At 67.6% G+C, this 57,671-nt stretch carries 45 protein-coding genes (2 of these 45 cut by a window edge); 27 read left to right on the forward strand and 18 right to left on the reverse strand.

Annotated features, from left to right (window positions below; all coding sequences use genetic code 11):
* A protein-coding gene (locus tag ACV22W_RS01220; RefSeq protein WP_448017366.1) for a methyl-accepting chemotaxis protein crosses the window boundary here: on the forward strand, nt 1-1,789 show its 3' portion. 194 nt of this gene lie to the left of the window's left edge; only the last 1,789 of its 1,983 coding nucleotides appear in the window; its start codon lies off the left edge, out of view; its stop codon occupies nt 1,787-1,789.
* A gap of 39 nt (nt 1,790-1,828) precedes the next feature.
* On the opposite strand, the gene ACV22W_RS01225 is transcribed toward ACV22W_RS01220, so the two are convergent.
* Complete coding sequence (locus ACV22W_RS01225) at nt 1,829-3,481, reverse strand: acyl-CoA synthetase (protein ID WP_175914921.1); 1,653 nt, start codon at nt 3,479-3,481, stop codon at nt 1,829-1,831.
* A 168-nt stretch (nt 3,482-3,649) separates the two neighbouring features.
* On the opposite strand from ACV22W_RS01225, the gene ACV22W_RS01230 reads away from it, so the two are divergent.
* From ACV22W_RS01230 to ACV22W_RS01260, 7 genes are all read left to right on the forward strand, one after another.
* Nucleotides 3,650-4,417 (forward strand): Crp/Fnr family transcriptional regulator, encoded by a 768-nt coding sequence (locus ACV22W_RS01230; RefSeq protein WP_448017367.1) that lies wholly within the window; start codon nt 3,650-3,652, stop codon nt 4,415-4,417.
* A gap of 228 nt (nt 4,418-4,645) precedes the next feature.
* The gene (locus ACV22W_RS01235) at nt 4,646-7,813 is read left to right on the forward strand and encodes an efflux RND transporter permease subunit (protein WP_448017368.1); all 3,168 of its coding nucleotides are present in this window, start codon (nt 4,646-4,648) and stop codon (nt 7,811-7,813) included.
* Nucleotides 7,814-7,846: 33 nt separating this feature from the next.
* Nucleotides 7,847-9,079: an efflux RND transporter periplasmic adaptor subunit gene (locus ACV22W_RS01240; RefSeq protein WP_448017369.1), complete on the forward strand. Its 1,233-nt coding sequence runs from the start codon at nt 7,847-7,849 to the stop codon at nt 9,077-9,079.
* A 5-nt stretch (nt 9,080-9,084) separates the two neighbouring features.
* Nucleotides 9,085-10,587 carry an efflux transporter outer membrane subunit gene (locus ACV22W_RS01245; RefSeq protein ID WP_448018100.1) on the forward strand — a complete coding sequence of 501 codons (1,503 nt, stop codon included), beginning with the start codon at nt 9,085-9,087 and terminating at the stop codon, nt 10,585-10,587.
* A 21-nt stretch (nt 10,588-10,608) separates the two neighbouring features.
* On the forward strand, nt 10,609-11,304 hold the full coding sequence (locus ACV22W_RS01250) for a heavy metal response regulator transcription factor (protein WP_448017370.1): 696 nt from the start codon (nt 10,609-10,611) through the stop codon (nt 11,302-11,304).
* Entirely contained in the window at nt 11,301-12,758 is a 1,458-nt protein-coding gene (locus tag ACV22W_RS01255) for a heavy metal sensor histidine kinase (RefSeq protein WP_448017371.1), read from the forward strand. Before ACV22W_RS01250 ends, ACV22W_RS01255 begins: the two co-directional genes overlap by 4 nt.
* A 94-nt stretch (nt 12,759-12,852) precedes the next feature.
* Nucleotides 12,853-13,458, forward strand: coding sequence for a LysE family translocator (locus tag ACV22W_RS01260; RefSeq protein WP_059690219.1), 606 nt, complete (start codon nt 12,853-12,855; stop codon nt 13,456-13,458).
* Between the two features lie 91 nt (nt 13,459-13,549).
* Here the strand turns inward: ACV22W_RS01260 and ACV22W_RS01265 are convergent, their stop codons facing one another.
* From ACV22W_RS01265 to ACV22W_RS01285, 5 genes are all read right to left on the reverse strand, one after another.
* Nucleotides 13,550-14,398 carry an AraC family transcriptional regulator gene (locus ACV22W_RS01265; RefSeq protein ID WP_448017372.1) on the reverse strand — a complete coding sequence of 283 codons (849 nt, stop codon included), beginning with the start codon at nt 14,396-14,398 and terminating at the stop codon, nt 13,550-13,552.
* Nucleotides 14,399-14,720: 322 nt separating this feature from the next.
* Nucleotides 14,721-16,076, reverse strand: coding sequence for a type VI secretion system protein TssL, long form (gene tssL / locus ACV22W_RS01270; protein ID WP_448017373.1), 1,356 nt, complete (start codon nt 16,074-16,076; stop codon nt 14,721-14,723).
* Nucleotides 16,073-17,332 (reverse strand): hypothetical protein, encoded by a 1,260-nt coding sequence (locus tag ACV22W_RS01275; protein ID WP_448017374.1) that lies wholly within the window; start codon nt 17,330-17,332, stop codon nt 16,073-16,075. Before ACV22W_RS01275 ends, tssL begins: the two co-directional genes overlap by 4 nt.
* Complete coding sequence (locus tag ACV22W_RS01280) at nt 17,296-19,638, reverse strand: peptidoglycan DD-metalloendopeptidase family protein (RefSeq protein WP_448017375.1); 2,343 nt, start codon at nt 19,636-19,638, stop codon at nt 17,296-17,298. Before ACV22W_RS01280 ends, ACV22W_RS01275 begins: the two co-directional genes overlap by 37 nt.
* A gap of 20 nt (nt 19,639-19,658) precedes the next feature.
* Nucleotides 19,659-22,157, reverse strand: a complete 2,499-nt coding sequence (locus ACV22W_RS01285) for a type VI secretion system Vgr family protein (RefSeq protein WP_448017376.1) — start codon at nt 22,155-22,157, stop codon at nt 19,659-19,661.
* Nucleotides 22,158-22,835: 678 nt separating this feature from the next.
* Between ACV22W_RS01285 and ACV22W_RS01290 the strand changes: the two genes are divergently transcribed.
* On the forward strand, nt 22,836-23,630 hold the full coding sequence (locus tag ACV22W_RS01290; protein WP_448017377.1) for an SDR family NAD(P)-dependent oxidoreductase: 795 nt from the start codon (nt 22,836-22,838) through the stop codon (nt 23,628-23,630).
* A 39-nt stretch (nt 23,631-23,669) separates the two neighbouring features.
* On the opposite strand, the gene ACV22W_RS01295 is transcribed toward ACV22W_RS01290, so the two are convergent.
* From ACV22W_RS01295 to ACV22W_RS01315, 5 genes are all read right to left on the reverse strand, one after another.
* Nucleotides 23,670-24,044 (reverse strand): hypothetical protein, encoded by a 375-nt coding sequence (locus tag ACV22W_RS01295; RefSeq protein ID WP_059525704.1) that lies wholly within the window; start codon nt 24,042-24,044, stop codon nt 23,670-23,672.
* 223 nt (nt 24,045-24,267) lie between these two features.
* Nucleotides 24,268-25,338 carry an AI-2E family transporter gene (locus ACV22W_RS01300; RefSeq protein WP_059689999.1) on the reverse strand — a complete coding sequence of 357 codons (1,071 nt, stop codon included), beginning with the start codon at nt 25,336-25,338 and terminating at the stop codon, nt 24,268-24,270.
* Nucleotides 25,339-25,499: 161 nt separating this feature from the next.
* On the reverse strand, nt 25,500-26,609 hold the full coding sequence (locus ACV22W_RS01305; protein ID WP_448017378.1) for an NADH:flavin oxidoreductase/NADH oxidase: 1,110 nt from the start codon (nt 26,607-26,609) through the stop codon (nt 25,500-25,502).
* Nucleotides 26,610-26,754: 145 nt separating this feature from the next.
* Nucleotides 26,755-27,441, reverse strand: a complete 687-nt coding sequence (locus tag ACV22W_RS01310; protein ID WP_448017379.1) for a type 1 glutamine amidotransferase domain-containing protein — start codon at nt 27,439-27,441, stop codon at nt 26,755-26,757.
* Nucleotides 27,442-27,855: 414 nt separating this feature from the next.
* On the reverse strand, nt 27,856-28,890 hold the full coding sequence (locus ACV22W_RS01315) for a substrate-binding domain-containing protein (protein ID WP_448017380.1): 1,035 nt from the start codon (nt 28,888-28,890) through the stop codon (nt 27,856-27,858).
* A gap of 168 nt (nt 28,891-29,058) precedes the next feature.
* On the opposite strand from ACV22W_RS01315, the gene ACV22W_RS01320 reads away from it, so the two are divergent.
* Entirely contained in the window at nt 29,059-30,645 is a 1,587-nt protein-coding gene (locus tag ACV22W_RS01320; protein WP_448017381.1) for a glycoside hydrolase family 68 protein, read from the forward strand.
* Nucleotides 30,646-30,812: 167 nt separating this feature from the next.
* Complete coding sequence (locus tag ACV22W_RS01325) at nt 30,813-32,468, forward strand: glycoside hydrolase family 32 protein (protein WP_448017382.1); 1,656 nt, start codon at nt 30,813-30,815, stop codon at nt 32,466-32,468.
* A 71-nt stretch (nt 32,469-32,539) separates the two neighbouring features.
* Here the strand turns inward: ACV22W_RS01325 and ACV22W_RS01330 are convergent, their stop codons facing one another.
* The gene (locus ACV22W_RS01330) at nt 32,540-33,289 is read right to left on the reverse strand and encodes an SDR family oxidoreductase (RefSeq protein WP_448017383.1); all 750 of its coding nucleotides are present in this window, start codon (nt 33,287-33,289) and stop codon (nt 32,540-32,542) included.
* 146 nt (nt 33,290-33,435) lie between these two features.
* Nucleotides 33,436-34,353: a LysR family transcriptional regulator gene (locus tag ACV22W_RS01335; RefSeq protein WP_448017384.1), complete on the reverse strand. Its 918-nt coding sequence runs from the start codon at nt 34,351-34,353 to the stop codon at nt 33,436-33,438.
* A 161-nt stretch (nt 34,354-34,514) separates the two neighbouring features.
* On the opposite strand from ACV22W_RS01335, the gene pdxR reads away from it, so the two are divergent.
* The 8 genes from pdxR (at nt 34,515) to ACV22W_RS01375 (ending at nt 42,515) form a co-directional block, all read left to right on the forward strand.
* Nucleotides 34,515-35,996 carry a MocR-like pyridoxine biosynthesis transcription factor PdxR gene (pdxR, locus tag ACV22W_RS01340; protein WP_448017385.1) on the forward strand — a complete coding sequence of 494 codons (1,482 nt, stop codon included), beginning with the start codon at nt 34,515-34,517 and terminating at the stop codon, nt 35,994-35,996.
* 94 nt (nt 35,997-36,090) lie between these two features.
* Nucleotides 36,091-36,528 (forward strand): carboxymuconolactone decarboxylase family protein, encoded by a 438-nt coding sequence (locus ACV22W_RS01345; RefSeq protein ID WP_059689991.1) that lies wholly within the window; start codon nt 36,091-36,093, stop codon nt 36,526-36,528.
* Nucleotides 36,529-36,541: 13 nt separating this feature from the next.
* Nucleotides 36,542-36,964: a cupin domain-containing protein gene (locus ACV22W_RS01350; protein WP_448017386.1), complete on the forward strand. Its 423-nt coding sequence runs from the start codon at nt 36,542-36,544 to the stop codon at nt 36,962-36,964.
* 270 nt (nt 36,965-37,234) lie between these two features.
* Nucleotides 37,235-37,933, forward strand: a complete 699-nt coding sequence (locus tag ACV22W_RS01355; RefSeq protein WP_448017387.1) for a TetR/AcrR family transcriptional regulator — start codon at nt 37,235-37,237, stop codon at nt 37,931-37,933.
* Nucleotides 37,909-38,895: an HlyD family secretion protein gene (locus ACV22W_RS01360; protein ID WP_448017388.1), complete on the forward strand. Its 987-nt coding sequence runs from the start codon at nt 37,909-37,911 to the stop codon at nt 38,893-38,895. The genes ACV22W_RS01355 and ACV22W_RS01360 overlap by 25 nt, the downstream gene beginning before the upstream one ends.
* Entirely contained in the window at nt 38,892-39,863 is a 972-nt protein-coding gene (locus tag ACV22W_RS01365; protein ID WP_448017389.1) for an ABC transporter ATP-binding protein, read from the forward strand. Before ACV22W_RS01360 ends, ACV22W_RS01365 begins: the two co-directional genes overlap by 4 nt.
* Nucleotides 39,860-41,014 carry an ABC transporter permease gene (locus ACV22W_RS01370; protein WP_448017390.1) on the forward strand — a complete coding sequence of 385 codons (1,155 nt, stop codon included), beginning with the start codon at nt 39,860-39,862 and terminating at the stop codon, nt 41,012-41,014. Before ACV22W_RS01365 ends, ACV22W_RS01370 begins: the two co-directional genes overlap by 4 nt.
* Before the next feature lie 10 nt (nt 41,015-41,024).
* Nucleotides 41,025-42,515 (forward strand): efflux transporter outer membrane subunit, encoded by a 1,491-nt coding sequence (locus ACV22W_RS01375; protein ID WP_448017391.1) that lies wholly within the window; start codon nt 41,025-41,027, stop codon nt 42,513-42,515.
* A 156-nt stretch (nt 42,516-42,671) separates the two neighbouring features.
* Here ACV22W_RS01375 and ACV22W_RS01380 read toward each other — a convergent pair whose 3' ends face one another.
* On the reverse strand, nt 42,672-43,868 hold the full coding sequence (locus tag ACV22W_RS01380; protein ID WP_448017392.1) for a porin: 1,197 nt from the start codon (nt 43,866-43,868) through the stop codon (nt 42,672-42,674).
* A 490-nt stretch (nt 43,869-44,358) separates the two neighbouring features.
* Complete coding sequence (locus tag ACV22W_RS01385; RefSeq protein ID WP_448017393.1) at nt 44,359-45,423, reverse strand: phytoene/squalene synthase family protein; 1,065 nt, start codon at nt 45,421-45,423, stop codon at nt 44,359-44,361.
* A 372-nt stretch (nt 45,424-45,795) separates the two neighbouring features.
* On the opposite strand from ACV22W_RS01385, the gene ACV22W_RS01390 reads away from it, so the two are divergent.
* The gene (locus ACV22W_RS01390; RefSeq protein ID WP_448017394.1) at nt 45,796-46,941 is read left to right on the forward strand and encodes a glycerophosphodiester phosphodiesterase; all 1,146 of its coding nucleotides are present in this window, start codon (nt 45,796-45,798) and stop codon (nt 46,939-46,941) included.
* Between the two features lie 99 nt (nt 46,942-47,040).
* On the opposite strand, the gene ACV22W_RS01395 is transcribed toward ACV22W_RS01390, so the two are convergent.
* A complete protein-coding gene (locus tag ACV22W_RS01395) occupies nt 47,041-48,666 on the reverse strand; it encodes a rhodanese-related sulfurtransferase (RefSeq protein ID WP_448017395.1) in 1,626 nt (541 codons plus the stop codon).
* Nucleotides 48,667-48,789: 123 nt separating this feature from the next.
* On the reverse strand, nt 48,790-49,356 hold the full coding sequence (locus ACV22W_RS01400) for a cysteine dioxygenase (protein WP_448017396.1): 567 nt from the start codon (nt 49,354-49,356) through the stop codon (nt 48,790-48,792).
* Between the two features lie 62 nt (nt 49,357-49,418).
* On the opposite strand from ACV22W_RS01400, the gene ACV22W_RS01405 reads away from it, so the two are divergent.
* Nucleotides 49,419-50,342: a LysR family transcriptional regulator gene (locus ACV22W_RS01405; protein WP_448017397.1), complete on the forward strand. Its 924-nt coding sequence runs from the start codon at nt 49,419-49,421 to the stop codon at nt 50,340-50,342.
* Between the two features lie 61 nt (nt 50,343-50,403).
* Here ACV22W_RS01405 and ACV22W_RS01410 read toward each other — a convergent pair whose 3' ends face one another.
* Entirely contained in the window at nt 50,404-51,729 is a 1,326-nt protein-coding gene (locus ACV22W_RS01410; RefSeq protein WP_448017398.1) for an acyl-CoA dehydrogenase family protein, read from the reverse strand.
* A gap of 442 nt (nt 51,730-52,171) precedes the next feature.
* On the opposite strand from ACV22W_RS01410, the gene ACV22W_RS01415 reads away from it, so the two are divergent.
* The 6 genes in view from ACV22W_RS01415 to ACV22W_RS01440 are tightly spaced (at most 50 nt apart) and all read left to right on the forward strand, a layout consistent with a single transcriptional unit that may run on beyond the window.
* On the forward strand, nt 52,172-53,257 hold the full coding sequence (locus ACV22W_RS01415) for an LLM class flavin-dependent oxidoreductase (protein WP_448017399.1): 1,086 nt from the start codon (nt 52,172-52,174) through the stop codon (nt 53,255-53,257).
* Between the two features lie 20 nt (nt 53,258-53,277).
* A complete protein-coding gene (locus ACV22W_RS01420) occupies nt 53,278-54,123 on the forward strand; it encodes a class II aldolase/adducin family protein (protein ID WP_448017400.1) in 846 nt (281 codons plus the stop codon).
* 36 nt (nt 54,124-54,159) lie between these two features.
* Nucleotides 54,160-55,194: an ABC transporter substrate-binding protein gene (locus ACV22W_RS01425; RefSeq protein WP_448017401.1), complete on the forward strand. Its 1,035-nt coding sequence runs from the start codon at nt 54,160-54,162 to the stop codon at nt 55,192-55,194.
* A 4-nt stretch (nt 55,195-55,198) separates the two neighbouring features.
* Nucleotides 55,199-56,299 carry an ABC transporter permease gene (locus ACV22W_RS01430; RefSeq protein WP_448017402.1) on the forward strand — a complete coding sequence of 367 codons (1,101 nt, stop codon included), beginning with the start codon at nt 55,199-55,201 and terminating at the stop codon, nt 56,297-56,299.
* Entirely contained in the window at nt 56,293-57,117 is an 825-nt protein-coding gene (locus tag ACV22W_RS01435; protein WP_448017403.1) for an ABC transporter ATP-binding protein, read from the forward strand. The genes ACV22W_RS01430 and ACV22W_RS01435 overlap by 7 nt, the downstream gene beginning before the upstream one ends.
* Before the next feature lie 50 nt (nt 57,118-57,167).
* Nucleotides 57,168-57,671, forward strand: the 5' end (the start) of a protein-coding gene (locus ACV22W_RS01440; protein WP_448017404.1) for a c-type cytochrome. The gene runs 678 nt beyond the window's last position; 504 of the gene's 1,182 nt are visible here — the first part of the coding sequence; the start codon lies at nt 57,168-57,170; its stop codon lies off the right edge, out of view.

Genomic DNA, 57,671 nt, shown 5'->3' on the forward strand with positions numbered 1-57,671 from the left:
CAAGGCGCTGTCCGCCGAAGCCACCCGTTCGATGGCGCTGTTCGCCAGTTTCCTGCCGGCCGATTTCGCGCTCGACCCGGCCCGCACCGTCGACATCGGCGGCGTCGCCGCGCCGACATTGTCCGCCGGCGGCCAGCCGCTCGACCTCGATTACGCGATTCCCGACCAGTTCCTGAAGAAAAGCGGCGCGATCGCGACGATCTTCGCGCGCGACGGCGACGATTTCGTCCGCATCACGACCTCGCTGAAGAAGCAGGACGGCACGCGCGCGGTCGGCACGCGCCTCGATCGCGCGGGCCCCGCCTACGCGCCGCTCGTCGCCGGACGCAGCTATACGGGCCTCGCGAAACTGTTCGGCCGGCCGTACATCACGCAGTACAAGCCGGTCACCGACGCGACGGGCCGCGTGATCGGCGCGCTGTTCGTCGGCCTCGACGTCGGTGCCGAGCTGCAAGTCGTGCAGGACGGGATCCGGGCGCTGAAGATCGGTGAAAACGGCTATTACTTCGTGCTCGACGCGTCGCCGGGCGCATCGCGCGGCACCTTCGTCGTTCATCCCGACGCCGCCGGCCAGCGCGCGGACGACGCGCGCGCGCCGTACACGCAGATGCTCGCCGCCGGCCAGGGCCGGCTCGCTTACACGTCGGCCGATCCGGCCGCGCACGACGCCGGGCCCACCGCCAAATTCGTGTCGTTCACGACGATTCCGCAGTGGCAATGGCTGGTCGGCGGCATCGCGCTCGACGACGAACTGCTCGCGGGCATGCGCACCGTCCGCAACCGTTTCCTGATGATCGGGGCCGTGCTCGTCGCGGCGTTCGCGGCGTTGTTCCTCGTCGTCGTGCGACGCGTGGTGAGCCGACCGCTCGATGCGGCGGCGCGTGCGTCGGAACGCTTCGCGGCCGGCGACCTCAGCATCCGCATCCGCGACGGCGCCGCCGCGCGCGGCGCGGCGGGCAACGACGAGATCGGCCGGCTCGTGCAGGCGGTCGACGGAATCGGCGACGGCCTCGCGCGGATCGTCGCGCAGGTGCGCAGCGGCTCGTCCGACATCGCGCGTGGCACGGTCGGCATCGCGGCCGGCAGCGGCGACATCGCCGCGCGGATCGCGACGCAGGCGAGCAGCGTCGAACAGACGGCAGCCAGCATGGAGGAGATCACGGCCGCCGTGCAGCAGAACGCCGAACATGCGGCGCAGGCAAATGCGCTGGTCGCCGACGCATCGGCCGCCGCGACCGACGGCGAGACGGCGGTGCAACGCGTGGTCGCGACGATGGACGACATCGGCCGTGCGACGCGCCGGATCGCCGAAATCACCGGCACGATCGAAGGCATCGCGTTCCAGACCAATATCCTGGCGCTGAACGCTGCCGTCGAGGCCGCGCGCGCGGGCGAGCACGGCAGGGGCTTCGCGGTGGTCGCGGCCGAAGTGCGCGCGCTCGCGCAGCGCAGCGCGGCCGCGGTCAAGGAAATCGACGCACTGAGCGCCGAATCGTCGACGACCGTCGAACAGGGCTACCGGATCGCGGACGCCGCGCGCGGCACGATGCGCGACATCGTCCAGCGAGTCGATCAGGTCAGCACGCTCATCGGCGAGATCAGCGCCGCGTCGCGCGAGCAATCGACCGGCATCGAGCAGGTGAATCAGGCCATCACGCAGATCGGCGAGGCGACGCAGCAGAACGCGACGCTGATCTCGGATGCCGAACGCGCGGCCGTCGCGTTGCGCGACCAGGCCGCGCAATTGTCGGAAGCCGTCAGCGTCTTCCGGCTGGCCCGCGACGCGTGACGCACGACGAACGACCGGGCAACCGCCCGGTCGCGTCGATTACTTCTTGTCCCCCGCCAGGTCGATCGCCTTGTCCGACCCGACCGCGTTGCGCAGCTGGAATTTCTGGATCTTGCCGGTCGACGTCTTCGGCAGCTCGCCGAAGCGCACGACCTTCGGCACCTTGAAACCCGCGAGCAACTGCCGGCAGTGCGCGACGATTTCCTCCTCGGTCGCGCTCATGCCGTTGCGCAGCTCGACGAACGCGCACGGCACCTCGCCCCATTTCGGGTCGGGCATCGCGACCACCGCGGCGACCTCGACGGCCGGATGCCGGTACAGCGCATCCTCGACCTCGATGCTCGAGATGTTCTCGCCGCCGGAAATGATGATGTCCTTGCGGCGATCCTTGATGCGGATATAGCCGTCCGGCGTCAGCACGCCGAGATCACCCGTGTGGAACCAGCCGCCGTGGAATGCCTCGTCCGTCGCGTGCGGGTTCTTCAGGTAGCCCTTCATGCAGATGTTGCCGCGGAACATGATCTCGCCGAGCGTCTCGCCGTCGGCCGGCACCGGCGCCATCGTGTCCGGGTCGAGCACCGTCGCGCCCGCTTCCAGGTGATAGCGCACGCCCTGCCGCGCATTGAGCCGCGCGCGCTCGTCGTCGGGCAGTTCGTCCCAGTGCGCCTGCTTCGCGCATACGGTCGCCGGGCCGTAGACCTCGGTCAGTCCGTACACGTGCAGCAGGTCGAAGCCGATCTCCTTCATCTTCGCGATCACGGCCGGCGCGGGCGCGGCACCGGCGACCATCGCGTGCACGGTGTGATCGATGCCCGCGCGGAACTCGGCCGGGGCATTCGCGATCGCGCTCTGCACGATCGGCGCGCCGCAGTAATGCGTGATGCGTTCGCGACGGATCAGGTCGAACACCGTCTTCGCGTCGAACTTGCGCAGGCAGACGTTCACGCCCGCGCGCGCCGCGACGGCCCACGGGAAGCACCAGCCGTTGCAGTGGAACATCGGCAGCGTCCACAGATACACGGCGTGCTTCGGCATGTCCCATTCGAGGATGTTGCTGATCGCCGCGAGATACGCGCCGCGATGGTGATAGACGACGCCCTTCGGGTCGCCGGTCGTGCCGGACGTGTAGTTCAGCGCGATCGCCTCCCACTCGTCGGCGGGCAGTGTCCACGCGTAGTCCGGGTCGCCGCCCGCGACGAACGCCTCGTAGTCGGTCGCGCCGGCGAAGCGCGCGGGGTCGGCCGGCATCGCGTCAGCGACGCTGACGATCTTCAGGCCCGGCACTTCGAGCGCCGCGCGATGCGCTAGCTCCGCGTATTCGGTATCGACGATCAGCACCTTCGCTTCGCCGTGACGCAGCATGAACAGCACCGACGAAATGTCGAGCCGCGTGTTGATCGTGTTGAGCACGGCGCCGGCCATCGGCACGCCGAAGTGCGCCTCGACCATCGCCGGGATGTTCGGCAGCAGCGCCGCGACCGTCTCGCCACGCGCGACGCCGGCCCGCGCGAGCGCGCTCGCGAGCTGCTTCGCGCGCTTGTAGGTCTCGCCCCAGGTGCGCCGCACGTCGCCGTGCACGATCGCGAGGCGCTCGCCGTAGACTTCGGCCGCGCGGACCAGAAAGTCGATCGGCGTGAGCGGCACGTAGTTGGCGTCGCGGCGGCCGAGTCCGGCCTCGAACATCTGCGTCATGATCCTGTCTCCCGTTTTCTGCCGGCCGGCGTGCAGGCACCCCGATCGGTTTTGATGTGGTTCAATTGCCGATAGCCTAACGGGCGCTATTGTGAGCCGTCTGTCATCGAAACGACAGAGTGCCCGATGAACGCTGCGCGTTATCCCTATCCTCGCAAACCCGCACCCATGCACGACCACTCCGTTGCACCGCCCGACGCGGCCGCTACGCCGGACCACTCGCCGGCCAACCCGCCGCCCGAACCGGGCCCGTTGCCGGCCCTGTCCGCGCTGTTCAGCCAGTGCGCGTGGTTCCGCGCGCTGGCGCCGGAACACCAGGCGCTCGTGCTCGCGCAGTCCCACGCGGAACGGCACGAAGCCGGCGACGTGATCGCGCAGCGGCTCGCGCCGTCCGAACACTGGATCGGCGTGCATCGCGGATTGCTGAAGCTGGCGATCTTCAACGCGTCGGGGCGCGGCTGCACGTTTTCCGGCGTGCCGTCGGGCGGCTGGTTCGGCGAAGGCAGCGTGATCAAGCGCGAGCTGCGCAAGTACGAAGTCGTCGCCGTCCAGCGCTCGATCGTGCTGTTCGTCCCGGTCGACACGTTCCATGCGCTGCTCGACACGAGCCTGCCGTTCACGCGCTTCGTGATCCATCAATTGAACAACCGGATGGGCGAATTCATCGCGTCGATCCAGAACAGCCGGCTGCTCGACGTCGACGCGCGCGTGGCGCAGGCGCTCGCGCAGCTGTTCAACCCCGCGCTGTACCCGGACACCGGCCCGTCGCTCGCGATCTCGCAGGAGGAACTGGGGATGCTCGTCGGCGTGTCGCGGCAGCGGATCAACCAGGCGTTGCAGCAGCTCGAGAAACTCGGCGTGCTGCGGCTCGCGTACAACCAGATCGAGGTCGTCGATCTGGCCGCGCTCGCGCGGGTCGGGATGGAACAGATCTGAGCGACGTCCGATGCGCGGAAGCACCGCCGATGCGGCATGCGCACGCGGTCCGGCGGCGGTTCCCAGGTGCCTGCGCCCGCGCACCTTTCATCCGATGAATCGACCTTGCGCCGCCCCACCCCAACCTGACAATTCCGCCAGTTTCGCGCCAGTGACCCGTTCCGCCCCGACGCCTATCATTCGGGTTCCCTTCACCGACGCCTGATCACCGCCTGTCCCGCTGCCTCCATGTGGATCGTCAATCTCGCGCTCAGGCGCCCCTACACGTTCATCGTGATGGCCATCATGATCGTGCTGGCCACCCCGCTTGCGCTGATGCGCACGCCTGTCGACGTCCTGCCGGCGGTCAACATTCCCGTCATCAGCGTGATCTGGAATTACAACGGCTTCTCCGCGAAGGAGATGACCAACCGGATCACGGCCGTCCATGAACGGATCCTGACGACGACCGTCAACAACATCCAGCACATCGAGTCGACCTCGCTGCCCGGCATCGCGGTCGTGAAGGTGTTCCTGCAGCCCGGCGCGAACGTGCAGACCGCGATCGCGCAGACGGTGTCATCCGCGCAGGCGATCGTGCGGCAGATGCCGCAGGGTGCGACGCCGCCGCTCGTGATCACCTATTCCGCGTCGAGCATCCCGGTGATCCAGCTCGGGCTGTCCAGCAAGACACTCAGCGAACAGTCGCTCGCCGACATCGCGCTCAACTTCCTGCGCCCTCAACTGATCACGATCCCGGGCGCGCAGATCCCGTTTCCGTACGGCGGCCGCACGCGCGTGGTCGCGATCGACCTCGACCCGCAGGCGCTCCTCGCGAAGGGCCTCACGCCCGCCGACATCGTCAACGCGGTCAACGCGCAGAACCTGGTGCTGCCGACCGGCACCGCGAAGATGGGCCAGACCGAATACCGGATCGACACGAACGCGTCGGCCGACACGGTCGCCGACATCAACGGCCTGCCGGTGCAGACCGTCAACGGCGCGACGACCTACCTGCGCGAAGTCGCGTCGGTGCGCGACGGCTTCGCGCCGCAGACCAACGTCGTGCGCCAGAACGGCCAGCGCGGCGTGCTGATGTCGATCCTGAAGACCGGCGACGCGTCGACGCTGAAGGTCGTGTCGGACCTGAAGGCGCTGCTGCCGAAGGTGATCCCGACGCTGCCCGAAGGGCTCACGATCACGCCGCTGTTCGACCAGTCGGTGTTCGTCAACGCCGCCGTGCAGGGCGTGATCCACGAGGCGCTGATCGCCGCCGTGCTGACCGCGATGATGATCCTGCTGTTCCTCGGCAACTGGCGCAGCACGCTGATCATCGCGATCTCGATTCCGCTGTCGATCTTCACGTCGCTGATCGCGCTGGCCGCGCTCGGCGAGACCATCAACATCATGACGCTCGGCGGGCTCGCGCTCGCGGTGGGGATCCTGGTCGACGACGCGACCGTCACCATCGAGAACATCGAGCGGCACCTGCATCTCGGTACAAACCTGCACGACGCGATTCTCGAAGGCGCGGGCGAGATCGCGGTGCCCGCGTTCGTGTCGACGCTGTGCATCTGCATCGTGTTCGTGCCGATGTTCTTCCTGACGGGCGTCGCGCGCTTCCTGTTCGTGCCGCTCGCCGAAGCCGTGGTGTTCGCGATGCTCGCGTCCTACGTGCTGTCGCGCACGCTGGTGCCGACGCTGGCGATGCTGCTGTTCCGCCCGCAGCAGGCCACCACCGGCCCCGACCACTCGACGTCGCGTTTCGCGCGGCTCCATCACGCGTTCAACGCCGCGTTCGAGCGGCTGCGCGCGTGGTACATCGTGCTGCTCAGCATCCTGCTGGTGCGCCGCCGCTTCTACGCGACGTGCTTCCTCGGCTTCTGCGTGCTGTCGACCGGCCTCGTGTTCGTGCTCGGCCGCGACTTCTTCCCGAACGCCGATTCCGGCAACATCCGGCTGCACATGCGCGCACCGACCGGCTACCGGATCGAGGAAACCGCGCGCCTCGCCGACCAGGTCGAGCGCGTGATCCGCGAAGCGGTGCCGCCCGACGAGCTCGGCGCGATCGTCGACAACCTCGGGCTGCCGGTGAGCGGCATCAACCTGTCGTACAGCAACAGCGGCACGATCGGCACGCTCGACGGAGAACTGATGATCGCGCTGAAGCCGGGCCACCGCTCGACCCGGCACTACGTGCAGACGCTGCGCACGCTGCTGCCGCAGCGCTTCCCCGGCGTCGAGTTCTTCTTCCAGCCGTCGGACATCATCACGCAGATCCTCAACTTCGGTCAGCCGGCCGCGATCGACGTGCAGGTACTCGGCAACGATCTCGCGAGTAACATGGCTATCGCGAGCAGCCTGATGAAAAAGATCAGGCAAATCCCCGGCACCGTCGACGTGCACGTACTGCAGCGCAACGACGAACCGACCCTGGTGGCCGACATGGACCGTACGCGCATGCAGCAGCTCAGCCTCTCAGCGCAGAACGTCGCGCAGAACATGCTGATCTCGCTGTCCGGCAGTTCCCAGACGACCCCGTCGTTCTGGATCAACCCGCGCACCGGCGTCCAGTACCCGCTGCAGATCCAGACCCCGCAATACAACATCGCGTCGATCGACGACCTGCTCGGCACGCCGATTTCCGCGAGCGGGCGCACGGGCATGCCGCTGCAACTGCTCGGCAACCTCGTGCAGATCCACCCCGTCTCGAATCCGGCCGTGATCACGCATTACAACATCCGCCCGGCGATCGACCTGTACGTGAGCGTCGAAGGCCGCGACCTCGGCTCTGTCGCAAGCGCGATCGACCGGATCGTGTCCGACGCGCGCGCGACGCTGCCGCGCGGCACCGACCTCACGGTGCGCGGCCAGGTCGAGACGATGCGCACGTCGTACATCGGTCTCGGCGCGGGCGTCGCGATGGCGATCGTGCTCGTCTACCTGCTGATCGTCGTGAACTTCCAGTCGTGGCTCGATCCGCTGATCATCATCAGCGCGATGCCGGCCGCGCTCGCCGGCATCGCGTGGATGCTGTTCATCACCGGCACGCACCTGAGCGTGCCCGCGCTGACGGGCGCGATCATGACGGTGGGCGTCGCGACCGCGAACAGCATCCTGGTCGTGTCGTTCGCGCGCCAGCGCCTCGCCGCCGGCGCGCCGCCGCTCACGGCCGCGCTCGAGGCCGGCGCGACGCGGATCCGCCCGGTGCTGATGACGGCGCTCGCGATGATCATCGGGATGGTGCCGATGGCGCTCGGTCTCGGCGAAGGCGCCGAGCAGAACGCGCCGCTCGGCCGCGCGGTGATCGGCGGCCTGCTGTTCGCCACCGTTTCGACGCTGCTGTTCGTGCCGCTCGTGTTCGGCGGCGTGCATTCGCGGCTGGCCCGCCGGCGCGCGCGCCAGGCCGGACACTGACTTTCGCCCCTAGCCTTTAGACCCGGTCAATTCATGGAAGAGAAACATCACAGCTCCGTCGGCATCCAGGTGGACGAACACGGCATGCACCTGCCGACGCGCACGTCGGTGTCGCGGCGCGGGCGGGTCGTGCTGATCGTGGTCGGCGTGCTGCTGGCCGCGGGCGCCGCGCGCACGATCGTCGTCAACGTGCTGAACCGCAACCGGCTCGATGCGGTGGCCGAGCAGAACACGCGCCAGTACGTGAACGTCGTGCATCCGGTCGATGCGGCCACCGGCGGCAAGCTGACGCTGCCCGGCACGCTGCGCGGCTTCGTCGAGGCGCCGATCTATGCGCGCGCGAGCGGCTACGTGCTGCGCTGGCAGGCCGACATCGGCGCGCACGTGAAGCAGGGGCAACTGCTCGCCGAGCTCGACACGCCCGAGCTCAACCAGGAACTCGCGCAGGCCACCGCGCAGCGTCAGCAGGCGCAGGCCGCGCTCGCGCTCGCGAAGACGTCGTTCGACCGCGCGCAGCAGCTGCGCCAGCGCGATGCGGTGTCGCAGCAGGAACTCGACGACCGGCAAGGCGCGTTCAACCAGGGCAGCGCGAATCTCGCCGCGGCCGATGCGAACATGCGCCGGCTCACCGAACTGAAGGGCTTCCAGCGCATCGTCGCGCCGATCGACGGGATCGTCACGCAGCGCAACGTCGACGTCGGCGACCTCGTCAATTCCGGCAACGCGGGCCGCTCGCTGTTCACGGTCGTGCAGGCCGACCAGTTGCGCCTGTACGTGCAGGTGCCGCAGGCGTACGCGCAGCAGGTGAAGGTCGGCCAGCACGTGAGCGTCGCGCAGGCCGAGCTGCCCGGCCAGACCTTCGACGGCACGATCACGCGCACGTCCCAGGCGATCGACGTCGCGACACGTTCGCTGCAGATCGAGATCACGCTGCCGAACCCGGACGGACGGCTGCTCCCCGGCTCGTATGTGCAGGCGATGCTGCCGATGACACCGGTCGGCCGCCTGCAGATTCCGGCCAACACGCTGCTGTTCCGCGCAGAAGGGCCGACCGTCGCAGCCGTCGACGCGAACGGCCAGGTGCACCTGAAGGCGGTGACGATCGCGCGCACGATCGGCCAGACGCTCGAAGTCGACGGCCCGCTCACGCCGAACGACCGCCTCGTCGCGAACCCGAGCGATGCGCTCGCGAACGGCGACACCGTCATCGTGCAGACGCCGCCGGCCGTGAAGCCGGCGTCCGCCGCCGCGGGAGCGAAGTCGTGAGCGCGATGCGCGCCCGCCTGCGCCCCGCCGCGGTCCTGGCCGCCATCGCGGTCGCGGCCCTTGCCGGCTGCACGGTCGGCCCCGACTACCGGCGCCCCGCCGTCGAGACGCCGGCCGCGTGGCGGCTCGACCCGGCCGACGCGTACTGGCACCCGGCCGCGCCCGCCCGCGCGCCGCTCGATCCGGCCTGGTGGACCGCCTTCGGCGACGCGCAGCTGGACACGCTCGAAGCCGACGTGTTGCGCAACAACCAGAACCTGAAGGCCGTCGCCGCACGCTACGACCAGGCGAAGGCGACGCTCGCGTCGGTCGCGTCCGCGCAGTATCCGGCCGTCGGCCTGAACGCGAGCGGCCAGCGCTTCAAGATCTCCGCCGACCGGCCGCAGACCAACTACGCGACGCGCAGCATGTCGACCGTGCAGAACGACATCCAGGTCGCCGCAAGCGTCAGCTACGAACTCGACCTGTTCGGCCGCGTGCGGCGCAGCGTCGAATCCGCGCAGGCCAGCTCCGAGCAGGCGCGCGACGATTTCGCGAACGCGCGCCTCGTGCTGACTGCCGAGCTCGCGTCGAGCTACTTCGCGCTGCGCGAGCTCGACAGCGAGATCGACGTCGTCAAGCGCTCGATCGACCTGCAGCAGAAGGCGCTCGACTACGTGAGCGCGCGCCACGACCTCGGCGCGGTGTCCGGCCTCGACCTGCTGCAGCAACGCGCGCAGCTCGACGCGACGCGCACGCAGGCGCAGCTGCTGATCCAGCAGCGCGCGCAGGTCGAGACCGCAATCGCGACGCTGGTCGGCACGCCGGCCCCCGAATTCTCGCTGCCGCCGCGCGTGGTGCCGATCAACGCGCCCGCGCTGCCGACCGGGATGCCGAGCGACCTGCTGCAGCGGCGCCCGGACGTCGCGTCGGCCGAGCGCGCGATGGCCGCCGCGAACGCGCAGATCGGCGTCGCGCGCGCCGCGTACTTCCCGCGCATCGCGCTGTCGCCGGACATCGGCTGGGACGCGACGCGCTTCTCCGGGCTGTTCACCGTGCCGGCGCTGCTGTGGTCGATCGGCGCGTCGGTCAGCCAGCCGCTGTTCGAAGGCGGCAAGCTGAAGGCCGGCGTCGATTTCGCGCAGGCCGGCTACGTGGCCGCGCAGGCCAGTTACCGGCAGACCGTGCTCACCGCGTTCCAGGAGGTGCAGAATGCGGTGACGGGCCTGGCGGTGCTGGCCGAAGCCGCGCAGCAGGCGTCGGCAGCCGTCGACGACGCGCGCAAGCTCGTGTCGCTCGCGCAGGACCGTTATGCCGGCGGCCTCACGCCGTTCATCGACGTGCTGACGGCCCAGCAGCAGTTGCTGACGAGCGAGCGCCAGGCCGTGCAGATCCAGGGCCAGCGTGCGGCGCTCGTCGTGTTTCTCGCGAAGGCGCTCGGCGGCGGCTGGGACGGCGGCGCGACAGGCGCCACGCCGACCGACGTCGCGGCGGCAACCCTCCAGCCCGCCGCGAGCGTCGGCCCCTAACCCGGTTACAAGGACACACCCATGAAAGTCCTGATCGTCGAAGACGAACCGAAAGTCGTCGAATACCTGAAAAGCGGCCTGACCGAAGAAGGCTGGGTCGTCGATACCGCGCTGGACGGCGAGGACGGCGCGTGGAAGGCCGTCGAATTCGAATACGACGTGGTCGTGCTCGACGTGATGCTGCCGAAGCTCGACGGCTTCGGCGTGCTGCGCGCATTGCGCGCGCAGAAGCAGACGCCCGTGATCATGTTGACCGCGCGCGACCGCGTCGACGATCGCGTGCGCGGGCTGCGCGGCGGCGCCGACGACTATCTGACCAAGCCCTTCTCGTTCCTCGAACTGATCGAGCGGCTGCGCGCGCTCACGCGCCGCGCGCGCGTGCAGGAATCGACGCTGATCTCGATCGGCGACCTGCGCGTCGACCTGATCGGCCGGCGCGCGTCCCGCGACGGCACACGCCTCGACCTGACCGCGCAGGAATTCCAGCTGCTCGGCGTGCTCGCGCGGCGCAGCGGCGAGGTGCTCTCGAAGACGACGATCGCCGAACTCGTGTGGGACGTGAACTTCGACAGCAACGCGAACGTCGTCGAGACGGCGATCAAGCGCCTGCGCGCGAAGCTCGACGGCCCCTTCACGGAGAAGCTGCTGCACACGATCCGCGGCATGGGCTACGTGCTCGAAGCGCGCGAGGACGCCGACAGCGAGAGGCACGCATGAAACGCTCGATCACCCTGCGTCTGTCGGCGATGTTCGGCATCGTGTCGCTGCTCGTGTTCACGCTGGTCGGCTGCGGGCTGTTCGTGATGATGGAGCGCCAGCTGTTTGCCGAACTGCGCGCGACGATCGACACGCGCGCGAAGGTCGCGCAGATGATCGTGTCGCACGCGACCACCGCCGCGCGCGGCCGCCTGATGCAGGAAAAGCTCGCCGATCTCGAACCGCCCGACGGGTCGACGCGTTACCAGATCGACAGCCCCGACGCCAACTTCCGCTTCGGTCATCCGGTCGACGGCGTGCCCGTCGGCAAGCCGTTCGGTGCGTTCCAGCAATACGCGCTCAACCACAGCAGCTACGACGTGATGACGAAGACCGTCCCGATCGCGGGCAGCGGCGAGCGCCCCGACCTGAAGCTGATCGTCGCGTCGTCGTGCGAGCGCACGCAGCGGATGCTGCGCCGTTTCGTGTGGACGCTCGCCGCACTGATCGCGATCGCCACCGTCGTCACGCTGCTGCTGAGCCGCGCGGTCGCGCGCTTCGGGCTCGCGCCGCTCGAACGGCTGTCGCAGGACGCGGCGGCGATCAACGCCACCGACCGCCGCCAGCGGCTGCACACGGACGCGTTGCCGACCGAGCTGCGCGATCTGGCCGCGTCGTTCAACGGCGCGCTCGAGCGCATCCAGCAGACCTATGCGCGGCTCGAGGCATTCAATGCGGACGTCGCGCACGAGTTGCGCACGCCGATCAGCATTTTGATCGGCCAGACCCAGGTCGCGCTGACGAGCCGCGACCGCTCGGTCGACCGGATGCGCCAGACGCTGCAGTCGAACCTCGAGGAGTTCGAGCGTCTGCGCGTGATCATCAACGACATGCTGTTCCTGTCGCGCAGCGATCGCGGTGAGCGCGCGACCGACCTGAAGCACGTGTCGCTCGCCGACGAAGTGCGGCGCATGCTCGACTTCCTCGAGATTCCGCTGGACGAAGCGCAGTTGCGCGCCGAACTGCACGGCGATGCGCGCGCGGCCGTCGACCCGTCGCTGTTCCGCCGCGCGATGACCAACCTGCTGATCAACGCGATCCAGCATTCGGCGCCCGGGGCGACGCTGAACGTGACGATCACGCCGCGCGACACGCTCGTCGACGTGTCGGTCGCCAACCCCGGCGAGCCGATCGACCCGGTGCAGCGCTCGCACGTGTTCGAGCGCTTCTACCGGCTCGAAGAAGCGCGCGCGAACAGCAAGGAGAACCACGGGCTCGGGCTGTCGATCGTCAAGGCCGTCGCGGAGATGCACGGCGGCAGCGTGTTCGTCGCGTGCTCGGGCGGCGTCAATACGTTCGGCTTCTCGGTGTCGACGCAGGCGTGCAGCATCGGCCCGCTGCGCACGGACGATGCGGGCGACGCGAGCGACCCGCACGCGCTGCGACCGACACCCGCGCCGCGCGCGATGCACTGACGGCACCGCGCCGCCGAGGGCAGTTTTCTTCAATACGGACACGCGCGGCTTCTTTAGTCTCGATGCGACTTTCACATTCGCATGGAGACACATGATGAGCATGCTGGTTTCGATGGCCGCGTTCGCGCTGGCGTCGTCGATCACGCCCGGTCCCGTCAATATCGTCGCGCTCGGCGCGGGCGCGCGCCACGGTCTCGGCGCGAGCCTGCGCTATGCGGCCGGCGCGACGCTCGGCTTCGTCGCGCTGTTTCTGCTGATCGGCCTCGGGCTGCACGCGGCGCTCGCCCGCTGGCCGATGCTGACCACGGCCACCCAATGGTCGGGGATCGCGTTCCTGCTTTACCTCGCGCTGCGGCTGGCGCTCGACGACGGCCGGCTGTCGACCGATCCGGCCGATCCGGACGCGCCAAACGTCGCCGGCCCGTCGGCGGCGGCCGGCGCGGCGATGCAATGGCTCAATCCGAAGGCTTGGCTCGCATGCGTGGCCGCGATGGGCGCGTATGCGGCCGATGGCGATCGCGCGCAGGTGTGGCAGTTCGCGGCGCTGTATCTGGTGATCTGCTTCGCGTCGATCTCGTGCTGGGGGTATGCGGGCGCGTCGCTGCGGCACTGGCTCGCGAATGCGCGGCGGATGCGGCTGTTCAACCGCGCGATGGCACTGCTGCTCGCCGGCAGCGCGCTTTATCTGCTCGACGTCTAGCGTCGTCGTTTCGAACGGGTTTTTGCTGCGGGCGGCGGTGCGAGCCGTCACGGCCCGCTGCGGCACCGGCATGCGCCGGCCCTTCCGTCGCTCAGTTCGCGGCGCTTCGATATTGGCCCGGCGTGGCGGCCGCGATGCGCCGGAACGCGCGCTGGAAATGCGCCTGGTCCGCAAAACCCGCATCGAGCGCGACCTCGGCGATCGGCCGGCCGCGGCGCAGTTCCGCGCGGCCGTACTGCACGCGACGGTCGACCAGGAACGCATGCGGTGTCATCCCGTAGCGGGCGTTGAACGCGCGGATCAGGTAGGACGGCGACAGGTCGGCGGCCGCACAGATTGCATCGAGCGTGACGGCCTGACGGCAATGCGCGGCGATGTAGTCGGCCGCGCGCGCGAGCTTCGCGTTGTCGGCCGCGCGCCGCGTGTCGACGGGCAGTTCGCGATCGAGCGCGCCGTGCAGCCGCGTGAAGAATTCGACCGCCGCGCTTTCCTTGCCGAGCGGATCGACGCCGGGTGCCACGAGCGTGCGGTAAAAGCCGCCGAACTGCGCGAACAGGTCGCGCCGCTGCGTCAACTTCGGCGAAAAGCCGCGAAAATCGCTGTTCGGGTCGCGCCCGAGCGCATGCTGCAGTCGTGCGAGCCAGGGTACGTCGACATAGATCATCCGGTATGCCCACGCGTCGGGGCCATACGGATTGCACGCATGCACCTGCTCCGGATCGATGATCACGAGCACGCCGCGCCCGACGTGTTCCTTCGTCGCGCCGTTCAGGTAAGTGCTCGTGCCGCCGATGATCGCGCCGAGCGAAAACGTGTCGTGCGTGTGCTTCGCGTAGCAGATCGTCCGACCATCGTCGACGGTGCGCGCCTCGATGAACGGCAGCGCGGCGTCGCGCCAGAACGGCGACGGCGCGGCGAGGGGGTTGGCGGAACGGCTCACGCGACGGGCTCCCGGATCGGATGGCGAACGCACACCGTACAAGACTGCGCGGCGCGATGCAACCGCGAACCGACGCTTCGCGGCCGGATCGCCTAAGCTTTGATTTCGGCCGCCGCGGCAGACGCGGCGGGTTCCGTTTCCCTCTTCCAGCCGGTAACTCTGCACTTCGATCTGCGCGGCCAACGGCATCGCAGCATGTCGTCGAATCCAGAAGCGGTGGTCACGGTCAACTCGCAAACCGCCCCTGGATTCGCCTGCAGCCGCCACCGTCCGAATCTCTGCGTGAACAACACGTAGCCCCTCGACGTACAGGCATTGCGATTTAGCTCTGCCGCGTGACGACAATCTCAACGCGTCGGTTTTGCGAACGCCCATCCGTCGTTTTGTTGTCGCCGACCGGATCGGCATCACCCTTGCCGACGGCTTCGAGACGATTGGCCGGGATGCCAGCAGCTTGCAGCGTCTGCATCACATGCGTCGCACGCTCGTGCGACAGTGCCTGATTCGACGCGAACTGGCGGCTGCGGATCGGTATGTTGTCCGTGTAGCCAGTTACCGTCACCTGGCCCGGCACCTTGGCGATCTCGCCCGCAATCTTCGCAATCAGTGGGGCGACCGTCGCCTTCACTGACGCACCGCCCGGCGGGAACATCGCATCGCCCCGGACCGTCACCGAGCTGCGGTGTGGATCCTCATCGACGCTCACGGTACCCGCTGCGATCTCGCTTTTCAGCAGCTGTTTCAGGTGCAGGGCCTGCGATGCGGATGGCGGCCCCGTGTGGCCAATGTCGGCGATCTGCTTCTGGACTTCGGCCGCGCGGCTCACAAGCCGGTACTTGTCATAGCCATACATGCCCAGCAGGATCACCGACAGCACCGAGGCCGTGATCCATACGGGGAAGTTGTAGAACGACACGCGCCTGCCATTCGTATCCGGTCGCCAGTTCGGCGACAGTTCCACCGGCACAGGTTCCCGCCGCGACATGATCTCATCGTAGAGCCGCTGCCTCACGGCCTCGTGCTTGCGATGACCGTCCGTTTCGAGTCGGTAGCGGCCCTCGAAGCCGAGACTCAGTACGCGGTGGATCACTTCGAGCAGATCACGGTGTTCGTCCGGATCGTTCATCAGCCGGCCGATCAGCAGATAAATCTTGTCGCCGCCCTGACGGTCTTCGTGAAAGACTGTTGCGAGGCCGTTCGTGATCCACGCCACCCCGTTTTCGCAGTTCTGCCCCCAGGCCGTCTGCATCGCTACCTCATCGAGCGCCGTGCACAGGCAGTAACGCGCGCCGATCATGTGATCGCGCCGAATATTCGCCTGCTCGCACAGCTTCTGGAATATGCGCATCTCCTGCTCGAGCAGCGAGCGCAGCGCGGGGATAGCGTCCGTATCAAGATATTTCGGCATATCCGCCTGGACGCGCAGCAGCGGCCGGGCCGCTTCCAGCAAGGGATTCCGGTGGGCGCGAACCGCTGCCAGGCGTTCGCTGAAAGGTTCGGGCGGCGGAATCTCCTTGGGCGTGTCAGGCGGTGTTGAGGCTTCGCTGGGTTGAGTGTTCATGGTTTCATGATTGGTATAGCGCCGGGTGCGGTCAGGCACGCAGCGCGGGCTCTCTTGATGGATTGTTGAAACGCAGCGGGAAAAACGCGACACAGGCGGCGTTGACCCGAAGGTCATTGAGGCGAAATGACTGCCGGTGATGGAGTCGCAGCCGATGCAGCGCGAGCGCCATCGTCTGGCGCGTCGATGAACTCTATCGATTTGACTACGGTTAGAGCGAAAGGCAAGAGATCGCTTTTCTGGTAAAAGGGACGAGCGATTTGTGGTGTGCCGCCGCATAGCACGACCGGGGGATGGCGCAAACAAAACGCAAACCGGCGGTCACGCGTCTTTGGATCACCGTTCGTCTGCTCTTGAGTTACGGCGATGCCCGTGCTATTTGCTGCCTCCAGAGGAAATATCCGAGTGACCGGCTTCAGCAAGGCTACGTCTTCAGCAGACAACGCAGAAAAATCCTCTTTCCATTGCTTTCCGTTTTCGTCAAATGATGCGGGAACGATATTTCGGATTGCCTCAGCGTCATTAGAATTCACACACTCAAACTGTAGATAAAGTTCCCCGAGCCCCGTTCGTCGATACGGAAAGCGGTCGAGTACATATCTCGTTTCGGTAACACGGGCGTTATAAGGATCGACAAGTCTGATCGGGCATTGAACTCCATCCGTGGTAACGACAATCTGCTTGACTTCCTTGGTCGGCTGTTCATCATGCACGGTGGTAGCCGATGCACCGCGAGCGCCATCGCCTGACGTATCAATGAATTCGATACTACGCAGGAGTTGCATGACTTCAGGCTCGACGCTTTTGTGTTTGCCGTAGAGAGCATCGACAGACGTTCCTCCAAATAAGGTTGCTCCGCTGAGTGACGTTAGGCAGAAGGCCAGATTTCTGCCGCGGTTTTGCTCGTCGCCCGTTGTATCGCTTTCGATACGCACCGCGCCTGATCCATTGACGCTGCGAAGTTCGCGCACTTCTACGTGAGCGGCTTTGGGAGGCGGCCCCTGATCCAAGGTATCCCACGCGACCCAGCCGTGGGCGGTATGCTCCACACCACCGAATTCGTGGCAAACCTGCACCGGAGGGCGCGTGTCACATCCAAACTGAATATGGAAGGCGTTCGGAAGAGTCTCTCTTCTTAGCTCCACGTTATAGTCAGCATAGGGGGGCGAGCCGCTAGGATTGGCTCTCAACTCTCCACCAAAGGTATCGGTAAGCTTGAATTCGCAGGCACCGACATTCGCCACGTGCACGGTCGGCGAAATCACCTTTGGGTCATAAGCGGATGACGTCGCGGCCAGAAATAGAAGGGCCATACATCCAAACAATATTGAAAGCTTTACCACGAAGTTCTCCGCTGGAAGTTTTCCGGCCATTCTTTCGCAACTCCATGTGCATCGGGAAATGATGGCGTATCGGTTAGTACTACGAGCGCGTTTGCATAAGCGCTATAACGATCGGTAAGTCCGTTAACAGTGTAGTGGCCATAGACCGCGCCCGGAATGTTAACCATCGCGGCCGTCCTGCGTGCAGTTTCGTTGCTGTAGTACGCCTGCTGACCATGCACCACCGACACGCTATGGCGCACGTTAGGGTGTAGTTCGTCCGCGTACTGCAACGCAGTTTCAGTCGCATGAGGCGAGGACGAGCTGAATTGGAGCTTGGTCCAGTAAAAGCCTGCGCTTTGTGCGGCATCGTCCGGGTTATTAGCAACATCCTGACGCCATTGCAGAGTCTGGCTGGTCGGTGGAATCGGAATTGGCGCGCGCCCACGCCACCGGAAGTAGTTGTAGTAGTTGTTATTGCCGTGATTCAGGTCGCCGTGGTGCGCGGTCAGTTGCAGGAAGCCCCGCCCGTACCAGCCGTTATGCAATGCGGCATTTCTTCCGCCCCCTTCTTCGAGCGACCTGAACCAGTCACTTTCAACCGTCGCCTGAGCAAAAAATGCTGCTATGCGAGATGGCGTGGTAATGCCGTACTTCCGCAGCGACTTGTTTAGTTCGACACGATAGCGTTGAATAATTGCATCAGTACGGCCGTTATGCGGAACGGGTTCCCAATGGTGTTGACCATGCCCATCCTTGCGGACGATATACATCGGCAGCAACTGCTGCATCTCGGCCTTGCTCAGCCATGTGCATTTTCTCAGGTGTCCGATGATTGCCTTCGGCGGCAGGTGCCAACATTCGGCAGCAGACGGCAGGTCCGGAGTCTGGATGTCCTCCCAGAACGCGAGCGCTTCGATGTGCGCCGTCAGTGTGTGGAAGTCTTCCCCGGTAAGCGGTGTCGCCAGCGCCTCATGCGGCGACTTGAGCCATCCCCAGCGCGCGTCGATATCCTGCTTCGCCCATTCAACAGGGAATTTGCAGATCGCCTGTGCCATGCGTTTCCGCACGTCCCCGCTATGCAGTGCTTCTTTCGCTTCCGCATGCGTAACCTGACCATCGCCGTCGAGGTCGAGCCACCGTTTGATCGTTGACGACTCGCACAGGCTATCGGGTGTCGCATCGTCGTCGATCAGGCTCCAGCCCGCCCAGTGTGGCAAATCTGCATCGCTGTAGACGCTGATTCCCGCATACCGAGTGGCACCGTGGTGACCTTCTTTCTTTGGTGCGTTCAGGTTGATCCAGCCGGTACCATCAGGCGTGGCAATCTTGCGCCAGTGGCCGAATTTCACGTTTGCGGGCATCGGCTCGCCGATTGCACGGCCAAGGCGCAGCATTTCGTAAATCAGGCTGGGCGCCGGCGCTGCAGGCGCGGGTGCGGCGGGATTGGTGCTGCCATCGCGGTACTGCCTGTTCAGACGCATGGCTTCGGCGTACAGGCTGTACTCGTAGTCGTGTGTTTTCACCGGTTCGCCGACTCGAACGCAACGACCGTCGCTGGCCAGCGTAAACGTCGTGAGCGTGCAATCGCCTCTTTCGTAATGCATCTGGATGAGCAGATCGACCGCCGTCGTACCGGCAGCCGGCTGTGTCTGCACCGAAGGGTGCGGCCCTTGAGGAGGCTCAGTATCATCGCGCCGGTAAGGATGCGGCCGATTCGCAAAGAACTTCAGGCCCTTGGGCACCTTGAACCAGATATCGCCGTAGATCGCATCCGTGCGGCCCTGCGTTGCAGTGAGCGGTCCGGTCGTCCGTCCCACCAACTTCTTCAGGTTGGCCGTGTCGCTGACAATCTCGAAATGTATCTGGCCGCGCTGGCCATAGATCTGTCCGGGCATACCGAGCAGGTCCTTACGGTAGACAAGCTTGCCTGGCTTGACGGTGACGCTTTGCAGATGCATGTAGATCGAGTAGAAGGTGACTTTTGCGCTATCGCCTTCGCCAATCTCTGTCGTATGTTTGATCACGACGCAACCATCGTCAGTGCGGACATTGCGGTATTGCAGCGCGGGCTTCTCGCTTGCGTCGGTCTGGCGGACATAGACGACTTCGCCGTCGGCAATTGCGCGCACCGGCTCGGACTGGCCGTTCGCGGCCTTGGGTGCGACGAGATGAGGGCCGCCGTGCCAACCGAGGCTATAGCTCACCGGATAGGCGCCGTTACCGGGAGCGCATTCCTGCATACCGGACTGACAGATGTCATGATCCGGCACGACAGTATTACCGGCGGTGGCCGAGTCCATTTCATGCCCGGTCCCGGACGGTTGGGATGGCAGGAACGGTGGGCTGATGATCATTGGTTAAGATTCCTCGATGGTCACAGCGAAAACGGGAATGCCTGATTCACTTTCCCGGACGGGAACGACGGAAAATCAACAGGTTTCGACTGTGGTGCCTCTGTCGCATGGTCATCGGCATGGACGAGAAATTGGCCGTCCGTGAAGCCGAGAATGCCCTTCGGGCTGATTTCAACTTCGGTGCCGCCACCGTTCAATCGGATGCCCTGCTTCGCGGTCAGGTTGATCCAGTCAGTCGTGCTCATCAGTTCAAGTACCTTCTTCGCGACGATCTCGACGTTGTCGCCCTGTGCCTCGATACGCACATTGCCCGACGCCGCAACCAGCTTGATACCGAGCTTGTGGACAAACAGCGAAAACGCCTCCGCGACACTTGCGTAAAACGACTTGCGCGCGGCAATGCCGACGTGACCGCCCGTCGTAAGCGCAAGATTTTCGTCACTCGCAATGTGTGTGCTGCCCGCAGTGGTGGTTTCGATACCGGCCGGACTGGCGAACACCAGATGCGGCGTGCTCATCTCGGGATGCGGCTCATCGCTGGTCGGCGTGCCGCCCCGGATGGCATCGTTCTGCGCCTTGATCGCCGTCGTGACCTCGCTCTGGCCGGCGTCCACCTGCTGCGCTTCATGCTGCTGAGCGAGCCTGGTCAAGCTCAAGTGAATGTCGCGCGCCTGCGTCAGGCGCTGGACCGTCTCGCCCATATCCTTCGCGTGCGACCGCGCACCGTTGCGCGCTTCGGTCGTGATCAGCAGCCCCATCGCCGCGCGCACGACTCCCCACAAGTCGGTGCGAAGATCAAAGCCCTTGCCACGTGCGTCTTGCCGTCCCTTGTTGCCAAGGATGCGCCGCACGAAACCGAGACTCAGTTGCGAGGTGCCGTAGTCGCTCGATAGCTGCGTCTGGATTTCGCCGTTCGTGTCGTCCTGCACGAAGTGATTCGACTGACCGCATTTCAGTCCACGACTGCGGAAGCCCGAAAGCGCCTGATTGTCCGGCAGCGCCCAGGCTGGCTGGTTGAACGCGTTCACCACGCGCCCTGTCACCACCGGCAGGTCAGGGTCGCCGTTGATGTGTTCCACCAGTACTTCCTGGCCGATGCGCGGCAGGTGCGTCGCACCGAACTGGTTGCCCTGCCACGGTGACGATACGCGCACCCAGCAGCTTGACGTGTGATCGTGTGCTCCCAACCGGTCCCAAAGGAACTGGACTTTCACGCGGCCATATGCGTCGGTCCAGATTTCCTGATCCGCAGGGCCGGTTACGACCGCGTATTCCGGGCCGGACGTGCGCGGCTTCGTGAGGGTCTGCGCCGAGCGGAATATTTCGCTCGTGGGCTGGATTTCGAATTCCGTCGTGCAACGGTAGTGCTGGCCGATACCGCTCGCCTGGGCCACTTCCTCAATCGTAAGCGTGCTCGAGACGACCAGATATTCACGATTGGCCGCCTGCTGCGGGCAGCGTTCGAGCGTGAAAGTCTGCCCGGTCACGAGGCCACGCAGATTGCCCAGTCCCTTCGCGCGCAGGCCGGGGCAACGAAGCGCATCCATGCGCACCCGCACCAAATAGTCCGCCTCGCGCGTCGCATCGTTATGCGCCCCGGACAGGCCGCTCACACCGGCCTGCGGCTGCGCGTAGTCGCCCCATCCGTAGTGCTCCTGACCGGCATGCGCGGTGTCGCGCGGGTTTTCATCGCGGCTCGTGAGGTCTGCGCGCGGACCGGTATAGTCGTAATCGACACGCGTGACGCGTCCGGTCGTGAGATGGTTTTCTACCGACAGCTCATGGATGTGCTCTTGATCGATATGCTTGCCACCCGGCCCCTCGTAGCGGATGACACGGTACGCCTCGCCATGCGGTCGGTGCGCGCCAATCGAATCACAGAGGATCAGCCGGTGATGTCCGTTACCATGGTCAAACCAGAAATAGATGCCCCATTCCTGCCACAGGCGGCAGACGAATCCGAAATCGCTCTCCCAGTTTTGCCGTTGAATGTCGCGCTTCGGATAATTCCCGGCCAACCATTTTTCGACCGGAAACATATAGGCGGACAGTACGGCGTCCGTGATCTCCATGACATCCATGTCCTGGAACAGGCGACAGTCCTGGTTCTTCGTGGCAAGCCACAGCCACGGGCGCAGCGTTAGTTCGTACACCATCGCGCGACCTTCCTCGCGCACGAAGCGTGCGGAGGTGACCATGCCGGTGATCTCACGTGTGCCCGCGCCGATATTGCCCATGCCGGTGTTGCCCAGCATGCCGGGAACAAAGTTGCCGACTCCCTCGATCTCGACTAACACTGTGACCTCGGTGCCAATCAGTTTGTCCAGATCGACATTGGCAGTGATGCTCGGTGAGAACGCCAGCGTATCGGCGGTCTTCAGTTCGAGCGTGTAGCAGAACAGCTCGCCAAGCGTTTCGGTACCCGACAGACGTGCCGGCACCAGAACTGGCGTACCGTTGAATACCGGCAGTGCCGCGCCAACAACAGCCAGCGTGCGAGACTGGAGAAAGTCAGGCATGGGGTAGGTCCTTGCAGAAAATCAGCCGCGATGGGCGCGCTTGCCGGTGGCGACGATAGGAAAGGTGCCGCCACACTTCGGGCACGCAACCGGATGGCCGTCAAGCGCGACGGTGATACACGGTGCTTCAGATCGAGGGTCGCCTCGAATATCTTGCCGCCGTGATCGGTCGCATTGCCAAGCTGCGCCGTGTCGCGACCCCGTTCGTTTCATGCAGATTTCTCTTTGGCGTTTACTTTTGTGGCTGTTAAAGCGCCAGACAAGCAGGCTAGCCAACTACACGAAATTGTCGAATAAAACGTGCCCCAAATATTTCTCCATTTTTCATCAAGGCACAATCGGACAATTCTGAAAAATTGTCCTTGAATCAATGCGCCCCGGCCGCTTTACATTGATTGACCTGCGCCAGATTCTGGCTAATATGGCTTCTATCGGGATGGTCAAAATCTGATCCCAAACAAAAAGCCTGCGTGTAGCGGATTTTTTATTTCAAAATCTCTTGGGCGTCGGAGCCGCTCGGCATTCGTATTCGGTTACACGCCTTCCAAGAAGATTGTCTAGAAGCACCTTCGTCGCAACGGACCTCAATCCACTACGCGAGATGCTTACCTAAGCTTTGATTTCGGCCGCCGCGGCAGACGCGGCGGGTTCCGCTTCCCTCTTCCAACCGGGACATTCATGCACATCGATCTGACAGGCAAAACCGCGGTCGTCACCGCTTCCACCGCCGGCATCGGGCTGGCGATCGCCGAAGGGCTCGCGCAGGCGGGCGCGCGTGTCGTCGTCAACGGACGCAGCGACAAGTCGGTCGATGCCGCGCTCGCGCAGCTGCGCAGCGCGGTCCCCGGCGCGGACCTCGACGGCGTCGCCGCCGACCTGTCCGACGCAGCCGGCGTCGCGCGCGTCACGCAGCACACGCCGGAGGCCGACATTCTCGTGAACAACGCGGGCATCTACGGGCTGAAGGCGTTCTTCGACATCGACGACGACGAATGGGCCCATTACTTCCAGATGAACGTGATGTCCGGCGTGCGTCTCGCGCGGCACTACCTGAAGGGGATGCTGGCGCGCAACACCGGCCGCGTCGTGTTCATTTCGTCGGAATCGGGCCTGAACATCCCGGTCGACATGATTCACTACGGGTTCACGAAAACCGCGCAGCTCGCGATCGCGCGCGGCCTCGCGAAACTCGCCGCCGGAACCAACGTGACCGTCAATTCGGTGCTGCCAGGGCCGACGATGTCGGAGGGCGTGCGCGCGCTGCTGAAGGAAACGGCCGACGCGACGGGCCGCAGCATCGACGACGTCGCGGTGGATTTCGTGCGCAGCGAGCGCGCGAGCTCGATCATCCAGCGGCCGGCAACGACGGAGGAAGTCGCGAATCTGGTCGTGTACGTCTGCTCGCCGCAGGCCTCGGCGACGACGGGCGCGGCGTTGCGCGTCGACGGCGGCGTGGTCGACACGATCGCGTGACGACTGCGTGACACGCGCGCGCGGCGCATGGCGGCCGCGCTATCGCGAAGCCGCCTTGTCGGACTGAAGCGTGCCCTTGCGGTCGGCGTCCATGCAGGTATCGAAGCCGTATTGCGTGACGGCACCGGCCTTGTCGAACACGACGAAGTACGCCCGGTGATCGTTGCCGTGCTCGATGAAGTAGTTGTAGCAGACGCCGCTTCCGTTACGGACCATCCACACGCTGCGCGGGTTGCCGCCCGCGCGGACAACGTCGGCGCGCGTCGCGCCGTGCCGCGACGCGGCCCGCGCCAGCGGCGTGCGCGAATACGAGAACGGCAGCCACGAGTCGAACCACGCGCAACCGTGCAGCATCAGGCAGCTGGCGGCCAGCGACAGCGTCGCTGCGGGACGGGACATCGGAATCAATCGCATGCTTGGAAGAATCTGCCGCGCCATGCCGGCGTGATCGAAAGCCCCATGCTACTAGACCTTTGGGTCCGGATCGAAAAGAAATGTAGAGACTTGTGTCCGACGCCGCGCTCGGCGCGACCCGGCGCGCGCCTGATCGTCGCGAACCGTGAAGGCGCCGCGCGGGCTCGCACACGCGTCGATGCCGTTGCGCCGATGGCCCGGATCGGCGCAACGAGCCTCGCCGTCAAGCGACCCACTCGGCCCACAGCATCGTCAGCACCGTCATCAGCGCCGGGCCGACGAACAGTCCGATCAGCCCGAAGGTCTCGGCGCCGCCGAGGATACCGAACAGCACGAGCAGGAACGGCAGGCGGGTCGAGCTGCCGATCAGCACCGGTCGCACGAAATGCTCGGCGACGAACACGACCACGAAGCCGAGCGCCAGAACCACGACGGCCCACGCGGTCGCGCCCTGTACGAACAGCCAGAGCGCCGCGCCGCAGAACACGATCGGCGCGCAGAACGGCAACATCGCGGCGACGGCCGTGACGAGGCCGAGCAACGCCGCGTGCGGAACCCCCGCCAGCGCATACGCGACGCCGAGAATGGCGCCCTCACCCAGCCCGACGACGACCAGCCCCGTCACCGTGCCGTACACGGCCGCGACCATCCGTTCGATGAGGTGCGCGCCGCCGCGGCCGAACGCACGCCGCGCGCCCTGCAGCAACGCACCCGACAACTTGTGGCCGGCCCGCATGATCACGAACAGCGTGACCAGCATGAAGCCGAACTCGAACAGCGCATGCGCGAGCTTCGTGCCGAACTGCCGGCCGAACGCGATGAACTTCTCGCCGCTGGCGCCATGCATCGCGGTGCCCGCGTGCAGCGGATGACCGAGATTGGCCTGCCACCACTCGGTGACCTGCGCGGCACCGTACGGCAACCGGCCGACGACGTCCGGCAGCGGAATGCCGTTGTCCTGGATCGAGTGCAGCCAGATGCGCAGGTCATGCGCCTGCGAGATCGCCTGGCCCAGCGCGATGGCGACCGGCAGCACGACCAGCAGCGACACGCCCGCGGTGATCGCGGTCGCGATCAGGGTTGGCCGGTCGCGAAACCAGCTGTCGGATTCGAAGCGTTTCAGCAACGGCCACAACGCGATCGCGATCACGCAGGCCCACGCGATGGCGGGAAGAAAATCGCGGATCACCCACAGCGCGAGCACCAGCAGCGCCGCATACAGCACGGCGCGGGCGATCTGCTGGGCACGCGGCCGCGCGGCGGATTCCTGGGAAGGCGAGACATGTGCGCGCATGGCACCTCTGTCGAAATGAAAAAATGGCGGTTCGCGCGGGCCGAGGGCCGGTGCGAACCGCCATTCTATCCATCGATACCGCCACGGCACGCGGACGCGATGCCAAGCATTGTCAAATGCATGGCGCGAACGTCGCGCGCGCCGCGCGGTGCGACGTGCGCTCAGGCCACCTTGTCGGCGACGCGATAGCGTTCGAGCCAGTGCGCGTACGGCGCAGGCAGCGTCCACGACGGACGTTCGACGCCGAGCTGTTTGGCCGCGTAGTACGGCCAGTGCGGATCGGCCAGATGCGCGCGGCCGACCATCACGAGGTCGAGCTGCTGTTCGGCGACGACGCGCTCGGCAAGTTGCGGCGTGTCGATCCCCCATGCGGACGACACCGGCAGGCCGGCCTCGCGACGCACGCGTTCCGCGATCGGCGCGAGGAACGCCGGGCCCCACGGAATGCGCGCGTCGGGCGTCGAGAAGCCGACCGACACGCTCAGCATGTCGAGGCCTTCCTGCTTCATCCGCTGCGCGAGCGCGATGGATTCGGCGAGCGTTTCCTCATCGCGGCCGTCGTATTCGATCACGCCGAGACGCGCGGTCAGTGGCAGATGCTCCGGCCAGACCTGGCGGATGGCCTTCAGCGTGTCGACGAGGAAACGGCCGCGGTTTTCGGCCGAACCGCCGTACTCGTCGTCGCGCCGGTTCGAATGCACGGAGAAGAAGCTCTGGCCGAGATAGCCGTGCGCGAAGTGCAGTTCGAGCCATTCGAAGCCGAGGTCGCGGGCACGCTTCGCCGACGCGACGAAGTCGGCCTGCACACGTGCGATGTCGTCGTGCGTCATCGCGCGCGGCATCTTCGGCAAATGCGCGCCGAACGGCACGGCCGACGGAGCGATGGTCTGCCAGCCGCGCGGATCGCCGTCGGCGATGTGGTCATCGCCTTCCCACGGACGGTTCGCGCTCGCCTTGCGGCCCGCATGCGCGATCTGGATGCCCGGCACCGCGCCGGCCGCCTTGATCGCCGCGACCGACGGCGCGAACGCCTCGGCCTGCGCATCGGTCCACAACCCGGCGCAGCCCGGCGTGATGCGGCCTTCCGGCGACACGGCCGTCGCCTCCGCGATCACGAGGCCCGCGCCGCCGCGCGCGATGCCGGCCAGATGCACGTGATGCCAGTCGTTGACGACGCCGTCTTCGGCGACGTACTGGCACATCGGCGGCACCGCGATGCGGTTGCGCAGCGTGACATCCTTCAGTTTGAACGGTTCGAACAGGGCAGACATCCACCACTCCTTTGCTTGGTTCTACGAAACGACTGGATGAGCCGCCGCGCGGTGCGCACGACGGAACGGTTCGGGCCGTCGCCGGGCCGGATGCGCCCGACGACGGAAACGGCCAGGTGCCGGTCATGCCGGCACCGCGCAGGGCTTACTGACGGCCGAGCTTCGCGAGCAGCGCCTCGGCAGCGGGTTCCGACGACGCGGGGTTCTGCCCCGTGATCAGCAACCCGTCGGTGACGACATGCGGCGCCCAGTCGGCGCTGCGCTCGAACTGCGCGCCGTTGGTCTTCAGCATGTCCTCGACGAGGAACGGCACCACTTCCGTCAACTCGACGGCCGCTTCCTCGCTGTTGGTGAAGCCCGTCGCACGCTTGCCGCGCACGACCGATTCGCCGGTCTTCGGATCCTTCACGTGGCGCAGCACGCCCGGCGCGTGGCACACGGCCGCGACCGGCTTGCCCGCCGCCAGCGTGCGCTCGATCAGGCCGATCGAGTGCAGGTCCTCGGCAAGATCCCACAGCGGGCCGTGCCCGCCCGGATAGAACACCGCGTCGTAATCGTCGGCCGAAACGTCGGCCAGCTTGCGCGTGGCCGCGAGCGCGGCCTTGGCCGCCGAATCGGCGTCGAAGCGGCGCGTGGCGTCGGTCTGCGCGGCCGGATCGCTGCTTTTCGGGTCGAGCGGCGGCTGGCCGCCCTTCGGCGATGCGAGCGTCAGCTCGATACCCGCATCCGTGAACGCGTAGTACGGCGCGGCCAGTTCCTCGAGCCAGAAGCCGGTCTTCTTGCCGGTGTCGCCGAGCGTGTCGTGCGAGGTCAGGACTACCAGAATCTTCATGATCGGACACTCCTTCGAAATGGGGAAACGGGGCCGCGTCGCGGCGGCAGCCCATGCGACGCATGCCGCGTGCCGGCGACGACGGCGCGCCTGCCGGTTAGGCCGCCGGCACGCGTCAACGTGCCGGCTCCGGGCCAAAAATATTGCTCAAGTCTATTAGACCAGTCGTCTAGAATCGGCTCGAAAAAAAGCGACGGCATCTCCTGCACCACCAGCATCGCAGCGCGATATGGCATCTTCGCGTCCGGCAGCAGGAACGACGTCGCATTCATGAGGCTGGATGATAGCCCTGGATTAGACCGGTCGTCTAGAAACCTGGCATTCAGCCCTGCCGCCGTCATGGCTTTTGCGCCGGAGCGCGCCCCGCAACGTGCGTAGTCGATCGCGCCCCGCGGGTGCGTGCCGCCGAAACGGCTAGCCGTGCACCGGCCCGTCCGTATCGCCTGCCTCGATCATCGGCATCTCGAGCCGATGGCCGCGCACGCCGTCGGTGAGCAGGCCGAGCATCAGGTCCGCCAGCGCACGCCCGGTTGCATGCCCGGTCGGCTGCACCACCGCCGTCACCGGATGCGGATACGCGACCTCCGGCGGCACCCCGTCATAGACGATGAGCGATATATCCCGCCCCAGCCGCAAGCCGCTGTCGACCAGCGCCCGGAACGCGCCGCCCCCCGAGATGTTGTTGTCGACGAGCAGCGCAGTCGGCCGTTCGGCCTGCGCGAGCAGCGCCTGCACGCCCTGCTGCCCACCGTCGCGCGTGAACGGACACTCGACGAGCAGCGCCGGATCGGGTTCGATGTCGGCCTCGCGCAGCGCCGCGAGATAGCCGGCGCGGCGCTGCATCGCGAAATTCAGCGACAGCGGCGCACTGATCATCGCGATCCGCCGATGACCGAAGCCGATCAGGCGCCGCACCGCATCGCGCGCGCCCGCTTCGTTGTCGAAATCGAACCATGCGTATGGCTCGGCGGCTCGCGTACGGCCATACGCGACATACGGAAACGCATTCGAGCGCAGGTACGCGAGGCGCGGATCGTCGACCAGCGTGCGCGCGACGATCAGCCCGTCGACGAGCCGGCCGTCGACGAGCCGGCGATACGTGTCGAGTTCGGCGTTCGGCCGTGCGGCCGCGATGATGAAGTCGAGATTGCGCTCGCCAAGCCGCTCGGTGATGCCCGCAACGACTTCACCGAAGCGCGGGTCGCCCAGATCGCCGGCTCCGAACGGATACACGATGCCGATCGCATCGGCGCGCCCCGTCGCCAGCCGCCGTGCGGTCGGATCCGCGACATAACCGAGTTCGCGCGCAGCCTTCATCACGCGTTCGCGGGTCGCCTCGCTCACATCGTCGTAGCCGTTCAGCGCCCGACTGACCGTCGTGCGCGACAGTCCGAGCGCATCCGACAGCGCCTTCAGATTCACCTTCACGTCGCTCCTCGCGTTGTGCATGTCATTCGTTCATCCCGCCCATAGCAGCAATTATTCCCGAATGGTAGTTATTACCGTCAAATATTTATCTTTTGACGTCCAAACCGGTTTGAAATAGCATCCAAACCGGTTTGGATATCAACGCCAACTCAGCAGTTCCTTTTCACCGTCAACGGAAACCACGCCGACATGACTTACTTTCCTTTTTACCGCGCGACCGCGGCCAAACGTTTGCTGTTCGCTGGCGCGGCACTGGCCGCCTTCGCGTCCGCGTCATCCGTCGCGCACGCGCAGAGCGCCGGCGCCCCCACGCCCACGCCGCATACGCAGCAGGCCTACGATCCCGAAAGCAACTTCACGATGCGCTGGACCCGCGCGGACATCCGCCAGATCGTCGCGCAGTCGCACACGGCCGGCGCGGACAAGAACTCGCTGCCGCAGTCGCTGACGATGCCGGACATCCCGCAGGATTTCCCGCTGATCAACTCGAACGTATGGGTCTGGGATACCTGGCCGCTGGCCGACCTGCGCGCGAACCAGCTCAGCTACAAGGGCTGGGAGGTGATCTTCTCGCTCACGGCCGATCCGCACGCCGGCTACACGTTCGACGACCGTCACGTCCATGCACGCATCGGCTTCTTCTATCGCCGTGCGGGCATTCCCGCGTCGCAGCGTCCCGCGAACGGCGGCTGGACCTGGGGCGGCCACCTGTTCCCGGACGGCGCGAGCGCCAAGGTGTTCGGCACGTCGCCGATGACCAACAACGCCGAGTGGTCGGGCTCCGCGCGCCTCACGCATGGCGACAACGTCAGCCTGTACTACACCGCGACCTCGTTCAACCGCTCGGCCCCCGGCGGCGCGGACATCACGCCGCCGCAGGCGATCATCACGCGCGCCGACGGCCACATCCATGCCGACGACAAGCACGTGTGGTTCAGCGGCTTCGATGATCACAAGGCGCTGCTGCAACCGGACGGCAACTACTATCAGAGCGGCCAGCAGAACACCTATTTCTCGTTCCGCGATCCGTTCGTGTTCACCGACCCCGCGCATCCGGGCAAGACCTACATGGTGTTCGAAGGCAACACCGGCGGCCAGCGCGGCGCCCGGACCTGCACCGAGGCCGACCTGGGCTACGCGCCGAACGATCCGCACCGCGAAGATCTCAACGCCGTCATGAACTCGGGCGCAGTGTATCAAAAGGCCAACGTCGGCCTGGCGGTCGCGACGAACCCGCAACTGACCGAATGGAAGTTCCTGCCGCCGATCCTGTCGGCGAACTGCGTCGACGACCAGACCGAGCGCCCGCAGATCTATCTGAAGGATGGCAAGTACTACCTGTTCACGATCAGCCACCGCACGACGATGGCCGCAGGCGTCGACGGGCCGGACGGTGTCTACGGCTTCGTCGGCAACGGCATCCGCAGCGACTTCCTGCCGCTGAACGGCGGCAGCGGCCTCGTGCTCGGCAACCCGACCGACTTCTCCGCACCGGCCGGCGCGCCGTATTCGCAGGATCCGAACCAGAACCCGCGCGAATTCCAGTCGTATTCGCACTACGTGATGCCGGGCGGGCTCGTCGAGTCGTTCATCGATGCGATCGGCCCGCGTCGCGGCGGCACGCTCGCGCCGACGGTGAAGGTGAACATCAACGGCACGTCGACGGCGGTCGACCGCACGTACGGACGTGGCGGCCTCGGCGGTTACGGCGACATCCCGGCGAACCTGCCGGCGACGGGCGCCGACCACAACGGCGGCCCCGGCACCCGTCCGTAACGGGTCCGCTACGGACGCAGCGGGCACCGCCCGCCAGCGTCGAGGCGGCGCACATCGCGCGTGTCGCGTGTGTGCCGCCTCCCTCCTTCGCAGAATTGAGCATGCTGCCGTCGCAAGCGGCATGCGCCCTCCTTTCCCGCTTCGCGCGTCGAAGCACGGAACCCCGCATGAGATCGACGTTTCTTCGCTTTTCCCTCCGGATTACCCGGCTGCTGCTCGCGTGTGCGGCAGGCGCGGCCTGCACGCACGCCACCGCCGCGCCCTGCGACGCACCGCCCGGACACGACACGCCGCAATGGCGACCGGCCGTGCACTACACGCCGCAACGCAACTGGATGAACGATCCGAACGGCCTCGTCTACGAGAACGGCCGCTATCACCTGTTCTATCAATACAACCCGCTCGGCCACGACTGGGGCAACATGTCGTGGGGCCATGCGACCAGCACCGATCTCGTCCACTGGCGCGAGCAGCCGGTCGCGATGCGCGCGAACGCGACGGAGGAAATCTTCTCCGGCTCGATCGTCGCCGACACGCGCAACACGTCCGGCCTCGGCGCGCCGGGCGAGACGCCGCTGGTTGCGCTTTACACGAGCGTCTACAAGGACGGCTCGGGTCACGCACCGGGCACGCAGGCGCAATCGCTCGCGTACAGCCTCGATCACGGCGCGACCTGGCGGCCCTACGCGCACAACCCCGTGCTCACGCTCGATCCCGAGTCGAAGCAGTTCCGCGACCCGAAAGTGTCGTGGTACGCGCCGGGAGGCTACTGGCTGATGACGACTGTCGTCGCGGACGCGCAGGTCGTGAAGCTCTATCGATCCGCTGACCTGATTCACTGGTCGTTCCTGAGCGACTTCACGCTGCCGGACGTGCCGCATGCGGGCGTGCTGTGGGAAATGCCCGACCTCGTGCCGCTGCCCGTCGACGACGATCCGCGACACGTCAAGTGGGTGATGATCGTCAACGTCAACCCGTGGTCGATCGCCGGCGGCTCCGGCGCGATGTATTTCGTCGGCGACTTCGACGGTCGCACGTTCACGCCTGACCGCGTCGCGCCGGCCGGTTCCGATCCCGCGCGATTCCGCTGGGTCGATCACGGCGCCGACTTTTACGCCGCCGGCACGTTCTCCGGCGCCCCGGGCGCGCGGCCTGTCGCGATCGCATGGATGAGCAACTGGGATTACGCGGCGAAAATGCCGACGGCGCCCTGGCGCGGCGCCATGACGTTGCCGCGCGAGTTCGCGCTGAAGACGATCGGCGGCGAACCGACGCTCGTCGTGACGCCGGCCGCCGCGTTCGATGCGTGGGCCGACGGGCGGCCCGCCGTGCACGAAGGCAATGTGAACGTCGAGTCCGCCACCCGCGCGCTGCCGGACGCCACGCGCGGCGTCGTCCAGCGCATCACGGTGACGATCGCGCCGCGGCACGCGGCCCGCGCGGGTTTGATCGTGCGAGGATCGGCGGATGGCTCGATCGGCACCCGGATCGTGTACGACACGGCGAAGCGCACGCTGACGCTCGACCGCTCGCGCTCCGGCTCGACGGATTTCGCCGGCACGTTCAGCCGCGAGCACATCGTCGATCTGCCGCTCGATCACGGGCAATTGCGGCTCGAAATCGTCGTCGATCGCGGGTCGGTCGAGGTGTTCGCGAACGGCGGCCGCGTCGCGCTGACGGATCTGATCTTTCCGCCGCTCGATGCGGACCGCGTCGCCGTGTTCGCCGAGCACGGCAGCGCGACGTTCTCGGGGCTGACGGTGACGCAGCTCCACGGACGCGATGGAGCCGACGAGGTTCGTGACGCCTGTGCATCGCGCTAGCGATGCGATCGCACGGCGAGGCTGCACCGCCCGACCTGGCGTCGGGTCGTGCAGCGCCGCCGGTCACACGCTCAAAGCAAGCCCATCCCGCCCGACGCGATGATTTCCGCGCCGACGATGAACGCGGACTCCGGCGCGCTCAGGTGCAGCACCGTCGACGCAATTTCGTCCGGCGTGCCGAACCGGCCGATCGGGACGAGCCCCTTGATCTTCTCGGCCGTCTCGTCGAGCGTCGCCGCGTCGAGCCCGAGCTTGCCGTACAGCGGCGTCTGGACCGGGCCGGGGCTCACCACGTTCACCCGCACGCCGTGCGGCAGCAGCTCCGTCGACAACGTCTTCGCGAACGAATTGACGGCCGCCTTGCTCGCCGCGTACAAGGACGAGCCCGGCATCCCGATATGCGCGTTGATCGAGCCGTTGATCACGATCGACGCGCCGCGGTTCAGCAGCGGCACGAGCGCCTGGATCTGGAAATAGGCGCCCTTCACGTTCGTGTCGAACACGAGGTCCCACAACGCCTCGTCGATATCCGCGAACGGCGCGAGTTTCGCGACGCCTGCGTTGACGAACACGGCGTCGAGCCGTGCGCCGGAGGCCGCGATCGCGTCCGCCAGCGCCCGCGCCGACGCGACGCTGCCGGCCTCGTTGCGGATCGCGAGCGCGCCGTCGCCGAGCGACGCGCGCGCGGCGGCGAGCGTCTGCTCGTCGCGACCGGTGATGATGACCCGCGCGCCTTCGGCCGCGAATGCCCGTGCGGCCGCCAGGCCGATGCCGCTGTTGCCGCCCGTGACGAGGACCGTTTTTCCTTCGAAGCGTTGCATGATGTTCTCCTGTGAACCGGTGAGTTGATCGTGAACACAGGATGCGCGCGGCGCCCGCCCTTGCCGTACGACCGGCGCGGCGGTCACGTTCGAAATCTTCGAACGTGTTTGTCGGGACCTGTCCGTCCGTTGCGCGGCTGACGCACTCAGCCCGACACGTCGATCCCGTCGAGCAGGCGCTGCGCGAGCCGCGGTTCGCGCAGTTGCTCCAGCCACCACTCCAGCGCGCGGCCGTCGCGGTCGCCACGCCACGCGACGTAGAGCACGTTCGGTTCGCGCGGATCGGCCGTTTCCTTCTCGACGAGCTCGCCGCGCGCGAGCAGCGACGCAACCCGCCGGCGCGGCACCCAGCCGACGCCGAGCCCGTCGCGCTGCGCGAGGATCTTCGCGCGCATCGACGGCACCGCGAGCACCGCCTGCCCGCCGAGCAGCCCGTACGCGCGGCCGACGGCCCGCCGCGACGAATCGGCGACGACGACCGCGCGATGCGCACAGATCGCGTCGCGGGTCAGCCGCTCGCTTGCCGCGGCCAGCGGATGGCGCGGCGATACGGCGAACACCCATTCCATCGCGCCGAGCTCGAACCATTTGAAACCCGGAATCGCCGGCGGCTCGTTGGTCGCGCCGACGACGAGATCCGCTCGACCGTCGCGCAACGCTTCCCAGGTGCCGCCGAGCACTTCGTGCGTGAAGCGCAGCGACACGCCCGATTCGAGCGCGTCGAATGCGCGGACGACCGGCAGCAGCGTATCGAACTCCAGCACCTCGTCGCTGACGATCCACAGCCGGTCCTCCCAGCCGCTCGCGACCTGCCGCACGCGCTGCGTGAGCCGCGCGACGTCCAGTGCGAGGCGCGACGCCTCGTCGGTCAGCAACTGGCCGGCCGGCGTGAGCTGCAGCCGGTAGCCGCGCCGGTCGAACAGCAGCGCGTCGAAGCGCGTTTCGAGCTGCCGCGCCGCGTGCGATATGGTCGACGGCGCCTTGCCGAGCCGCGCGGCCGCCCGCGACAGGCTGCCGGTGGCGCGGATCGCATCGAGCAGCGCGAGTTCGTCTTCGGACAGCATGGGGCCACTCCGGTCGGGGATTGTGATGGATCGTAAGGCACCGGCGGGCGGCGGTCCAATCGAATGGGGCCGTGCGGCTGCGTTCGGCGGATGCCGGGCCGGCCACGAACTTCCGGTATGCTCGTCGACATCAAATCGCCCGATTCAAGGTAACCACTGCGATGGACATCGCGATCCGCATCGAAGGCCGTCACGACCTCACCGGGCAAATCTTTCGGCAGCTGCGCACCGCGATCGTCGACGGGCGACTCGAAGGCGGCGCCCGGCTGCCGTCGACGCGCGACCTCGCCAGGCAGCTCGGCGTGTCGCGCAAGACGACGCTCGACGCGTTCGAGCGTCTCGTCGCCGAGGGCTTCCTGAACACGCGCGCGGGCGACGGCACGTTCGTCGCCGACGGCCTCGCGCGGGTGCCGCACGCGGCAGACTCCACGCCGTCGCTCGTCGAGGCCGCACGGCCCGTCCATGCCGTCGACGCACGCGCGCTGTGGGACGAACTGCCCGACGCGCTCGCGATGCCCGCGCCGCAGGATACGCCCGCGTTCGACTTCCGCGGCGGCGTGACCGACAAGACGCTGTTCCCGTTCGACGCGTGGCGCCGCTGCCTGCATCACGCGTTGCGCCAGCAGGCGCGCGGCCCCGGCCAGTACCACGATCCGGCCGGCGATCCGCAGTTGCGCGGCGCGATCGCGCGCTACGTCGCGTTCAGCCGCGCGGTCGCGTGCGGCTGGGACGACGTGCTCGTCACGCAAGGCGCGCAACAGGCGCTCGACCTGATCGCGCGCGTGGTCGTGCGGCCGGGCGATGTCGTCGCGGTCGAGAATCCAGGCTATCCGCCGGCGCGCGCGGCGTTCGCGTCGCTCGGCGCGACGGTGATCGGCGTGCCGGTCGATGCGCACGGCCTCATCATCGAGCGGCTGCCCGACGACGCGCGCCTCGTCTACGTGACGCCGTCGCACCAGTTCCCGCTCGGAATGCCGATGACGCTGGACCGGCGGGTCGCGCTGCTCGAATGGGCGCAGCGACGCCGCGCGGTGATCATCGAGGACGATTACGACGGCGAATTCCGCTTCGAAGGCCGGCCGGTGGAGTCGCTGAAGAGCCTCGACCGCACGGGCCTCGTCGCGTACGTCGGCACGTTCTCGAAGACGATCTTTCCCGAACTGCGGATCGGCTACGCGATTCCGCCGCGCGCGCTGCGCGGCGCGCTCGCCAAGGCGAAGCAGATCGTCGACTGGCATACCTGCACGCTCACGCAGGCGGCGCTCGCGCGCTTCATGCACGAAGGCGATTTCGCGCGACACCTGCGGCGCGTGCAGAAGCACTACGACGCGCGCCGCAAGATGCTGCTCGCGCATTTGCGCGGCAGCCTCGCGCCGTGGTTCGACCCGATCGTGCCGACTGCCGGCATCCACCTCGCCGCGCACCTGAAACCGGGGCTCGACGAAGCCGCGCTGGTTCGTGCCGCCCGCGAGCACGACATCGGCCTGTACGGAATCTCGGCGTTCCACGTCGGCTCGGCGGCGCGCGCGGGGCTGCTGTTCGGCTACGGCGGGATCGACGCGCTGCGCATCGACGCCGCGCTCGCGAAACTGGCCGCGCTACTGGGCTCGGGCAACATCGGTGGCGCGACACTGGTTACCTGAATTTTCCCGGAATTGGCCATTCAAGCAGACCAGTAGCCCGCTTAAAGTGGGTCCTGTCGCGCCGCCGTGCGCATCAACCGAAAAAGGACCTGCCATGCAACCGCGCCTGAACTTCTATACCGCCAGCCCGAACGCCATCAAGGTGATGCGCAACGCCGAGGAATTCATCGCGAAAAGCTCGATCGAGAAGCCGCTCGCCGAACTCGTCCGGCTGCGCGCGTCGCAGATCAACGGCTGTGCGTTCTGCGTCGACATGCATACCACCGATGCGCGCAAGGGCGGCGAGACCGATCGCCGCCTGGCGACGGTCGTCGTCTGGCGCGAAACGCCGTTCTTCACCGAGCGCGAACGTGCGGCGCTGGAGTGGACCGAAGCGCTGACGCTGATCGCCGACAACCACGTGCCGGATGCCGTCTGGGAAGCCGTGAAGCCGCACTTCAACGACACGGAGCTGTTCGAGCTGTCGATGCTGATCGCGACGATCAACACGTGGAACCGCTTCGCGATCGCGTTCCGCAAGATGCCCGAGTAAGGAGACGGCGATCATGCGCTCCCGCTCCACGCTCCGCCGCGCGATGCTGTGCACGTCGCTCGCGCTCGTCGCCGCGCTGCCGGCCGCCGCCATTGCGCAGGACACCGGCGACAACGTGCACGCGATCATGCAACAGGCCGTGCCCGAAGCGCCCGGCAAGCTCGCCGTCGTCGCGACCGTCGACTATGCGCCTGGTCAGGCGTCCGAAGCGCACAGGCATCTTGGCTCGGTGTTCGCGGTCGTGTCGAAAGGCGAAGTGCTGTCGCAGGTGAACGACGGCCCGGTGCGCCGCTATCGCGCCGGCGAAGGCTGGTACGAGCCGCCCGGTTCGCGCCATCAGGTGTCGCGCAATGCGAGCGCGACCGAGCCCGCGCAACTCGTCGTGTTCGGGCTGACGGGCGAGCACCAGCCGCTGAAGTCGCCGATCGATCAGTGACGACGTTCGGGGGTGCGTGCCGTGTCGGGCACGCACCCGTGACGCGCGGCCGCCTCGCCAGCCTCGGGCGCGGCCGCTCCGCCAATTCTTCCATCGGTTCCCCCCGGTTTCCCCATTAGCCGCTTCCTACATTCCGCCACTGGCATACGCCCCTTCGTCACGCCGCCTCCCCGCTCGTCCGCACCGCCGTTCGACGCACCCCTGATCTCGATCAACGCGGGCGAAAACCCCTCCTTGAAATTAACTAACCCATCAATTAGCGTCGTCTGCATGAACGCGACATCCACCGTCGCCAGGCCGCGCGGGCGCCGCCCGTCGGTGGACGACTTCGACCTGCGCGACCACATGCTCGACGTCGCGATGCAGTTGTTCGCCGAGCGTGGCATCGCGGCGACGACGGTCGCGCAGATCGCCTCGGCTGCCGGCGTCACGTCGGCGATGGTCCATTACTACTTCACGAATCGCGAGCAGTTGCTCGACGCGATCGTCGAGGAGCGGCTCGCGCAGGTCATCGCGTTCGTGTGGCGGCCAATCGCCCCGCAGATCGAAGACGATCCGTTCGCGCTCGTCGCCGAACTCGTCGACCGTTTCTTCGACGTCACGCATCGCATGCCGTGGCTGCCGTCGATCTGGCTGCGCGAGATCGTCCACGAAGGCGGCCTGCTGCGAGAGCGGATGATCCGGCGCATTCCGCTCGAGCACGTCGGGCGCTTTGCCGAGCGCATCCGCGCCGCGCAGCAGGCAGGCACGCTGAACCCCGCGCTCGAACCCGCATTCCTGTTCCATTCGATCATTGCGCTCGTGATGCTGCCGCTCGCGACCGCGAAGCTGTGGCAAAGCGCGCGCGGCCTGCCGCCGGTCGATCGCGACGTGCTGCATCGCCACGTCCGCGCGCTGCTCGGTTCCGGCCTGCACCCGCCCGCCGCCACGCCGGATGCCGGCGCATGTTCGCCCCGGAGGCCGTCGTGAACGTGTCCCGTCCGCTGCCGCTCGCACTGGCCGCCGTCGTCGCGCTGCTCGCCGGCTGCGGACGGCCGGCGAACGACGTGGCAACTTATCAAGGCTACGTCGAAGGCGAATTCGTGTACCTGTCGTCGTCGCAAGCGGGCACGCTGACGCAGTTGTCGGTCGAACGCGGCCAGGCCGTCGCGGCCGGTATGCCGGTGTTTTCGCTCGAAGCCGACAACGAAACGGCCGCATTGCTGCAGGCGCAGCACCAGCTCGCGGCCGCGCGCGCGCAACTTGCCGACCTGCAGACCGGCAAGCGCGCGCCGGAAGTCGCGGTCACGCGGGCCCAGCTCGAGCAGGCCATCGCACAGGCCGCGCGGGCCGCCGCGCAACGCGCGCGCGACGAGCGCCAATACGCGGCCGGCGGTCTGTCGAAGCAGCAGCTCGACGATTCGAGCACGTCCGCGCAGACCACCGCCGCGCAGGTGCGCGAGTTGCAGAACCAGGTCGACGTCGCGCGCCTGCCGGGACGCGCGCAACAGGTGGCCGCCCAGGCCGCGCAGGTCGAGGCCGCGCAGGCGGCCGTCGCCGAAGCGCAATGGAAGCTCGACCAGAAGCGCGTCGCCGCGCCCGCCGCCGGGCGTGTGTACGACACGCTGTATCGCGTCGGCGAATGGGTGCAGGCCGGCAATCCGGTCGTGCAGATGCTGCCGCCGCAAAACCTGAAGGTGCGGTTCTTCGTGCCGGAAGCCGCCCTCGCATCGATCGCCCCGGGGCGCACCGTCGCGATCCGCTGCGACGGCTGCCGCGCCGACGTACCCGCACACATCACTTACGTGTCGCGCGAGGCCGAATACACGCCGCCCGTGATCTACAGCAACGAGAGCCGGACCAAACTCGTGTTCATGGTCGAAGCGCGCCCCGCCGTCGCCGACGCGCCGAAGCTGCACCCGGGCCAGCCCGTCGCCGTGAGGATGCGATGAACGCGCCACCCGTTCCGTACGCGATCGACGTCGACCGCCTGAACAAGCGCTTCGGCGACAAGCACGTCGTGAAGGACGTATCGCTGCGCGTCGCGCGCGGCGAGATTTTCGGTTTTCTCGGGCCGAACGGCAGCGGCAAGACGACGTCGATCCGCATGATGTGCGGCCTGCTCACGCCCGACTCGGGCAGCGGCACCTGCCTCGGCTACGACATCGTGCGCGACAGCGCGCAGATCAAGCGGCGCGTCGGCTACATGACGCAGCGCTTCTCGTACTGGGAAGACCTGTCGATCCGCGAGAACCTCGATTTCGTCGCACGCGTGTACGGGATGCCCGATCGCCGGGCGGCCGTCTCGCGCGCGCTCGACGGGCTCGGCCTCGCGAGCCGCGCGGACCAGCTCACGGGCGCGCTGTCGGGCGGCTGGAAGCAGCGTCTCGCGCTCGCCGCGTGCATGCTGCACGAGCCGGAACTGCTGCTGCTCGACGAACCGACGGCCGGCGTCGATCCGGCCGCGCGCCGCGACTTCTGGGAAGAACTGCACCGGCTGGCCGCGCAAGGCATCTCGGTACTCGTCAGCACGCACTACATGGACGAAGCCGAACGCTGCCACAAGCTCGCGTACATCGCGTCCGGCGAACTCCTCGCGCAGGGCACGTCCGAGGAGATCGTCGCGTCGCAGCACCTGTCGACACGCTCGGTCACCGGCGGGCATCTGGCCGAGCTGTCCGCGCGCCTGCGCACAATGCCGGGCGTCGACCAGACGGTCGTGTTCGGTTCGACGCTGCACGTGAGCGGCCGCGATCGCGCGCTGCTCGACGCAACGCTCGCGCAGGTCGCGGCGCAAGCCGACGCGCAGACGGACGATCGCGCGCCGCTGCAGGTCGCACCCATCGACACCGGGCTCGAAGACGTCTTCATCTACATGATGGGCCGCGCGTCCGGGCCGCCCGGCGGAGCGGCGACATGAACGCGTGGACGGGCCTGCGCGAATCGTTCTCGGTCGCGCGCTGGTGGAGCATCGTGCTGAAGGAATTCCTGCAGCTGCGGCGCGACCGCGTGACGTTCGCGATGATCGTCGGCGTGCCGATCATCCAGCTCGCGCTGTTCGGCTTCGCGATCAACACCGACCCGAAGCATCTGCCGACCGCGGTGATCGTCGCCGACTCGAGCCCGTTCGCGCGCAGCTTTATCGCCGCGATGCGCAATTCGGCGTACTTCGACATCGTCGCGACGCTGCCCGACGAATCGGCCGGCCGGCATGCGCTCGCCCGTGGCGACGTGCAGTTCGTGCTGAGCGTGCCGGCCGATTTCTCGAAGCGGCTGCTGCGCGGCGAGCGTCCGTCGCTGCTCGTCGAGGCGGACGCGACCGATCCCGTCGCGACCGCGTCGGCGATCGGCGCGCTGCCGGGCCTCGTGCAACCCGTCGCCGACAAGGACCTGACCGGCCCGCTCGCGCACCTGAACGGCCGCCCGGCCGCGTTCGACGTCGTGCTGCACCGCCTGTACAACCCCGAGGGCATCACGCAGTACAACGTCGTGCCGGGCCTGATGGGCGTGATCCTGACGATGACGATGGTGATGATGACGGGCCTCGCGATCACGCGCGAACGCGAGCGCGGCACGATGGAGAACCTGCTGGCGACGCCCGTGCGGCCGCTGGAGGTGATGACGGGGAAGATCGTCCCGTACGTGTTCATCGGGTTGATCCAGGTGTCGATCATCCTCGCCGCCGCGCGCTACGTGTTCGACGTGCCGTTCGTCGGCGGCGTGTTCGCAATCTACCTGTCCGCGCTGCTGTTCATCGCGGCCAACCTCACGGTCGGTATCACGCTGTCGTCGCTCGCGCAGAACCAGCTGCAGGCGATGCAGCTCGCGGTGTTCTACTTCCTGCCGAACATCCTGCTGTCGGGCTTCATGTTTCCGTTCGCCGGGATGCCGAGGTGGGCGCAATTCATCGGCAACCTGCTGCCGCTCACCTACTTCAACCGCCTCGTGCGCGGCATCCTGCTCAAAGGCAACGGCTGGGCCGACCTGTGGCCGTCCGTGTGGCCGGTCGCGCTCTTCACGCTCGTCGTGATGGGCATCGCGCTGCGCTTCTACCGGCGCACGCTCGACTAGGGGCCGCGCGATGAACCCGGCTTCGCGTCACGTCTCCCACACCGCCCGCGGCAGCGCATTGGCGGCCGTTGCGCTGCTCGTCGCCGGATGTGCGGTCGGGCCGGATTTCCGCACGCCGGACGCGCCGGCCACGCAGCGCTACACACGCGATGAAGCGCCCGCTGCGACGGCGGCGGCCAGCGGCCCGGCCGACCACGCGCAGACGTTCGCGCCGGCCGCGCACACGCTGCAACGCTGGTGGACGCGGTTCGATTCGGCGCCGCTGAACCGGCTCGTCGATACCGCGTGGCAAAACAGCCCGACGCTCGCCGAGGCCCGCGCACGGCTCGACGAAGCGCGACAGAACCATGCGGCGCAAGCCGGCTCGACGATGCTGCCGCGCGTCGACGCGAACCTGTCCGCCACGCGCCAGAAGGTCGACGTCGCCGCGTTCGGGCTGCCCGCCAACGTGCCGAATCCGGGGCCATTCACGCTGTACGATGCGTCGGTGAGCGTGTCGTACGTACTCGACGTGTTCGGCGGCAACCGGCGCGCGCTCGAAGCGCTGCGCGCCCAGGTCGACTATCAGGCATACACGCTCGACGCCGCGCGCCTGACGCTCGCGGGCAACGTCGTCGCGACCGCGATCCTGCGCGCGTCGCTCGCGCAGCAGATCGCGCTCACACGTCAGCTCGTCGACGCGCAGGCGCGGCAGTTGCGCATCGTCGAAGCGCGCTTCGCGGCGGGTGGCGTATCGCAGGCCGACGTGCATGCGCAGCGCACGCTGCTCGCGCAGACGCAGGCCTCGCTGCCGCCGCTCGCGGCGCGTTTCGCGCAGGCCGGCCACCGGCTCGCGATCCTGCTGGGCGCGCCGCCGTCCGACGCCGCATTGCCCGACCTCACGCTCGATGCGCTCGCGCTGCCGCACACGCTGCCGGTCGCGCTGCCGTCGACGCTCGCGCGCGAACGGCCCGACATCCGCGCGGCGGAGGCCGTGCTGCACCAGGCGAGCGCGAACGTCGGCGTGGCGACCGCGAACCTGTATCCGCGTTTTTCGATTTCGGCGGGGATCGGTTCGGAACGCACGCGCATCGCGGATATCGTGAGCGGGCTCAATGTCTGGAATGTCGGTCTCGGCCTGACGCAGCCGCTCTTTCACGGTGGCGAACTGCGCGCGAAAAAGCGCGCGGCCGAAGCCGCATACGACGCCGCGTTCGCAAGCTATCGGGAAACCGTGCTGCTGGCGCTCCAGCAGGTGGCCGACGCGATGCGTGCGGTCGAACACGATGCGGCGGAGCTGAAGGCACGAGACACGGCCGCACGGGAAGCGGCGGCCGGCAACGCGATTGCCGGCGACCGTTACGCGGCAGGCGGGATCAGCACGTTCGCGCTGCTCGATGCGCAGCGGCAGGCAATGCAGACCGCGCTCGACCGCACACGCGCGCAGGCCGACCGGCTTGCCGATACGGCGGCGCTGTTTCAGTCCCTGGCGGGGAACTGGTCGGACGATTCGGCCCGGTGACGATCGGGACGGCTTGCGCACACGTCGCCGGACGCTGCTCGGCCGACGACGGCACCCGCGCCACGCGTGCGGCGCGCAACCACGAAAAAAAACCGGCCCGAAGGCCGGTTTTTTTCATACCGCATGCCGTGAGCGGCGCTCGCGCGCCGCGCGACATCAGAAGCGGTGGATCAGGCCGACGCCTGCAGCGATCTGGTTCTGCTTCGAACCTGCGCCCACGCCGTCGCCGATCGACGTCGTTGCTGCCTGGATGCCGCCAGCCTTGTTGAGCGTGTTGCCGCTCGCGTGCTGGTAAGCCTCGACTGCATACAGGCCCGTGCGCTTCGACAGGCTGTAGTACTGCGACAGCGTGACTTGGTGGTACTTGGCTGCGCTCGCGACGCCGTTCGACTCCGTTGCCGCCGTGTACGAGTAGCCTGCCGCGAAGTCCCACTGCGGCGCTGCCTTCCAGTGCAGCACGGCGCCAGCCGTGTTGAAGATCGCCGTGTTGCGGAACGCCGAACCGACGCCCGGCACGTACTGGACGTTCGTGTACGACACGGACACGTCCCATGCCGGCGTGAACTGGTAGCCGGCCGTCACACCGAGGCGCTGCTGGGTTTGCGCCGTCTGGTAGCCGCTGTTGATCGCCGACACGGCCGGCTGGCCGCCGCTCGTGACCGTCGAGTTGTCGCCCCACACGCCGCCGCCGAGCGTCGAGTTGTTGACCTTCTGGAAGCCGACGGCGATGCCTGCCGGGCCGTTCAGGTACTGGATCGCCGCGCTCCAGGTCGAGCCGCGGTTGAAGCTGCCTGCCACGCCGCCGAGCGAGTACGAACCGCCGACCGTGAAGCCGTAGAACTTCGGCGACATGTAGACGAGCGAGTTGTTCGCGCGGTAGCTGGTGTCCAGCGAGTCGATATCGCCCGGGTGCGCGCCGTAGTAACCGGTCAGCCAGGTCGTCGGGCTATACGGCGACAGCAGCGTGTAGTACGCGGTGTACTGGCGGCCGGCCGTCAGCGTACCGTACGTCGCGTTGGTCAGACCGACCCACGCCTGACGCGTGAAGATGCCGTTCGCCCATTGCGACGAGCCGTTGTTCGCGTTGAAGCCGGCTTCCAACTGGAAAATCGCCTTCGTGCCGCCGCCGAGATCTTCGCTGCCCTTGAGGCCGAAGCGGCTGCCTGCCCAAATGCCGGTGGCCATCTGCACCTTCGAGTGACCGCCCGTGGTCGCGCCGACCGCCGACGAGTTGTTCTGCCAGGCGATGGCGTTATCGACGATACCGTACAGGGTCACGCTGCTCTGGGCGTGGGCGGCGGTAGCGGCTGCGAGACCCACTGCCGTCATGGCGAAAGCGACGCGCTTTTTCATTGATTCTCCGTCCTCAAAGAATGATTTCTTTTCTGGTGTGGTTTTATGACTGCCACATGTGCGAGTACATGCCGGAGCGATTCTGACGGATTACCAATCGTTTCCCAACATGTGCAGTCGGTCATCGTATGATCGACGCAACGCAGGGATTCACCAAACGGTTACATAACACCTGAAAACGCTTACGCGGCGGGCCTTTCCGGTATTTCCCGGTGAAAACCCTAGCTTTACATTTTTACTGGTGCATCGCGACCGTCCAATGTCGTCAGACGCCTTCGGCAACAACCTTCTTACAAATGCGCGACCGCGGCGGCTGCCACGATTCAACGCCGCCGCGCAGGATCGCTGACATTCATGACACCCACGTTTCGGAAAGCGAAATCGTGAAAACGTTTCAGTGCGTGTGGGGAGAATCGGACGGAAGCGGCCCGGCGAATGCGGGCCGAGAGGCGATGCCCGCGCCTGTCGCGCCGGCATCGTTCAGTGAGAATCAGCGCGCGGCCGGCTGCTCGATCCGCGCGTTCACCGCGTCGACGAGCGCGTTCATGCGCGCACGGATCGCCGCGTTCGAGCCCACGAGCGCGAGCGACGACGCCATGATCCGGTAGATCCGCTTGCGCGGCACCTTCGCCGGCCTCGCCGGATCGAGCCACGCGTCATGGCCGGCCAGCCGTTCGAGCGTTTCGAGGCCGATCATGATCGGCCACAGGCAAGCGAGCCGCAGACGCACGAAGCGGCGCGGAATCGCCAGCGTGTACCGGCACGCGTCGCGATACTGATCGAGCGCCACGCGCAGCAGGTCGACCAGCACGCTCCGCGCGCGCGCCGACGCGTCGGGCGACATCAAGTCGGCGACGCCCACGCTGCGCGCCGCCAGCACGTCGTCCGGCAGGTAGCAGCGGCCGATCCGCAGGTCCTTCGCGCAATCGCGCAGGATGTTGGTCATCTGCAGCGCCTTGCCGAAACGAATGCCCTTCTCGCGCATGTCCGCCAGGTCCCAGCCGCGCGCGGCCCGCGTGTGCGCGCCGGTCATGTCGGTCCAGAATTCGCCGACGCAGCCGGCGACCAGATACGTGTAGCGATCGAGCATGTCCCGGTCCGGCAGCGACGCGACCTCTCCCGACTGTTCGTCGGGGAACGTGCGCAGGTCGAACTCCATCCCCGACGTCAGCGTCGCGACGACCTTGCGGATCGATGCACGATCCGCTTCCGGCTGCGCGCGCAGCAGCGCGAGCATCGGCTGCATCGAGCCGAGCAGCACATGCTCGTGCGAATCCGTCTGCATCCGCGTCACGTCCTCCAGCGCACGCGACAGCGCCGCGCCGTCGCCGAGCCGCTCGACCTCGTCGCGCAGGTCGGTCAGCAGTGCCGCCCGGCGATCGGGCGCGACGAGTGCCGTGTCGGCGATCGTGTCGGCCGCGCGCGCGAGCAGGTAGGCCAGGCCGACCGGGTCGCGCATGCCGTCGGGCAGCACGCGCAGCGTCAGGTAGAAGGAGCGGGAAACGTTCTTCAGCAGGTCGCCGAGCAGGTAGGCGGGATCGGTATGAGTCGTCATGGGTCGGTAAAAATCGGCCGGCGCGGGCCCCGGACGCACACGGGCGCCGGGCGCCCGCGCCGGCCCGCGAGTCGCCGCATCGTCGCGCACGGGCGGGCGTCGGCCCGGCGCGGCGATGCAAAAGTCCCGCAAGTTTAGTGCATCCGGCGCGCCGGCTCCGGGCGACGGCCGGATCGCGCCGCTCGCACGGTCGCGCAATCCGCCCGTCCCGTGCGTCTTGCGCGGCAACACAAAAGAAAGGCGCAAGTAATACATATGTAATTATTCGATGCGACGATCGCGTCCCGTTCGATCCCGCGCGGCCCGCCGAGACAGGCCGCGCCGCCGGAACGACGTCCCTTTCACCGACTTCCGTTTCGAAGGTTCACCGACATGCTCTTCACGCGCCCGACCGCCCTGCGCTGCATCCCGTTCGCCTGTGCCGCCGCCCTCCTGCTCGCCGCCTGCGGCGGCGACGACGTGTCTGCATCCGACCCGACGCAGCCGATCTCCGCGAAGGTCCAGGTGGTCGGCCATCGCGGCGCGAGCGCGCTGCGCCCCGAACACACGCTCGCGTCGTACCGCAAGGCGATCGAGGACGGCGCGGACGTGATCGAGCCCGACCTCGTCTCGACTCGCGACGGCGTGCTCGTCGCGCGCCACGAGAATGAAATCTCCGGCACGACGAACGTATCGACGCTGCCGCAGTTCGCGAGCCGCAAGGCGACCAAGACGATCGACGGCGCGCAGCTGACCGGCTGGTTCACCGAGGATTTCACGCTCGCCGAGTTGAAGACGCTGCGTGCCCGCGAGCGCATTCCGCAGGTCCGCCCGGCGAACACTGCATACAACGACCAGTTCGAGATTCCGACCTTCGACGAGATCGTCGCGCTCGCGAAACAGATGTCCGCGCAGACCGGCCGCGCGATCCACCTGTATCCGGAAACCAAGCACCCGACCTACTTCCAGTCGGTCGGCCTGCCGCTCGAGGACCGTCTCGTCGATGCGCTGCTGAAGGATCCGTACACGGCACGCACGGCGACCGTCTACATCCAGTCGTTCGAGGTCGCGAACCTGAAGACGATCCGCAACCGGATCAAGTCGAGCCAGCCGAACTGGAAGCTCGTGCAGTTGATGGACGAAGCCGGCCAGCGTCCGTACGACTTCGTGAAGGCGAACGACAAGCGCACCTACGGCGACCTGTCGACGCGCGACGGAATGCGCGAGATCGCGTCCTATGCGAACGGTGTCGGCCCGTACAAGACGTCGATCATCGCCGTGGCCGCGGACGGCACGCTGCAGCAGCCGACGCCGTACGTGCGCTACGCGCACGAAGCCGGCCTCGTCGTGCATCCGTACACGTTCCGCCCGGAGAACAACTTCCTGCCCGCGTCGCTGAAGGACGGCGGCACGCCGGCCACGCGCAACACCGCGGGCTCGGTGCGCGAGATCCAGGCGTACCTGCGCGCGGGCATCGACGGCTTCTTCACCGACGATCCGGCCGTCGGCCGCACGGCCGTCGACACTTTCAAGCGGTGAGCGTACCGAACGCGTCGCATGCGGCATGCGATGCGCCGCTGAACGCGCGGCAACCGGGCGCGGCGCATGGCGTGCCGCACACCGGATGCCGCGTCGCGATCAGATCACGCGGAAGTGGTGCGTGCCGTCCCGCTTCAACTGGTCGACCAGCCCGTATTCCCAGTCGAGATACGCCTGCATCGCGGCGGCTGCGTTGTCCGTGCCTTCATACGGGCGCCGGTAGCGGTCGACGCGCGGCGACGCCAGATGCGTCTCGCCGTGCTCGAGCGGCAGCCCCGCGTCGATCCACGCGGCCGTGCCGCCGGTCAGCACCGAGATCGCTGCGGAAGGCGGCAGCAACGCGCGCGCGTCGTCCGCCGCGAACCGCGCGAGCAGGCTCGATCCGCACGTGAACACATAGCGCTTCGCCGGCGGAATCGCGGCGAGCGCGTCGCGCAACCGCGCGCGCACGACGAACCACGCGCCGGGAATATGCCGCTTCACGTAGTTCGCGCTGGTCGTCACGTCGACGATCGCGACCTCGCCCGGCCCCGCCTCCTTCAGCCAGCCCGCGAGCGTCGCGGGTGACACCTCGGCCACCTGCGGCGTCGCCGGCACGTCGCGCGGCGGCTGGCCGCGCTCGGTGAAGGCCGCCGTGCCGGCCGGCTCGATCACGCGCACGTCCCAACCCATCTGCGCGAGCCACGACGCGGTCATGTCCGCGCGCACGCCGTCGTCGTCGGCGAGCACGATGCGCGCGCCGCGCACGGCCGCGTGATGGTCGGTCTCCTGGACGAGCTGGCCGCCCGGCGTGCCCAGGAAGCCTGGCAGATGGCCGGCCTCGTATTCCTCCGGCGTGCGCACATCGAAGCGGTACAGCGTGCGGCCCGGCTCGTCGAGCGCGGCGACGTCCGCGAGCGCGATGCGCGGCACGCCGGCGCGCTCGGCCACCGCGCGCGCGGCGCGCCGGGCTTCCTCGCGCTGCGCGGGTTCGACGTCGTCGGGAAAGCGTCGCGCGGCGCCGTGCTCGAGCGCCTGGCCCGCGAGCGTCCAGCCGATCGTGCCGTTGCGCAGTGCCGCGACCGGGTTCGGCAGCCCTGCGTTCACGAGCGACTGCGTGCCGATGATGCTGCGCGTGCGGCCCGCGCAGTTCACCACGACCCGGGTCGCGGGGTTCGGCGCGAGCGCGCGCACGCGCAGCACGAGTTCCGCCCCCGGCACGCTCGTCGACGTCGGGATGTTCATCGTCTGATACTCGTCGAAGCGGCGCGCGTCGACGATCACGACGTCGGCCTTCTCGTCGATCAGCGCCTGCACTTCCTGCGCCGACAGCGACGGCGTATGGCGCTCGGCCTCGACCCATTCGCCGAACGACTTGCTCGGCACGTTCACGTCGATGAACAGCTCGCCGCCCGCGGCGAGCCAGCCCGCGAGACCGCCGTCGAGCAGCCGCACGTCGGTATAGCCGAGCTGCGCGAGCTTTGCGGCCGCGCGCTGCGCGAGATCCTCGCCGTCGGCTTCGCCGAACACGACGATCGGCGTGTCGCGGCGCGGAATGCGCGTCCACGCGTCGAGTTCGAGCTTCGACAGCGGAAAGTTCGCGGCCCAAAGCGGATGGCCCTGCGCGTATGGATCTTCCTCGCGCACGTCGATCAGCGCGAGCTCGTCGCGGGCCAGGAGTCGTGCGCGTACGTCCTGGTACGACGCGACGGGGAAACGGGAAGTGGAATCAACGGATTGCGTCACGATGTCTCTGTCGGATTCTGTCGAAGTCGGTGAAGAAAGCAAACGGAAAACGGATGAAGCTCAGGGCTGCGGGCGTGTGCGCTCGCAACGGGTTGCCCGCGACTTGCGGCGTCACACGTTCAATCACACGTTCGAATAGCCGGACACGAACGGCTTCACGGTGCCGTCGCCCAGGAACACCGCGCGCTCGACCTTGCCGATATTTGCGCCGTATACGTGGATGCTGATCGACACCTGGTCGGCGAGCGCGTTGGTCACGCGATGGACATCGCCGATGCGCGGCGACACGGCCTCCACATCGCCCGGCTGCAGTCGCACCGCATCGCCCGATGGCACCGGCTTGCCGGTCGCGTCGAACCTGTACGGCTGCGAAAACTCGCCGCCGCGCAGCATGCCGATCAGCCCCCACACCGTGTGATTGTGGATCGGCGTCGTCTGGCCGGGCCCCCACACGAAGCTGACGACGGAGAACCGTTCGTCGGGATCGAGATGCAGCAGGTACTGGCGGTAGCGCTCTGGATCGGGCTGCGCGAATGCGTCGGGCAGCCAGTCGTCGTGCGCGACGAGCGCGGCAAGCAGCGCGCCGCCCTCGTCGAGAATGCGCGCCTCGTTCGCGCCGGACGCGAGCAGCGCGCCCAGCCCGTCGACGAACGGACGCAGCGGCGTCTGATGCAACGAAAGCATACTCATCGGCTGCCTCCTCGAATATGATGGATCGTCATGATGCACCCGAAATACCATGCAGAACAAACATGAAAATTAGCGATATCGACGCTTTTGCAGCGGTCGTCCGCTGCCGGACGCTGAGCCAGGCCGCGGCCGAGCTCGGGATGACGCAGCCGGCGATCACGCGGCGCGTGCAGAATCTCGAGGAAGCGCTCGGCGCGACGCTGCTCGACCGCAACACGAAACCGCCGCGTCCGACCGACATCGGCCTGCAGGTGTTCGAGCAGTGCCGCGCGGTCCTGCGCGAGGTCGATGCGCTGCGCGAACTGACGGCCGGCCAGCGGCCGCCCGCCGGCGAATTCCGCGTCGGCCTCACGCAGGGCCTCGGCGAACTGATGCTGCCCGGCCTGATCGCACGGATCGCCGGGCAATGGCCCGCACTCGCCACGCAGGTCACGACCGCCTGGGGTGGCATGCTCGTCGAGCGCGTCGCGCGCCGGAAACTCGATGCGGCGCTGGTGTTTCTGGCTCGCGAGATGGTGCTGCCGCCGCACGTCGAGGGCGAGCGGCTGCTGGCCACCGGGCTCGTCGCGGTCGGCCGCAAGGGCGACTGGCCGCGCCGCAGTTACCGGCTCGCCGACTGCCATGCACGCGGCTGGGTGCTCAATCCCGACGGCTGCGGCTTTCGCGCGGGCCTGCGCCGCGCGCTCGACGCGCAAGGGCTGCCGATGCCCGTCGCGCTCGACGTGTATGGTCGCGACCTGCAATTGCAGAGCGTCGCGAACGGCGTCGGCATCGGGCTGATGCCGCTGCCGCTCGTCGAAGGCAGCCCGCTGCGCGACGCAGTCGACATCGTGCCGCTCGCCGATTTCAAGCCGCAGATCGATCTGTGGCTGCTGCACCGGCAGGACGCCGCGCGCCTCAAGGCGCCGCTCGCGGCCGTGGGCGCGCATGCGCGTGCGGCATTCGCGCTGCCCGAGGGTGCCGCCGCGCACGACGAGCCCGCTTGACCGAGGCCGGCGACGCCGGCACCGCCATGTCACGTTTGCGCCGACCGTCATGCGGTCCCGCTCACGCATCGCTTCGACCGGATGCCGGTGCGTCGCGTGACGTCCCGCCAGTCTCCGCGTTCGCGGTTGCGCTTCGTGCCGCGGCGTCGAGCGCCGCACGCCCGGCGGCAAGCGCGATCGCATCGTCCTGCGGCGTATGCACGCGGCCGCACAGCACGTCGCGATAATGACGTTCGAGCGGATTGTGGCGGCTCAGCCCGTGATTGCCCGACAGCTTCAACGCGTGCTCGACCGTGCGGATCGCCTGCTCCGTCACGGCTCGCTTGACGAGGCCGCTCGTCGTCACCGCCGGCGCGTCACCCGCATCGGTGCGCGCGATGTGCTCGTCGAGCAGCACGCGGTTCGCGTGCAACCACCCTTCGATCTCGCCGACGGCCTCCTGGATGCGCGGCAGCGTCGCGAGCGGGGCCCCGAGCCCGCTCGGCGCGCGCGTCGTCGCGAACGCGAGCAGCCAGTTGCGTGACGCGCGCGCCACCGCATCGTAGAGGCTGCCGAGCAGCGCGACCATCCACGCCTGCTGGTCGGCCTGCGCGTCGACATCCGCATGGCTCGCGGCCGATACGGCCCAAGCATCGGGCGCGCGCACGTCCACCGCATGATCGGCGGGCAGCCGCACGTCGTCGAACACGACCTCGTGGCTGCCCGAGGCGCGCAGGCCCAGGTGATTCCAGCTTTCGATCACGCGGATGCCTGCGTCGTCTTCCACATCGCGCTCGCGCCGCACGAGGAATACGCCGACACGCGGCTCGGGTTCGTCGGTGCGTGCCCACACGGCGAGCCAGCGCAGCGCCGGAATGCCGGTGCTGTACAGCTTGTGGCCGGACAGCCGCCAGCCGTCGCCGTCGCGACGCGCGATCGTTTCGGGCAGGCCGCCGCGCGACGGGGACCCGAGCGCCGGTTCGACGCGCAACGCGTTGATCAGCGCGCCTTCGGCGACCGCACTGTCGAACACCGCACGCCGCACGCGCGCGGGCCAGCGATTGTCCGCACGGCCGAGCGCGCGATGTTGCAGATACGTCATCGTCAGCACCAGCGCGGTCGCGGGATCGGCGCGGGCGACGGCGGCCACGATCCGGCTCGCCTGCGCGAGCGTCGCGCCCGCGCCGCCATGCTCGCGCGGCACGACCTGCGCGATCAGCCCGGCGCGATGCAGCCGCGCGAAGTTCTCGTGCGGGAAGCGGCCGTCGACGTCGTTACGGGCGGCGTCGGCGGCGAGTTCGGGCGCGAGGCGCTCGAGCAGCGCCGCGACGCGCGCATCGTCGGCAGGCAGGTGGCGCAGCGACGACTGCGGCGATCGCGGCGAGGAAGCGGCAAGGCTGGCGGACATCGGTACGGATTCCCTCGGTGACTGGGTAGCTGGCTAACGGATCGGCCGTCATGGCGGAGATCGATCGGCGGATGGCGCGGCGGCGCGTGAAGCCGGCGGCACCCGGTTGCGCACTCGCGTGCCGTGCCGGTTCGCGGACGTTTGCCGCGAACGCGTGTGCGCGCATCGGCATTCGCACCGCGCCGCGCATCCCGGAGCGCATGCCGATCCGGTTCCCGCCCGGCGCGAAAGCCCCGCCCGACACGTCCCCGACGCCCTTTCGACGCCATCGCGAGCCCACAGCGTATGCGCAACGCACACGCGGCCAAACCATGCAAATCTGATATTCAAATCGGGATTGATTATTTCCGTTCCGCATGATCCCGGCGGTAATCTCCGCTCCATTCCCGCCCCCGCCGTCCGTTGCCGGCCATGTGGGGCCGTCCTTGCATCGGAGACCCAGATGAGCGTCGAATTCATCGGCATGGTCCAGAGCCAGAAGCAGTCGGAAATCCATCCACCTGCCGGCCCCGTCGTCGACCCCGACTACGTGCGCGACTTCGCACGCGCACACGAAACGGCCGGCTTCGACCGGATCCTCGTCCCGCACCATTCGACCGGCCCGTCCGCGACGCTGACGATCGCGTTCGCCGCCGCCGCGACCGAGCGCATTCACTTCATGCTCGCGCATCGGCCGGGCTTCACCGCGCCGACGCTCGCCGCGCGGCAAATCGCGACCCTCGATCAGTTCAGCCGCGGCCGGCTCGCCGTGCACTTCATCTCCGGCGGCTCGGACAGCGAGCAGCAACGCGACGGCGACTTCCTCGACCACGACGCACGCTACGCACGCACCGACGAATATCTCGGCGTCCTGCGCCGCATCTGGACCGAAACGCAGCCGTTCGATCACGACGGCGCGCACTACCGCTTCACGCAGGGTTTTTCGGAAGTGAAGCCGTTCCAGCAGCCGCACGTGCCGATCTACTTCGGCGGCGCCTCGGAAGCGGCGCTGCAAGTCGCCGGCAAGCACGCGGACGTCTATGCGCTGTGGGGCGAATCGCTCGACCAGGTGCGCGACCTGACGACCCGCGTGCGCGCCGAAGCCGCGAAACACGGCCGGCAGGTGCGCTTCTCCGTGTCGTTCCGGCCGATCCTCGCGGCGACCGAAGACGAAGCATGGGCGCGCGCGCACCGGATCCTCGACGAAACGCGCCGGCTGCGCGCAGCGGCCGGCCTCGGCAGCGGCGGCCCGCAGCAGAGCGAAGGCGCGCGGCGCCTGCTCGCCGCGGCCGAACGCGGCTCGCGCGTCGACAAGCGGCTGTGGACCGAGATCGCGAAGCTCACCGGCGCGCGCTCGAATTCGACCGCGCTCGTCGGCACGCCCGAACAGGTCGCCGACGCGCTGCTCGACTACTACGACCTCGGCGTGACGACGTTCCTGATCCGCGGCTTCGATCCGCTCGAAGACGCGATCGACTACGGTCGCGAACTGATTCCGCGCGTGCGCAGCGCCGTCGCGGCACGCGACGCGGCGCGGCGCGCGGCCTGACGCAAAGGGAGACGCCGATCATGTCCGCCGTCCTGGCTTCGTCATCGCCCGTGCGCACCGCGTCGGGCCTCGTCCTCGCCGACACGCCGCGCCAGCATTTCTGGTTCGATCCGCCCGCGCCGCGCGTCGACGTCGCCGCTGAGCGCCGCCACCGGCAGGAGCGGCTCGCGGCCGCGTTCCGCCTGTTCGCGCGCTTCGGCTTCGCGTCGGGCCTCGCCGGCCACATCACCGCGCGCGACCCCGAACTGCCCGACCACTTCTGGGTGAATCCGCTCGGCGTGCATTTCTCGCGGATCAAGATATCGGACCTGCTGCTCGTCAACGCACGCGGCGAAACCGCAATCGGCAACCAGCCGCTGAACAAGGCCGCGTTCGCGATCCACGCGGCGATTCACGACGCGCATCCGCACATCGTCGCCGCCGCGCACACGCATTCGACCTACGGCAAGGCGTGGTCGACGCTCGGCCGCCCGCTCGATCCGCTGACGCAGGACGCGTGCGTGTTCTACGAGGATCACGCGCTGTTCGACGACTTCACGGGCATGGTCGTCGACACGAGCGAAGGCGCGCGGATCGCGGACGCGCTCGCGAAGCCCGACGGCACCACGCACAAGGGCGTGATCCTGAAGAACCACGGCATCCTGACGGCCGGCCCGACGGTCGAGGCCGCCGCGTGGTGGTACATCGCGCTCGACAACGCCGCGCATACGCAGCTGCTGGCCGAAGCGGCCGGCACGCCGCAACCGATCGATCACGCTACCGCGCGACACACGCATGGCCAGATCGGCGGCCCCGACGGCGCATTGCACGCGTTCGACAGCCTGTTCGCACGCGTCGTCGCCGACGAACCCGACCTGCTCGACTGAGCGCCCTTCCGCACGACCGGATCCGGAGACCACACGATGACCGAACCCACCGCACCCGCGCCGGCCGGCGCCCATGACGACAAGCGCCGCCGGCTGCTGCGCGCGGCCGGCGCCGCCGCGCTCGCCGCGCCGGCGATCACGCTCGGCCGCAAAGCATGGTCCGCACCGCCGCTGAAGAAGCTCACGTTCGCGTGGAACCAGAACGCGTTCTGCCTGACGCCGATCGTCGTCGCGCAGGAAAACGGCTTCTTCGAGAAGAACGGGCTGAAGGTCGAGCTGATCAACTACAGCGGATCGACCGACCAGTTGCTCGAATCGATCGCGACCGGCAAGGCCGACGCGGCGGTCGGGATGATTCACCGCTGGCTGAAGCCGCTCGAAGCCGGCTTCGACGTGAAGATCATCGGCAGCTCGCACGGCGGCTGCGTGCGGCTGCTCGGCGCGAAGACGGCCGGCGTGACGACGCTTCAGGCGCTGAAGGGCAAGACGGTCGGCGTCAGCGATCTCGCGGCGCCCGGCAAGCACTTCTTCTCGATTCTGCTCGCGAAGAACGGCATCGATCCCGAACGCGACATCACGTGGCGGCAGTATCCGGCCGATCTTCTCGGCGTCGCGGTCGACAAGGGCGAGATCCAGGCGATCGCCGACGGCGACCCGAATCTCTATCTGCTCGAAAAGCGCAGCAACGGCGCATATACGGAACTCGCGACGAACCTGTCCGGCGAATACGCGCGCAAGGTGTGCTGCGTGATCGGCGCGCGCGGCGACCTCGTGCGCAACGACCGGCCCGCGGCCGCCGCGCTCGCGCGCTCGATCGTGCAGGCAACCGAATACACGCACGACAACCCGAACGAAGCCGCGAAGGCGTTCGCGAAGTATTCGCCGAAGATCAATCCGGAAGATCTGCGCAAGCTGTACGCGACGCTGACCTACACGCACCACCCGACCAATGTCGACTTGCAGCAGGAAATCGCGTTCTACGCGGACGATTTCCGCGGGATCAGCGTGCTGAAGAAGAGCACCGACCCGCAGCGCTTCGCGCAGCAGGTCTATGCGAACGTGCTGGGGTGATGCGATGTCGACGATCGAACACGCGGCCGCCGCGCGCACCGCATCCGCATCCGCAACCGGCGGTACTGCCGCCGCGCCTGCCACGTCCCGCGCAGCATGCACGGCCTGCGACGCGACGCTCGCGGCCGAAGCCCGCCGTGCGCGTACCTGGTCGACCGGTGTCGTCGCGGCGCTCGCGTGGGCCGCGCTCGGCGCGGTGACTGACGTGTGGCCGAACCGCGTCGTCGGTTTCACCGACTGGGCATACACCGACACGTTCGGCATCGCCGCATGGGCGATGGCCGCGCTGCTGCTGGTCGCCGCGACGCTCGGCCATCGCGTGCCGGCCACGCGCGCGCGGCTTGCCCGCGTGCGCCCGGCCGGCCCGTGGCTCGTCGCACTGCCGCTCGTGCTAGCCGCGTGGGAAATCGTCACGGCCAAAACCGGCTGGCTGCCGACGCCGTTCTTCGCGCCGCCGCAGGCATTGATCGAGGTCTACGTCGACGACTGGCCGCGCCTCGCCGGCAGCGCCGGCAATACGCTGAAGCTGCTTTCGCTCGGGTTCGCGTATGGCGTCGCGGTCGGGTTCGCGGTCGGCGTATCGATCGGCTGGTCGCGCCGCATCGGCTACTGGGTGCATCCGGTGCTGCGCGTGCTCGGCCCGGTGCCGGCCACCGCGCTGCTGCCGCTCACGTTCTACTTCTTCCCGACGAGCTATTCGGCCGCCGCGTTCCTGATCGCGCTGTCGACCGGCTTCCCGGTCGCGGTGCTGACGTGGTCGGGCGTCGCGAGCGTGAACCGGCAGTACTACGACGTCGCGCGCACGCTCGGCGCGAACGCGCGCTTCCTGGTGCTGCGCGTCGCGATTCCCGCCGCGCTGCCGCATGTGTTCGTCGGCATCTTCATGGGGTTGAGCGCATCGTTTACGGTACTCGTCGTCGCCGAGATGATGGGCGTCAAGTCGGGGCTCGGCTGGTACCTGAGCTGGGCGCAGGGCTGGGCATCGTACGTGAACATGTACGCGGCGCTGGTCGTGATGGCGCTGCTGTTTTCCGGGCTGATCGCGCTGCTGTTCGCGGTGCGCGACCGTGTGCTCGCGTGGCAGAAAGGAACCGTCAAATGGTAAGCGCCGCCGTTCTCGAATCGTCCGCCTCCCCGGCACCCGCCACGCCCGATGCCACGGCGCCGCGCGGCGCGCGCATCGACGTCCGCCGCGTGAGCCATGCGTTCGACGGTCCCGGCGGCCCTCTGCCGGTGCTCGACGACGTCACGCTGTCGGTCGCGGCCGGCGAATTTGTCGCGCTGCTCGGCCCGAGCGGCTGCGGAAAATCGACGCTGCTGCGGCTCGTCGCGGGCCTCGACGCCGCGCGACAAGGCGGAATCGCGCAGGACGGCGTGCCGATCGAGCGGCCCGATCCGTCGCGCATCGTCGTGTTCCAGGATCCGACGCTCTACCCGTGGCGCCGCGTGCGCGCGAACGTCGCGCTCGGCCTCGAGGCGCGCGGCGTGGCTCGCACCGCGCAACATCGCGTCGACGATGCGCTCGCGCGCGTCGGGCTGCAGGAATTCTCGAACGTGTTTCCGCATCAGTTGTCGGGCGGGATGGCGCAGCGTGTCGCGCTGGCACGCGCGCTCGTCAACGATCCGCGCCTGCTGATTCTCGACGAGCCGCTCGGCAAGCTCGATTCGCTGACGCGATTGACGATGCAGGCCGAGTTGACCGCGCTGTGGCAACGCGATGGCTTTTCCGCGCTGCTCGTCACGCACGATGTCGAGGAAGCGCTGTTTCTCGCGCAGCGCGTGATCGTGTTCGGCCCGCGTCCCGCGCGGATCGTCGCGGAACTACGCGTCGACCTGCCCTATCCGCGCCATCGCGGTGACCCGCGTCTCGCCGAACTGCGCCACGAAGCGCTGCGGCATCTCGGACTCGATGCGAGCTGGTAGATGCCGAGTGCCGATGGCAGGATGGCCCGCGCACGGCAAAGGCCGCGCCGATGAATGCACCGCCGTTCGCCGACTGGGCGCTGCTGTTCCTGCAACTGCTGTATCGCGCGCAGATCGCGTTCGCCCGCGCGCTGCATGCGGCCGGTCTGACCGGGGATGCCGACGGACAGGCCGCGTGGCCCTGGGCACACCGGATCGCGCTCGAAACGCTGCGCATCGATGCCGGGCTCACGCGACAGCTTGCGTTCGCTTGCGCGGCAACCGCGTTCGCCGTGGCGCTGGGCGGCATCGCGCTCGTTTCGCGCAAGTGGCGGGCGGCATCGGCGATCGCCGCACTGGCCGTCGCGTGGTTCGCGCCGTGGCCGCCGGCATCGCTGTGGCTCGCACCCGCGGTGCCGACCAGTTTCCAGCGCAATCCGGCGCCGCTTTCCGTCGCGGACGTGACGCGCGGCGCGCACCTGTATGCGCGGCATTGCGCGGCATGTCACGGCGCGGACGGCCGCGGCGAAGGGCCGCTCGCGGCAACGCTCGCGCATTGGCCGCCGACCTTCGCG

The organism is Burkholderia sp. AW49-1, assembly GCF_053427845.1.

Excerpts from the sequence above, each read along its gene's own strand:
- tssL (WP_448017373.1), bottom strand. The coding sequence starts at position 16,076 with ATGACCTTCGGGTCAACGCCGCCTGTGTCGCGTTTTTCCCGCTGCGTT.
- ACV22W_RS01390 (WP_448017394.1), top strand. The coding sequence starts at position 45,796 with ATGCTCTTCACGCGCCCGACCGCCCTGCGCTGCATCCCGTTCGCCTGT.
- ACV22W_RS01280 (WP_448017375.1), bottom strand. The coding sequence starts at position 19,638 with ATGATCATCAGCCCACCGTTCCTGCCATCCCAACCGTCCGGGACCGGG.
- ACV22W_RS01325 (WP_448017382.1), top strand. The coding sequence starts at position 30,813 with ATGAGATCGACGTTTCTTCGCTTTTCCCTCCGGATTACCCGGCTGCTG.
- ACV22W_RS01300 (WP_059689999.1), bottom strand. The coding sequence starts at position 25,338 with ATGCGCGCACATGTCTCGCCTTCCCAGGAATCCGCCGCGCGGCCGCGT.
- pdxR (WP_448017385.1), top strand. The coding sequence starts at position 34,515 with ATGGACATCGCGATCCGCATCGAAGGCCGTCACGACCTCACCGGGCAA.
- ACV22W_RS01405 (WP_448017397.1), top strand. The coding sequence starts at position 49,419 with ATGAAAATTAGCGATATCGACGCTTTTGCAGCGGTCGTCCGCTGCCGG.
- ACV22W_RS01285 (WP_448017376.1), bottom strand. The coding sequence starts at position 22,157 with ATGCCTGACTTTCTCCAGTCTCGCACGCTGGCTGTTGTTGGCGCGGCA.
- ACV22W_RS01290 (WP_448017377.1), top strand. The coding sequence starts at position 22,836 with ATGCACATCGATCTGACAGGCAAAACCGCGGTCGTCACCGCTTCCACC.
- ACV22W_RS01315 (WP_448017380.1), bottom strand. The coding sequence starts at position 28,890 with ATGCACAACGCGAGGAGCGACGTGAAGGTGAATCTGAAGGCGCTGTCG.
- ACV22W_RS01355 (WP_448017387.1), top strand. The coding sequence starts at position 37,235 with ATGAACGCGACATCCACCGTCGCCAGGCCGCGCGGGCGCCGCCCGTCG.
- ACV22W_RS01385 (WP_448017393.1), bottom strand. The coding sequence starts at position 45,423 with ATGACGACTCATACCGATCCCGCCTACCTGCTCGGCGACCTGCTGAAG.
- ACV22W_RS01420 (WP_448017400.1), top strand. The coding sequence starts at position 53,278 with ATGTCCGCCGTCCTGGCTTCGTCATCGCCCGTGCGCACCGCGTCGGGC.
- ACV22W_RS01375 (WP_448017391.1), top strand. The coding sequence starts at position 41,025 with ATGAACCCGGCTTCGCGTCACGTCTCCCACACCGCCCGCGGCAGCGCA.
- ACV22W_RS01295 (WP_059525704.1), bottom strand. The coding sequence starts at position 24,044 with ATGCGATTGATTCCGATGTCCCGTCCCGCAGCGACGCTGTCGCTGGCC.
- ACV22W_RS01425 (WP_448017401.1), top strand. The coding sequence starts at position 54,160 with ATGACCGAACCCACCGCACCCGCGCCGGCCGGCGCCCATGACGACAAG.
- ACV22W_RS01415 (WP_448017399.1), top strand. The coding sequence starts at position 52,172 with ATGAGCGTCGAATTCATCGGCATGGTCCAGAGCCAGAAGCAGTCGGAA.
- ACV22W_RS01310 (WP_448017379.1), bottom strand. The coding sequence starts at position 27,441 with ATGAAGATTCTGGTAGTCCTGACCTCGCACGACACGCTCGGCGACACC.
- ACV22W_RS01365 (WP_448017389.1), top strand. The coding sequence starts at position 38,892 with ATGAACGCGCCACCCGTTCCGTACGCGATCGACGTCGACCGCCTGAAC.
- ACV22W_RS01240 (WP_448017369.1), top strand. The coding sequence starts at position 7,847 with ATGGAAGAGAAACATCACAGCTCCGTCGGCATCCAGGTGGACGAACAC.
- ACV22W_RS01360 (WP_448017388.1), top strand. The coding sequence starts at position 37,909 with ATGTTCGCCCCGGAGGCCGTCGTGAACGTGTCCCGTCCGCTGCCGCTC.
- ACV22W_RS01260 (WP_059690219.1), top strand. The coding sequence starts at position 12,853 with ATGAGCATGCTGGTTTCGATGGCCGCGTTCGCGCTGGCGTCGTCGATC.
- ACV22W_RS01235 (WP_448017368.1), top strand. The coding sequence starts at position 4,646 with ATGTGGATCGTCAATCTCGCGCTCAGGCGCCCCTACACGTTCATCGTG.
- ACV22W_RS01330 (WP_448017383.1), bottom strand. The coding sequence starts at position 33,289 with ATGCAACGCTTCGAAGGAAAAACGGTCCTCGTCACGGGCGGCAACAGC.
- ACV22W_RS01370 (WP_448017390.1), top strand. The coding sequence starts at position 39,860 with ATGAACGCGTGGACGGGCCTGCGCGAATCGTTCTCGGTCGCGCGCTGG.
- ACV22W_RS01250 (WP_448017370.1), top strand. The coding sequence starts at position 10,609 with ATGAAAGTCCTGATCGTCGAAGACGAACCGAAAGTCGTCGAATACCTG.
- ACV22W_RS01305 (WP_448017378.1), bottom strand. The coding sequence starts at position 26,609 with ATGTCTGCCCTGTTCGAACCGTTCAAACTGAAGGATGTCACGCTGCGC.
- ACV22W_RS01225 (WP_175914921.1), bottom strand. The coding sequence starts at position 3,481 with ATGACGCAGATGTTCGAGGCCGGACTCGGCCGCCGCGACGCCAACTAC.
- ACV22W_RS01245 (WP_448018100.1), top strand. The coding sequence starts at position 9,085 with ATGCGCGCCCGCCTGCGCCCCGCCGCGGTCCTGGCCGCCATCGCGGTC.
- ACV22W_RS01410 (WP_448017398.1), bottom strand. The coding sequence starts at position 51,729 with ATGTCCGCCAGCCTTGCCGCTTCCTCGCCGCGATCGCCGCAGTCGTCG.
- ACV22W_RS01345 (WP_059689991.1), top strand. The coding sequence starts at position 36,091 with ATGCAACCGCGCCTGAACTTCTATACCGCCAGCCCGAACGCCATCAAG.
- ACV22W_RS01380 (WP_448017392.1), bottom strand. The coding sequence starts at position 43,868 with ATGAAAAAGCGCGTCGCTTTCGCCATGACGGCAGTGGGTCTCGCAGCC.
- ACV22W_RS01275 (WP_448017374.1), bottom strand. The coding sequence starts at position 17,332 with ATGGCCGGAAAACTTCCAGCGGAGAACTTCGTGGTAAAGCTTTCAATA.
- ACV22W_RS01430 (WP_448017402.1), top strand. The coding sequence starts at position 55,199 with ATGTCGACGATCGAACACGCGGCCGCCGCGCGCACCGCATCCGCATCC.
- ACV22W_RS01335 (WP_448017384.1), bottom strand. The coding sequence starts at position 34,353 with ATGCTGTCCGAAGACGAACTCGCGCTGCTCGATGCGATCCGCGCCACC.
- ACV22W_RS01255 (WP_448017371.1), top strand. The coding sequence starts at position 11,301 with ATGAAACGCTCGATCACCCTGCGTCTGTCGGCGATGTTCGGCATCGTG.
- ACV22W_RS01320 (WP_448017381.1), top strand. The coding sequence starts at position 29,059 with ATGACTTACTTTCCTTTTTACCGCGCGACCGCGGCCAAACGTTTGCTG.
- ACV22W_RS01230 (WP_448017367.1), top strand. The coding sequence starts at position 3,650 with ATGCACGACCACTCCGTTGCACCGCCCGACGCGGCCGCTACGCCGGAC.
- ACV22W_RS01350 (WP_448017386.1), top strand. The coding sequence starts at position 36,542 with ATGCGCTCCCGCTCCACGCTCCGCCGCGCGATGCTGTGCACGTCGCTC.
- ACV22W_RS01435 (WP_448017403.1), top strand. The coding sequence starts at position 56,293 with ATGGTAAGCGCCGCCGTTCTCGAATCGTCCGCCTCCCCGGCACCCGCC.
- ACV22W_RS01400 (WP_448017396.1), bottom strand. The coding sequence starts at position 49,356 with ATGAGTATGCTTTCGTTGCATCAGACGCCGCTGCGTCCGTTCGTCGAC.